Genomic DNA, 46609 nt, shown 5'->3' with positions numbered 1-46609 from the left:
CAAAACGTCGAGAAAGATGCCGAAGCGTTGCAGGTACTTAAAACGCTGAACGCCCGAAAACTCAATGCCGAGAAACGTTCACGGCAGCAATATCTGATCGGAGCCGTTGCCCAAAAGCTCGGACGTACCGCCGAGGCACGCGCCGCATTTAACGCTAGTATCAAAGCCGATAAAAATTCGGCATGGGGTAAACTGGCGAAAGACGCGTTAGGATTGTTTTAAAAGCGTTAGTGCCATTGGGCGTAAGATATCGGCTTCGGCACTGGCCGTCAGCGAAAACTGGTGGGCATTAAACGTTTGCTGACGTTTGGCCAGTTGAGCCGTATGAGTAGAGATAAGTTCTTGAAGCTCGGTTTTGGTTATTTTGCCGTCTAAATAGGCGAGCGTTTCGACGATTCCGATGGCTTTCATACTGTTAGGAACTCGTCCGTAGAGCCGTTCAAGCGAAGCGACTTCGTCAATCAGCCCCGAACGGATCATGAGGTCCGTGCGAAGTGCAATCTTTTGACGCAGAACCTCCCGATCAATTTTTAGGTTCAGTATCGGACAGTCGGTGATGATTGGAAGAGGGGGGTGCTCTTTGAACCATGTAGAAGGAGCCATCCCGGTTTCGAGATAAAGGAGCATCATCTTCTCTATCCGGTAGGTGTCGCCCGAGGTGATTTTCTCCATGATCTGAGGATCGACGGTACAGAGCATTTGATGCGCAGCAATAAGATCGGTCATAATTTCCTGCGTCTTGACAATGGTTTCTTGGGAATACTCGGGGATATTGGAAAGACCCTCTATCATGCTTTTAAGATAAAAGCTGCTTCCGCCGACAATAATCAGATTCTTCCCATCCGACAGCGAGTGTTCACAGGCACGTTTATATTCGTCGATAAAGGTGACGACACTGGCATTTTCGTCGGGGTTGAGGCGATCGATACCGAAATGCTTGGTCAATAATAGTTCTTGAACTGAGGGTTTGGCGGACGCAATATCGATGTCACGATAGATGCTGAGCGAATCGATAGAGAGGATATAGGCATTGCAGCGTTCGGCCAGATCAAGGGCGAGAGCACTTTTCCCCGAAGCGGTAGAGCCGATAATAGCAAGCTGTTTCATGGATGCCATTATACCCTAAGGGAGAAGAAGCATTAAGAGGGTATCGCCCAAAGAGAAATTACGATAAAATTAACCCAAATAAGTTCATAAAGGGACAGTGTGAAACGATTGGCGAAAAGACTGAGAGATTTTAACGAACTGGTCATGTTTCAGCATACCGTCTTTTCTCTTCCGTTTATTTTCATCGCGATGGTCGTTTCTGCTAACGGATGGTTCGGCTTTAAACTGTTAGTACTGGGGGGACTTGCCGCGATCAGTGCACGCAATACGGCGATGGGATTCAATCGTTATGTCGATCGTGCGTATGATAAGTATAATCCTCGTACGGCCGGGCGTCCGAGCGTTGATGGAAGACTGGACGGCGGATCGATAGCGATTTTTACGGCGGTCAATGCGATTGCTTTTATTGCGGTCGCCTATTTTATCAACGATTTGGCCTTTTATTTGAGTCTTCCGATTTTAGCGGTATTGATGAGTTACTCCTATTTTAAACGGTTTAGCTCGATGGCTCATATCGTATTAGGGATTTCACTGGGTTTGGCGCCGATTGCCGGAGCGATTGCTGTAAACGGGTATATTCCCCTGTGGTCGATACCTTTGTCCCTGGGAGTAATGTTCTGGGTCGCGGGATTCGATCTGCTTTATTCACTTCAGGATATGGAGTTTGACAAAACGAACGGGCTCCATTCGATCCCTTCCAAATACGGCAGTGCGGCTACCTTGAAGATATCGGCCGTATTTCATATTCTGAGCGTTTTGTTATGGAGTCTGTTTGTCGTTCAGGCACAACTGGGGATATTTGCGTATGCGGCAGTCGTGTTTTCGGCATTGATGCTGGGATATGAACATTATTTGGTCCGTCGCGACTTTACACAGATCGACCGCGCTTTTTTTACGGTCAACGGTTATCTGGGATTTGTATTTATCGGATTGATTATTTTGGATAAGGTGGGTCTATGAGTAATGTAAGATTGGTTCCCGCACCGATTGAAATGGTGTATGACGAAGTCGCAATCAATGTTGAAGAGTTTGAACGGGAGTATAGCCAGATGAGTGAATCGGATGAGGATCCCATCGGTCAATGGCTAAAGCTTGCCAAGGCCAGAGGAGATACTTCCGAGAGCGATCCGGTAATGTTGAATCTGATGGTAGAACTGTATCGGAAGATGGAAAAGCTGGAGCAGATTCTGACGATGAGTACACCGAAACGTTTGCCTCTAACCCACTTGGCCAATATTGAGAGCATCGGCTTTGAACATTTCAAGCTAACCGAAGGGATGTTGGAGAGAGGAAAACGGTACTATGGACGTATCGAAATGCCGATTCATCCCAAACGGGAAATTGCCGTCTATTTTGAAGCGATAGATACCTCGTTAGCCAAAATTACGCAAATCCATGACCGGGATGAAAAAGAGTGGGCTTCGTATATGACAGCGCGTGAACGTGTCATGATCCGTCAGCTTAAGGGGCGTGAGTGAATTACACTATCGAAGTCGCTATAATCGCTCTTGCCGTAATGATGGTAGGTCTAATTTATTACGTCATTACGAAAGAGGGAGAAGTCAGTTCCCAAATCCGTGCCGTCGCCAAAGCGACCGAAGAACTGCACCGTGAACTGTACATGATGGATAAAAGACTTAAACAAGAGCTGGAGATTATTGCTTCTTTGCAAGAAAGCGTTCCAAGAGAACAAAATTCTCTTCATGCGGAGCTTGGGCGTGAAGTCAATGAACTCTCTATCCCGATTCTAGAGTCGTTGACGACGATTGAAGGAAGTTTCAGTGCTTACAAGGATAAAACGGAAAATCGATTGCGCTATCTCGAAGAGCGTATCCGTAACCTCTCTTTACCGACATCGATCAGCGGTTTGGACGATGAGAAAGTGATCAGCCGCTACAATCAGGGGATGGAAGTCGATGCAATCGCAAAAGAGCTTCGCCTCTCCAAAGCGGAAGTAGAATTCGTGTTAAAAATCAATCAGCTGCGGTAGAAGTGTCCGGCGTAAAAAGGGAAGATATTAATTAGTTTTTAAGCTTATCCAGCTATAATTTCGGTCTCTTTAAAATATGCGTCCGTAGCTCAGCTGGATAGAGCACCGGTTTGCGGTACCGGCGGTCAGGGATTCGAATTCCTTCGGGCGCACCACTTATAAACACCGTAATAACACTTCATCAAAAATCTAAATCTGGTCACATCGAATCTGCGTTACCATTATTTCATTTATATATTATATTGCATTGTCAGCAGTTGGAAGTATTAAGTATAGCCGTATATGGGTGTTTCGGAATGACTCAAAAGCCATTCCTCAGAGGAGGAAAAGTTAGCGAGCGTTTTTTCGTGCGGAAATTTCGCTTAAGAAACTTTCCAAATCGTATTTGCTTCTAAACTGAGGAGTTAGAATATGGACGAGAATATCACCCAGATCGATGGCGATCCAATCTCCGCTTTCGTCGACATATAAAAACTGTTCATCGGGTTTGAGCCCTTTTTTCAGATGGTCCAAAAGAGCAAATGTATGGCGCTCCCCTAATGATGACGCAATCACAACATAATCGGCGAAATAATCGCCCCCTTTAAGATCGAAGACTTCGATGGCTTCGGCTTTGTTCTGATCGAGTATTGCACTGATCTTTTCAATTCGTGGATTCATAAAGTTCCTTATAATAAGTCAAAATTTCATTTTCGAGTGACGGTTCCAATCCCAAAGAGGAAAAAGAATTGCGAAAATCGCTGGAGCTGATTTTTTCATCGACATTCAGAGCGATCATATTCGCCGGAATAGGGATTTCACCCCGGGTGGCTACCACCCATCGAACCAAGGTGTTGAGTTCGTCAAACCGGTGCCATGAAGCGAGCTTTTCGAGATTGTCGGCTCCAATGATGAGATAGAGTTCGTCGCACATCGGTAAGAAATGTTTAACGGTCTCTATCGTATAGACACTGCGTTTTTGGGTAATCTCGAAATCGCTGATATCCACTTTTTCAAATGATGAAAAAATAGAGCGAAGCCAACGGTACCGGGTTGACGAATCTGCCCGGACATTCGGTTTGAACGGATTCCTGAAAGCAGGGACTATTATCAACCGTTCAATCGGCAGTTTTGCCAATGCTTCGGTGACGACACGTAAGTGCCCGATATGCGGCGGATCGAAACTACCGCCGTAAAGTGCAAGCTTCATCCGCCTCAACTTCTTTTAATCGAAATTATAACCGAATTTTGGTAAAATCACCCCTTATTAAGTGTTAGGGATATGGTGATGGCGCTGAAGATTGCAATTAACGGTTTTGGTCGTATCGGCCGCTGTGTTACCCGTCTCATCGCGACGCGCGATGATGTCGAACTTGTTGCGATCAATGATATGGCATCTATCGAGATGGTTTTGTATCTGTTGCAAAATGATTCGGTTCACGGCCCGTTAGCCGTTGAGACGGCGATCATAGGGGAAAAGAATCTACGAATAGGACGAAATAACGTTCGGATTTTGTGTGAAAAAAATCCTGAAAATCTCGATTTCGCTTCCTTGGGTGCGGATGTGGTTTTTGAGTGCAGCGGATTATTTCTGACTGAGGCTACGACACGGCACCATATAGCCAAAGGGGTTAAAAAAGTAATCCTTTCTGCACCGACGCAGGACAGTTCCATTCCGACGTTTGTAATGGGAGTCAATGAACATCTTTATGCAGGTGAACCGATTATTTCCAATGCATCATGTACCACGAATTGTCTCGGGCCGATCGCAAAAATCATCGATGAAGCGTATGAGATCGAAAAAGGGCTCATGACGACGATTCATGCTTACACGAATGGCCAAGCGATTATCGATTCGGCGCATGGGACCGATATGCGCCGTTCCCGTGCGGCAGCACTTAATATGATTCCTACCACGACAGGAGCCGCAAAGGCGATCAGTATCGTACTGCCGAATTTGGAAGGGAAGCTTCACGGGCAAAGCGTCCGGGTTCCGACTCCCGATGTTTCGATGGTTGATCTTAATGTTGTCGTTAAACGCCGTACGGATAAAGATGCCATCAGTGCTCTTTTTAAATCGTATGCGAAGGGGCAAATGAACGGGATTTTGGAAGTCGACGAGCGTTATCGCGTGTCACAGGATTTTGTCGGTTCGAGTCACAGTGCTACAGTAGCAGATGACCTGATTCAGGTTATTGACGGAAATTTGATTAAAATCATGGCGTGGTACGATAATGAATGGGGTTATTCGAATCGTTTGATAGAGATGGCTCTTTATATCAGCAAAACAAGAGTGTAACGAAGCAAATAGGCTTTGCTTCGGCATGAAATTACAATTAACATCAATCTTACAGTAAGAAGGAAAACAATGCAGTTACTCGGCATCAAAGAGTGTGATATCCACGGCAAAAAAGTATTCATCCGATGCGATTTTAACGTTCCAATGGACGATTACGGCAATATTACGGATGATCGCCGTATCCGTTCGGCACTATCAACGATTCACTATTGTCTCGATCAAGAGTGTGCGATTGTCTTGGGATCGCATTTCGGGCGTCCGAAAGGGGAACCAGATGAAAAATACTCATTGGCGCCGATTGCACGACGGCTCCACCAATTGCTCAAGATTGAGATTCAGATGGCCGAGGATGTGATCGGCGAGAGTGCCAAGAAGATGGCGTCAAATCTCAAAAAAGGGGAAGTCATGCTGCTTGAAAATCTCCGATTTGAGAAAGGGGAAACGAAAAACGATCCCGAACTGAGTGCGGCATTGGCATCGATGGTCGAGGTTTACATTAATGACGCTTTCGGAGTCAGCCATCGTGCCCATGCGTCGGTCGAGGGCATTACGGCACACTTTGACACCGAACATAAAGCGGCCGGCTTTTTGCTCCAAAAAGAGATCCAATTTTTCGGTACTTTGCTTGATCGTCCTGTCAGACCGTTTGCAGCGATTGTGGGAGGCAGTAAAGTATCCGGTAAACTGGAGGCTTTGATTAATCTCTTGCCGAAAGTCGATAAAATTTTGATCGGCGGAGGAATGGCATTTACATTTCTAAAAGCACTCGGGCACGAAGTGGGCAACTCTTTGGTAGAGGATGACTTGATCGATGAAGCGATCAAGATCATGAATGAAGCCAAACAGCTCGGTGTCAAATTTTATCTTCCGGTCGATGTTGTTGCGGCAGAGAAATTTGCTCCCGATGCTATGAGCCGTTTGGTCAGCATTCAGGAGATTCCCGCAGGATGGATGGGGCTGGATATCGGGCCGGCGACGGTTCGATTGTATCGTCAGGTTTTAGCCGATGTCCAAACGATTTTATGGAACGGTCCGATGGGCGTATACGAAATGGATCGTTTTTCACGCGGTTCGAATAAAATAGCCCATTTTGTAGCGGATTCGTATGCCACGACCGTAGTCGGTGGGGGTGATACCGCCGATTTGGTTCAACGTGTGGGTTTGGACGAAGAGATAACGTTTATCTCTACGGGCGGCGGAGCGTCATTGGAACTTTTAGAGGGTAAAATTTTACCGGGTGTCAAACCGTTGATGAAATAAAAAAGCTCGTAGAACGCACGCTGATATGTGTGGCTCCTACCTGCTTTAAGGGACAATGTCTGCCGAAAAAAGTGAGGAAAAATAAAATGATAGTATGTGCTAATTTCAAAGCAAATAAAACACGTCAAGAAACTCAAGCCTATATGGCAGTCGTCGAATCCTTTGTAAGTGCAAATAACATTTCAGACACCGTTATTGTCTTTCCCCCTTTTACGGCATTAGAACATCTTCCCCGTAATGTTCTTATCGGGGTGCAAAATGCGTATCCGGTTCAAAATGGAGCATTTACGGGTGAGATCGCATTGGAACAGCTCGAAGAGTTCGCCGTCACTACTATTTTGATCGGTCACAGTGAACGTCGTCATATTTTGGGCGAAACCCAAGAAACGGTTGCGGCAAAGTTCCGTTTTTTCGCTGAGAAGGGGTTTACGATCGTCTATTGTGTCGGAGAACCGTTGGAAATCCGCGAAGAAGGCAACGAAGCTTTGATGGATTACATTTCAAACCAATTCGAAGGAATTGATTTGGAATATCCGGATTTGATTGTAGCGTATGAACCCGTATGGGCGATCGGCACAGGACTGACTCCTTCGGTACGTGATATCGAATTGTTGCACGGAGCACTCAGAGAGAAAACGAAAGCCCCTCTGTTATACGGCGGCAGTGTCAAAGTCGATAATGCCGGCGAAATCATGACTTTGGAAAATGTTGACGGAGTTTTGGTAGGTTCTGCGGCACTGAGTGCAAATGATTTTTGCGATATGATTGCACAGGCGGCGGAGCTTTCTTGAAATAGAAATGGATATGCCGTTTATGTTTTAGACATTTTTACACACAGAAAAGGAGAATGATATAGATGTTGATGCAAGGTAAAAAAGGGTTGATCGTAGGATTGGCAAATGATAAATCGATTGCGTACGGAATTGCACAGGCGCTGCATGCGCAAGGTGCTAAAATGGCATTTACCTATTTGAACGAAGCGTTACAAAAACGGGTTGAGCCTATCGCAGCGGGATTTGACAACTCTCCGGTCTATAAACTGGACGTTTCCGATGAATCCGACATGGAATCGATTGCGGCAAAAGTAGCGGCCGATTTCGGTCAAATCGATTTTTTGGTTCATTCAGTCGCATTCGCTCCTAAAGAAGCATTGACCGAAGGGTTTATGAAAACATCCAAAAGCGGCATTAGAATCCACTGTCCGTTATATGGCAGTAGAACTCGGTGCTTCGAAAGGACAGCGTGTCAATGCAATCAGCGCTGGTCCGATCCGAACCCTTGCCGCCAGCGGAATCGGTGATTTCAAACAAATCCTGACATGGAACGAATTGAATGCTCCGCTACGTAAAAACGTGACGATTGAAGAAGTCGGGAATTCGGCGATGTATCTCTTGAGCGATCTCTCAAGCGGCGTGAGCGGCGAAGTACATTATGTGGATGCCGGATACAATATTATGGGAATGGCGGCAGTCGAGAAAAATGCCGAAGGAAAAAGCGTTTTTGTCTGGGATGCCAACAAATAATAGGTAGTATACTTTTCTTTTTTATAAGAAAAGTAAGCAAAAGAAAATCGCCCCCTCAACAAAACGCTTCCAATCGCTCAGGCACTTCTGCCAGCGATTGGGCTCTAGGTGAGTTTCGGGGGCATTATAATAATAAATCTCTCAACCATCCGAAATAGCCACACGCGAAGCAGTAGTGCGAGAATCGCGTGAGCGGTTTGGTTGAGAGATGAGATTTTTTGCCTATTTTTTTGACGGAACAAAAAAATAGAGAGCAAATGTTACCGTTTGTTACTTACCGATTACCGGCAATTGACTCATCATTTCGACGTGCGAAGGCTCTTTCGGCTTTCCTTCGTTCATCTTTTCTTTCTTCGCTAAATAATCATTCCATTTATCGACATATTTTTGTAATGTAAACGGTTCGTTATCTTCACTCAAAGGAACTACTTCGGTTGTGGTGGTAACTTTTCCGTCGGGTGTTTGTGTCGTAGTGGTTATTTGAGTGGCATTGGCTGTTTTTTGAACGACCTGTCCGTCTGCTGTTTTGGTACTGACGGTCATTGTCGTCGGTTCGGTTTTGGTCGTCACGACGGTACCGTCCGTATTCGTTTTGGTTTTTTCGGTAGGTTCGGACGCCATCATAGGATTCCATTCCTCTTTTAGCCATTCATCGAGCGAGCGCTGCATAATACCGCCTTTTGATGCGGAAGCGCTATTTGGCGAAACCGCGCTGAGAGAACTGTTCTGCGAAGGGGTGACTCCGGTGTGATTAGCGGCACAGCCGCCCAAAATAAAAAGGCTCAAAGAGAGGGATAATGTGAAACGCATCGTATTTCCTATAGTTATGTTGAGTTTTTCAGACTAATTCGTACTATAACATATTATTGAATCGATAAATCCAATAATTGGAAATTTTTAGATATGACAAAATTGTCACATTACCTAAAATAGGGATTTATCTGTGGTAAACCGAGCGTAAACAAAATTATTTTTTTACAGCATTGTTTAAGAATAGCAGCGTTACAATTAACCTCGACGAAACAAAAACATAAGGTCAAGCTTAACTTAAGGAGAATCAATGAAGTTAGTTAAAATGAGTCTTGCGGCAGCAGTATTGCTCGGAGCAAGTGCATTTGCAATCGATAACGTAAAGGTAAGCGGTGACGCGAAACTTTTCTATACTACGAATGACCAAGATCCACAAGATCTATTCGATAAAGATTCAAGTGCAGCGGATACAGCGCTTCGCCTTTCTGTAACGGGTGATTTGACAAAAAATGTCTCTTTCGGTGTAACCGGATATGCGGTAAGTACATTGGGTCTTGAAAACAACCTTGTAAGCAACACATGGACAGGTGCTCATGGTGTACAAGCGAACGGTTCACCATTCGGTGCACAAGTTGATGACCAAGCATGGATCGGTGAAATGTGGATTGCCGCAACTTTGGGCAAAACAACGGCTAAATTGGGACGTATGGAACTTGATACTCCACTTGCTTTCTCTGAAAAATGGTCAATTGTTCCAAATACATTCGATGCTGCAGTACTTATCAATCAAGATATTCCGGATACAACTTTAGTCGGTGCATGGGTTGGAAAAGGTAACGGTGTAAATGCTATCGGTGTTGCTACTGGCGGTACTAAAGCTATCAACAACTCTACTGCAATCGGTGACAATGTTGTTGGCGCTGGTGCAGATTTCAATACATTCTTGAATGACGGTGCGTATGCGGTTGCTATCGTTAACAACTCTTTCAAACCGTTAACTGCACAAGCATGGTACTATAATGTGCAAAATGTTGCGGATGCTTACTGGTTGCAAGCAGACATCAACTGTCAATTGGTTAAAGGATTGACAATCGGTGCACAATATGCTGATATCTCTACCAAAGGTCTTTTGGATGGAGCAGGCGATTCATCTGCATACGCGTTTAAACTTGGATATGCCGGTGTTGAAAACTTGAGCGTTTCAGGAGCATATTCAAAAGCGGATGATGAAGGTGTTCTTAAAATTGCAAACGTTGCAACAAACAACCTTGGAACTGCACAATCTAAATTGTACACTGAAGCATGGTGGAACTACGGATACGTAGGTACTCCGGATGCTGAATCATGGAATCTTACTGCAGAATATAATGCGAAAGATTTAGCAAAATTTGGAGTATATTATACAAATGTAAGCAATGATACAACAAATGTTGATATGCAAGAAGTTACATTGACTGCTACAAAATCTTTTGGACCGTTGGATGCGACTTTGGCATACATCTCTACTGATGCAGATGACCAAAATAACGGTTCACAATACAACACTCTTCAAGCATATTTGACTCTTAACTTCTAAGAATCATTTCGCTTCTCTCATTCCCAAAGGGAACAAGTACCTCTAACGAGAGGTCCCCTGGGGATGAATCCTCTTTTTTTAATTCTCTTCCGTTATAATCACTGTATGAAATACCTATTCCGATCATTTCTTTATACCGTATTGATGCTGTTTTTGATTTCATTGATTTCATTCGGCGCCATTCATCTGGCTCCAAACAGTTTTATGGGGGGAGAACTCAATCCCAACATGACGCCCGAATCGATTGCGCAGCTGCGCAGTATTTATGGCCTGGATAAACCTCTGTACGAACAATACAGTGATTGGGTTCATCATCTCGTAACATTTAATTTCGGGATTTCTTTTGTCAGCGGAGAGCAGGTAAATGATGTTGTTGCCGATCGTCTTCCGGTTACGTTATGGATGAATCTGGTCGCTTTAGTGGTTACCTTTGTTATTTCCTTATGGTTAGGGATCAAAGCGGCGCTCTCCTACCAAAAAAAATCGGACGTTGTCATAGGACAATTTGCATTGCTCAGTTTTGCAATGCCCTCATACTACCTTGCATTAGTCGCGATGATGGTACTGAGCGTTTCGTTAGGGTGGTTTCCGATTGCGGGGATGCATTCGCTGGAACCTCCCGAGGGGATCGGGTATTATCTCGATATGGCGTGGTATTTGAGCCTTCCGATAGCGGTGATGATTTTTGTCGGAATCGGCAGTCTCGTTTTGTATATACGCTCTTTGACACTTGAAATTCTTAAAAGTGACTATATCTATTTCGCCCGTTCGCGCGGAATCAGCGAAAAGAAGATTATCCGTTATTACATCCTCCCGAATCTTTTACCTCCGATCGTGACGATGCTCGGCCTTTCGTTACCGGGACTGATCGGAGGATCGGTGATCTTGGAGTCTATTTTCGGGATAGAGGGGATGGGACAGCTTTTTTATCAAAGTGCAATGAGCAGAGATTATCCGGTGATCATGGGGATATTGATGATGAGTGCGTTTTTGACGCTGATCGGCAATCAGATCGCGGATACGATATTGTTAAAGCTGAATCCGTTTGTGAAGAGGTAATGTTTTATCTGTACTTTTCTGTTTAGTCAGAAAAGTACCAAAAGATCATACCGCAATCCAAAAACGCTACATTCCTCTCGGCACTACTGCCTTCGGAACGGCTCTTTGTATCGGATCACGGGAATTGTATAGAATGATTTTCGCATTCTGCGAAAATAGATAATAATTTCTCTTCCGAGCATCATCAAGAGCCGCACGCGTAGCAGCAGTGCGAGAGTCGTGCGAGCGATTTGCTCGGAAGAGGATTTTCTTTTGATACTTTTCTTATGAAAAAGAAAAGTATGTGATTCTTAATTCCCGAAAAGCGCTTCGAGAGAACTGAGTCCCTCTTTTTTCTCTTCTGGAGCTTTTTCACCCATTTGTACCGTTCCGCCTACTTCGTTGAGCTCGATCGTATAGCCTGTTAGCATTGATGCGAGGCGAATATTGATACCGCTCTTTCCGATAGCTTTGGATTTTTGATCGCTCGGAAGGGTAACGATTGCTTTTTTCTCCCCCTCTTTCTCTTCCTGGACAACAACCGCACTGATAATAGCAGGACTCATTGCGCGGGAGATAAACAGTTCAGGTGAGGCACTATATTCGACACAATCGATATTTTCGCCGCACAGCTCTTCGCTCACCGCATTGATACGGACACCGCGGACGCCGACGGTCGCACCGATCGGATCAATCTGCGGACGGTTGGTATAGAGGGCGATTTTAGCCCGTTCTCCCGGAATGCGGGCACATTTTTCGATGACAACGATACCGTCTTTGATCTCCGGAACTTCCAGTGCGAGAAGCTCTTCGAGAAATTTGGGAGAGGTACGTGAAAGTTCCATGGAAATGCCGTTGTTTTTATCTACATGCACACGGCGTACAATGGCGCTGACGACATCGCCGACTTTGAATTTTTCCCCTTTGATACGGCTTTTCATTGGCAGAACGGCACGAATTTCATCAATTTCGATCGTCGTATTCTGCTCGTTATCGACGCGTGTAACGCGTCCGGAGACGATTTGATTGATTTTGCTTTTGTATTTGTCGTACAGTTCGTTTTCGACGAGACGTTGAACGTGAAATTCGATTTCGCGGTGAAGGGTTGCGAATGCGCTTCTGCCATAGCTTTCAATGTCGTGCTCCATTTGAAGCTGATCGCCGATCTCCGCTTCGTCGTCGATCTCCAATGCATTAGTCAGACCCATATAGGCACCGGCCTCTTCACCTTCGAGTTCCGGCGCATCATCGGCGACAACGGTTATAATCTGTCGTAATTTTACTTGTTTGGTGCGGTCTTCAATGTCGGCTTCGAATGCAAAAGCCGGATTGATAATCCGTTTTGCGGTTTGGATGAAAGAGGTTTTGATCGCCTCTTGGACATTTTCCCGGCTGAGCCCTTTTTCATTGGCGATAGAATCGATGATATCTAAAATATTTTCCATAGGACTATCCTCTTTCGTACATAATAACTCATAAAAAAATCGGTTTGGTTGGGGGAGCTTTTTTATGAAGGATAAACATTATACACGAAGTTCTCTTAATGCGATATTTATCATATCACCGATATAATCCCCCCAATATCAAGAACTTTAAGGGAAACACAATGGAACTCAAAATTGCCCGCAGTGAGCATGACGCAAAACCAAAAAAAATCGATCTCAAAAAAATTACCGAAATGGTGGAAAAAAGCAATTCGTTGATTCTCTATTTTGACCGTGAAAATTCTCATAAAGATCTCCTTGCACTTCAAGACCATTTTGAAGCCGAAGGTAAAAGCTTTTATATGCGCGAAGTGCGTTACGGTCTTTCGGCAAACGAATACATGTATGAGGTTCATATCTTATAATGTCGAAAAAGCTTTTTATCGAGACGCTCGGATGCGCTATGAACGTGCGCGATTCGGAACATATGATCGCGGAATTAAACGCCCATGAAGGGTATGAGCTGACCGATAAAGCCGATGAAGCCGATCTGATACTGGTCAATACCTGCTCGGTTCGCGAAAGACCGGTCCACAAACTGTTTTCAGAACTCGGAGTGTTTAATAAACTCAAAAAAGAGGGTGCAAAAATCGGCGTTTGCGGATGCACCGCTTCTCATTTGGGAAAAGATATCATCAAGCGCGCCCCTTACGTCAACTTTGTTTTGGGTGCGCGTAACGTTTCCAAAATTACCGATGTCCTCCATCGCGACAAAGCGGTTGAGATCGAAATCGACTACGATGAATCCCAATTCGCTTTTAAAGATTTCCGTACCAGTCCTTATAAAGCCTATATCAATATCTCTATCGGATGCGATAAGCAGTGTACGTTTTGCATCGTCCCGAAAACACGGGGCGACGAGATTTCGATTCCTCCCGAATTGATCATTGCCGAGGTGCAAAAAGCGGCTGATGGGGGGGCGAAAGAGATTTTTTTATTGGGACAAAACGTCAACAATTACGGACGCCGTTTTTCAGGTAACGAAGAAAAAGTCAATTTTACCGAATTGCTCCGCCGTGTCAGTGGGGTGGAAGGGGTAGAGCGTATCCGCTTCACCTCTCCGCATCCGCTGCATATGGACGATGAGTTCATCGAAGAGTTTGCCCGAAATCCGAAAATCTGCAAATCGATGCATATGCCTCTGCAAAGCGGCTCCAGTGAAATCCTCAAAGCGATGAAACGGGGCTATACGAAAGAGTGGTTTTTGAACCGGGCTGCCAAACTGCGTGAACTGGTTCCGAACGTGAGTATCAGTACCGATATCATCGTCGCTTTTCCGGGAGAGAGTGAGGCGGATTTCGAAGATACGCTGGATGTCATGCGGCAAGTCCGTTTCGAGCAGGTATTCAGTTTTAAATACTCCCCCCGCCCGCTGACGGAAGCGGAAGGGTTTACCAATACGGTCGATTCGGAGATCGGCTCACATCGTCTGAGCACATTGCAAGCCTATCAGGATACGATTCTGGATTCGATCAGTGCGTCATTATTAGGACAAGAGGTCGACGTCTATTTCGAGGAACTTCGTTCGGACGGGTATGTCGCCGGTCGAAGCGATAATAATGTTTTGGTCAAGGTCAAAGGTTCGGAAGAGTGGCTTGGTCAAACGGCCCGCGTACGAATCATAGACGTTTCCCGTTCAGTACAGTACGGAGAGATCGTTGCGTAAAAAAATACTCAATACGCTGGCATTGTGGCTGATCCCCCCGATCGGAGCATTGCTGATACGGTTGATCTATTTTACCAATAAAAAATACTTTCATCTTCCCCAAGCTATACCTACCGAACCGGTCGTTTTCGCCTTTTGGCACGGCGATTTGCTTTTACAACCTTATCTTTATTATCGGTTTCGCGCCGTTCCCAAAGCCAATGTCCTGATCAGCGAACATTTTGACGGACAAATCATTGCTGCTGTAATGCGGTATTTCAAGCTGGGGACGATTCACGGTTCGACACGACGCGGTGGGGCTAAAGTCTTGATACAAGCGCTTAAATCGCTTGCTGAGGGGTACGATATCGGTATCACACCCGACGGACCGAAAGGGCCGAGACACGAAATGAGTGACGGAGTGGTTATAATGGCACAGAAACGACATGCGAAAGTGATCGTGTACAGCTGTGTCCCCTCCTCGTATTGGCAATTGCCGAGTTGGGACAGATTTACGGTTCCCAAACCGTTTGGAAGACTCGATTTTTATGCCTCCGAACCGATCGATCTGGAAGGGATGGAGATGGAAGAGGCGAAAGCTTTGGTCAAAGCGAGGTTGATGGAACATGCTTTCTAAATGGCTAGTCGTTTTATTGGCGGTTATTGTCGGGCTAGGATTGTGGATCGTTGTCAATCCTTCGTATCAAAAATCGGTTGAATCCCGTCTGTACTATGCGATGGGATCGTATGATGATGCATACTCTCTTTCTAAAGAAGCGTTTGCCCTGGACCCCTATAATCGAATGGCCTCAACCGTGATGGCACAGTCTCAGACTGCGCTTAAATTTGTCCGGTATAACGACGATGCACGCCGATATATCAAGGAAATTCGCCGTATTGCCGCACAACAAAACGTCTCACCGCAAGATCGTGCCAAAATCAAGATGATGGCGATGATCATGATCGACGCATACCGTAAAATTGCCCCGACAGTAGTTATAGACAAAGAGTTGGTAGAAGAGACTCGTAGCAATTACGAACAGTTTAAGATGCTGCATGATGAACTCGCTTTACCGTGATAAAGAGAACTTTTTAAAATATCTCGATGCGATTCGGGGATATTCGCCGTTGACAATCCGTAGCTATAACGACTCGATCGATACAATGCTCCGAGAATCGGAGATAGAGATATCGGAAGGGAAAGTCAGGATTAATCTGATGCCTCTTCGTCTGAAAATAGCTTCTTTAAAGTCCAAATCGATATCCTGCAAGCTGAGTGCCATACGGAGTTTTGTCAAATACCTCCGTTCGGAGGGCAAAGATGTGGAATTACGGGCTGATGAGAGTATCAAAATTCCTAAGACGCTTCCAAAACCGATCGCCCACGAGCATATTTTACATGCATTGGAACATGCGGAACCGACGGCAAAACTGGCGATTATTCTCCTCTATACATTAGGATTGCGGATATCCGAACTGACCCATTTACGGCTCAAAGAGATCGATCAGGGATGGTGCCGTATTCACGGGAAAGGTTCCAAAGAGCGCGATGTCCCGATATTGAAAAATATTGCCGAATTAATCGGAGAATATCAGCTTCACTCCCCCTCTGTGGAGTATGTTTTTGAGCTGCAGGGTGAAAAATTAAGCGAAAATAGTCTAAGATATATCATCACCAAGGCATTTGCAAAGGTAGGGCTCAAAGTGACACCGCACCAACTGCGCCATACCTATGCGACCGAACTGTTAAATAACGGAGCGCGGATTGCCGATGTTAGCGAATTATTAGGCCATGCGAGCATGGCGACAACTCAGATTTATACCAAATTGGGAAACGCCATCAAAATGGATCATTATCGTAAATCGCATCCATTATGCAATAATGTCGAGGACTCTCAGTGCTAGAGTGGCTGTATCAAAAGATTTTTATCGCCATTGTTCCGGACGGAGGAGTTTATAGCGTCAAAGTTGCCGTTTTAAAGCAAAAAAAGCTCGTTCGAAAAGAGGGGAAGCTTTTTGAAGGGGAAAACGCTTATACGCAGATGGTAGCATACCTGCAAAAACAGATCGAAGAATCCCCTTTGTACTATGTCGCCTTGTTGAATCCCGAACACAATCAAGGGGCACTGCAAGGATGTTCATTGCACGATATCGCGGATGTCGTCAGCGGAGCCAAAACGGTTTGCCGTAATAAATCATGGCTGTTATATTCATCCATCCGCGAACTTGACGGATTGAAAAAAAGATATGCCGCCGTCGGGCTTGATTTTATTTTTTCTCCTTTTTCCGTCATCGAACGTTTTTTCGGCGATAAGATCGGCGGCGGGATCGCTTTGTACGCATTGGCACAAAAAGATTCCTTTACGGTAGCGTTTTTCGAAGAAGGAAAACTGGAATTTGCGCATCACTATCCCTTGCATTCCCATGAGACGACTGTCGTCGGAGAGGATGGCAATGTAATCGGATTCGCCGTCGGGGTTGATGAAGAGGACGAACCGGAACGGGGGATCAATCTCGACGATATCGAAAATTTGGATGATTTGGATATCATCGACGAGCTGGATGATCTCAGCGACATCGAAGATTTGGATGCACTTGAAGAGATTGCCGAATTCAGCGAAGACGAACCGACGATAGAAGAGAAGCGGACGGTTCAGGTTCATGGAGACGAAGCAAAAGAGGATATGGAGCATTTCGGTGACGACTATTCCCGTTTTGAGCTGATTGAAAAGACGTTAGCCCGTTTTTACACGGGAGAACATTGCCATAACCGATTTATCGAAACGGTATATATCGCCGATGCCTACGGAAGCGGCAGCGAATTAAAACGGTATTTGGAAGAGGAGCTGTTTTTAAACGTCTTGATCCGCCGTATCGATGTCACGGATGAAGTGATCGGACTGGCGATGAGCGAGGAGGGGTTATGAAACACAGTTTTATCACTCCCCGTCCCAAGCGGGTTATCAGCGGAGAACTCAGACTCGTCCTTTTTTTCTTTATCGTAACGATTCTGATGCTGGTCGGCGCGTATGCCTTTTTATGGTATAAAACGTATGATTTCGCACATGAACGCCACTCTATCGCGCAAAAAGAAGCGAGTTTGCAGGCATCTATCAAAGAGATGCAATCGCAGATCAAAGAGATCGAATCGGAAGCGAAATTGGCGGAGCAGGTAACGACCGATAATACGGTGATGAAAGAGAGTATTCGAAACCTTTTCGATCTTGTTCCGGAGAACATTACCCTCTCGCGTGCGGAGTTGGATGCCAAATCATTGATTTTGTACGGTACGACACCGAATAAGGATACGTACGAATACATGCTTCATGCACCGTTACGATCGATTTTCCATCGAACGTATACCAGCTTTTATCCGATCGAAAACGGTTGGTACCGATTTGTCTCGTCCAATTATCTCGACGAAGAAACGATAGAGGAGATACAATGAGCCGTCAGACCCTATACGTGATCATCCTCTCGTTCGTTCTTTTGATAGCGGTTATCGCTTTTTCATTTTTAATGTTGATTCCTAAAGGAAAAGAGTACCGTTCGCTTCGGCTAGAGAGTAAAAAAGAGATACAGCAGCTTGAACTTTCTCAAAACCGATACGATATCACCTATAATCGCCTCAAAGAGGTGCAAAGTCAAAACCGTCATACGATCACGGCATTCGAAACGACGTTTAATCCCGAACGGTTTGAAAAATTGTATAAAAAAGAGTTCCAAGACCTCTATTTGACGGAAATCACGGCATCCGATACAAACGGTACCTTTAAAGTATATGAGGTAAACGCAACCTCTAAAATCACCTCTCCGCAAAGTTTTTACACCTTTTTGGAAAATATCAATAAAAGCGATTGGATAATCGGGGTGAATTTCCCGATACTTTTTGAGAGAGATGAAAATATGATCCGATCATCGTTCACGATGAAAGTACACAATACCGCACCTTCGTCTGACGAGAAAAAGTCAGAGAAAAATTAGAGCTTTTTGGCTCTTTCGTGAGCGGCACGGATTGCTTCCATACATCCCTCACGCACATTTGCTCGCTCTAATGCCCCATAACCGGCAGCCGTCGTTCCCCCTGGGCTCATGACGTTGTCTTTTAAGATTGCCGGATGGACGGTTTGAATCAGATGCCCGAACCCTTCGAAGAGTCCTCGCATCAATCGCATCGCATCATCGCGTTTAAGCCCTTCGCGTACCGCTCCGTCACAGAGCGCTTCGGCTACGAGAGCCAGATAGGCGGGGCCGCTTCCGGCCAATGCGGTTGCGATATCGAGCTCTTTTTCGCTGTTAAGCCATAGAGTCGAGCCGATCGTATCGAATAGAGCGACCGCCTGAGAGGTAATTTCATTGTCGCCGACGAGCGAAGTCATTGATGAGCCGACTTCTGCCGCGAGGTTTGGCATAGCGCGGCAATAATAGTGTGCTTGAAGCGTTTTAAGCGCGCTCAGAGGCGTTCCGGCCAGTACGGAATACAGAGTTTGTGCTTTACCTTGTAACAGGGGAGCGATTTCGGTTAGATTGGCGGGTTTGACGCAGAGGATAACCGTTTTATCGGTGATATCGGCATCCGCATAAAGCGTTTTGGTTACGGGTGCATTGAGTTGTGCTTCAAAACGCTCCATTGCGGCGATACTTCGTCCGATCACTTCGACAGTGTGATTTTTGCATAGCCCTTGTGCCAATGCAAGCGCCATTTTTCCGTTTCCGACGAAAGTGATCGCCTTAGACATCGCCGGGCCCTTTAAGATAGTTTTTGATCGGTTCGGCGATGCCGAAATCCGAACGGTTGTCGATAATGATTTGAGCCATTGTCTGAGTGTCGGTATTGAAAATCAACGGAGCGACGAAATTGATGGTCGATTTTTCGATCGGAGAGTGCAAAATCATAATGTTATAGATCAAAAGGTTGCTTTGTTCCGTAATGCCCATCAATGCCTGAAGCGAGGAAGGGATGTCGAAAGAGTATTCACGTAGGACAAACGGATTGATAAGGGTGAACGAGGGGCCTTCGCCAATGCTCTCAAGACGGAAAAAGATTTCGTCTATTTTTTGGAGCTCCATTTTGGAGACCGATTCGAAACCGAGCAACGGAAGCTTTAAATCAAATTGCATAACTACCTTCTTGTATCATAATGATCTGATTTTAACACATCAAAGTAAAAAGTTTCAACTCTTTTGTAGAGGTGTTTAATCTCTTTACGGTAAAATAGCTCCATATTTAAAAAATGTAGGTTTAAGATGATAAGAACTTGGTTAGTCACAATGGTTGCACTCGTTTTATTTACCGGATGCGGTAAAGAGCTGGAAGAGTATAATAAGCCTGCAGAGTACTGGTATGAAAAGATGGTTACGGCGGTATCTAACGGAAACTTGGAAAAAGCGGACAACTATTTCAGCTCTTTGCAAAGTGAACATATCAGTTCACCGTTTTTATCAGAGGCTACGATGATTATGGCTCAGGCGCATATGGCGCACGACGAGTATTTGCTGGCGGAACATTTTCTGGATGAGTATATCCGCCGTTATGCGACTCCCGAAGGGCGCGAATATGCTGAATTTTTAAAGATCAAAGCAAAATTTTTGGCATTGCCGAATCCGGGACGTGATCAGGGATTGATCGATGAAACACTTGCGAGTGTAACCGGATTTAAAGCAAACTATCCGTACTCGACGTATATGCCGCTGGTACATACGATGGAGACCCAACTACAACTGGCAAAAGGGGTTCTGGACGAACAGATTGCCCAACTCTACGAACGTTTAGGCAAACCGAAAGGTGCCGCGGCGTATCGTGCGATTGCTCCGGTCACATGGATCAAATCCGAAGAGATCGTAAATGCCGATATCCCGTGGTACCGTGCAATGTTCGAAGGGGACGGAAGCAGCAGCTGGTACGATTTTATGATTCCTCAGACGCGCAGCGTTGTTTCTATGGATGATAACTTAAGCGAAACAAAATAACATTTTTTGATAGGTAAAGTACAAGAATCGAAAATGTACTATATGAACAGAAATTTAGAATGAATAAGGTTTCCTCAATGCAACTTAGCAACTATAGCTCTTTTCCTACTGATCTTCCGGTCATTGCGGAGGATGAACTTTTCCTCTATCCGTTTATGATCTCGCCGCTTTTTTTGAACGATGAAAAAAATATTGCCGCGGCGGCGGAAGCGATTGAAAACAACTCTTTGGTGATCGTTTGTCCCGTCAAGCCGAATCATGAAGGAGAACGGGAAAAAGATTCGATTTACGATGCGGGAGTAATCGGTTCGATCATGCGTAAAGTGGTCCTTCCCGACGGGCGGATCAAAGTTCTTTTCCAAGGGCTGGCACGCGGTCACATCGTCGATATGGTCCATGACAATCCTCTGCGGGCCCATGTCGATTTAATCCAGTCGTATGCGGCTAATGAGCTGAAAATGGATGCGATCTTGGAAGTGTTGCGTGAAAAAGTACGCGCCCTTTCACAAGTCAGCAATTTCTTTCCTCCCGATTTGCTCCGTACTATCGAGGAAAATCATGAATACAACCGTATCGTCGATTTGATCTGCAGCTCCATCAAGATCAAAAAAGAGAACGCTTATCAGCTTTTTATCGAACAAGACCCTGAAAAACGGTTTTTGATGCTGATTGATGAGTTGATCGAAGAGACGGAAGCAAACAAACTCCAAAAAGAGATCCGCTCCAAAGTTCACACCCGAATAGAAAAAGTGAATAAAGAATATTTCCTCAAAGAGCAGCTCAAACAGATTCAAAAAGAGCTGGGAACCGATACCCATCGTGATGAAGAGATCGAAGAGTTCCGTAAAAAGCTCGAAGCTAAAAAAGAGAAAATGCATCCCGATGCGTATAAAGAGATCAATAAGCAGTTGGAACGTTTTGCCCGAATGCATCCTGACAGCGCCGATGCGGGGATGATTCAGACCTATCTGGAATGGGTGCTTGAAATTCCGTACGGTGAAGAATCAAAAAAACCGCTCAATATTCACGATGTCGAAAATCAGCTCAATAAAGACCATTTTTCGCTCAAAAAACCGAAAGAGCGTATTTTGGAGTTTTTCTCGGTCAAAGAGTTGCTTGAACTTCGCGGAATCGCTGACAAAGAGGGGCGCGGTGCGATCCTCTGTTTCGCAGGCCCTCCGGGTGTCGGTAAAACGTCGTTGGCAAACTCTATCGCTACAGCGTTAAAACGTCCGTTGGTACGGATTGCATTGGGCGGATTGGAAGACGTCAATGAATTGCGCGGACATCGCCGTACCTATATCGGTGCGATGCCGGGACGTATCGTTCAAGGGGTGATTGAAGCGAAAAAAATGAATCCGGTTATCGTCCTCGATGAGATCGACAAAGTGGCGAAATCGCACCGCGGCGATCCGACGGCGGTATTGTTGGAGATTCTCGACCCGGAGCAAAATACCCATTTTAGAGATTATTATCTTAATTTCAATCTTGATTTGAGCAAGGCGATCTTTATCGCAACTGCCAATGACGTAGGACAGATTCCGGGACCGTTGCGTGACCGGATGGAATTTATCTCTGTGAGCAGTTACACGCCGCAGGAAAAATTCCAGATTGCGAAACAGTATCTGATCCCGCAGGAATTGAAGAAACACGGTTTGAAACCGAGTGAATTATCGATCTCGAAAACGGCGATGGCCGAAGTAATCGAAAAGCATACCCGTGAAGCAGGTGTTCGTAACCTCCGCCGTCGCGTTGCCGACATCGTCCGTAAAGCGGCTAAGAAGATACTCGAAGAACCGGCTACCCAAAAAGTGAGCGTGACGCTGAAAAACTTGAAAGAGTTCTTGGAAAAAACGATTTTCGAGATCGACCGTACCGACCATGTGGATCGTATCGGTGTCGTCAACGGGTTGGCATGGACGGCAGTAGGCGGTGATGTGTTGAAGATCGAGGCGATCCGTATTAACGGGAAAGGGACGTTACAGCTTACGGGAAGTCTCGGGGATGTTATGAAAGAATCGGCCCGCATCGCCCTTTCGGTCGTGAAAACATTGATCGATAACGGCACGTTGAACGTCGATCATTCGATTATTCCGCTCTCTCCGACGGAGCGTGAAAGCGACACTCCGATAGAAGCGAGCGAAGTATATAAACGGTTTGACCTACATATCCACGTCCCCGACGGAGCGACTCCGAAAGACGGGCCGAGTGCGGGAATCGCAATGTCTACCGTTATCGCATCGATTTTAACGAATAAAAAAGTACGTGCCGATATCGCGATGACAGGTGAGGTTTCGTTGACCGGAAATGTCTTGCCGATCGGCGGATTGAAAGAGAAATTGATCGCCGCGCATCGCGCCGGAATGAAATTGGCTCTGATCCCGCAAAAAAACTATGATCGCGATCTTAGCGATATCCCCGATGAGGTTAAAGCCGCGTTGGAAATTGTCGGCGTCAGCCGAATCGAAGAGGTTCTTACACGTCTTTTAATCGACGGATAAGAGCGAAAGCATTCGGGGCACCGTAAAGGTATCCCCGAAGTTTCGCATGGATATTTAGCCGTCGGCACTCTTCTTTAAATCCTTTATCCATCACGGTATTATTGTCATACGGAGCGATAAACGTATAGTCGGTATTGATAGAAACGGTATAGCGCCGTGAGATGATATGGGTTCCTCCCTGTTTAATCAGCTCTTTTTCATTTTTGCTCATCACATGTCCGAACGATTTTAAAACCGTATCGATTCCGTTCAACAAAGAACGCATGGTCAGAGGATTGGAAACATAATAGAGCTGGTCGATCTGTTCAAATTCGACCGGTTCGATCAACAGATCGCTGTCTTCTTCCAGATAGCGGAAACTGCGCCGTATAGCGTCTCGGTATTCGCGCATCAGCGGCGTACTGTAACGGTGGCGGAAGGCATTGCGGGTATAGCGCTCGTCGGTGTTGCTCTCGTCGATATGATGGGGTATCGAGTGGTGATGCAAATAGGCTTCGATACTTTCACGATCATGTTCGAGTAATGGGCGTATGATGGTTATCCCCTCACGGGTATCGATAGAACGGATGCCCAAAAGCTCCGGCAGGCCCGCACCGCGGCACAGCTGCATCATCAGCCATTCCAGACGGTCATTAAGCTGATGAGCGGTGACGAGATAGAGGTAGCCGTATTTTTCCATCAAATAACCGAAAAAGCGGTAGCGTTCGGTACGGGCGCGGTGCTCGAAATTCGCCCCTCCCAGCCGACAGGAATGGGTATGACAAAAAAGTCCGTATTTTTGTGCCAGAGCTTCGGCGTCCTGTGCTTCGGAATCGCTGTTTTCACGGGTATGATAGTTGACGTGGGCAATATCGAAACGGATGTTTTTGGCAAGAAGGAGATGGAAGAGGGCGCTCGAATCGACCCCCCCAGAATAGGCGAGGAGGACTTTCCCCTCTTGAAGACGATCGAGATGGGCGAGATTAAGCATCGCCTGTCACGGTAGCCAAGGGCCGTTTTCCGGCGAGTTCGCTGATACGGGCGCGATAGATTTTTCCGAAAGCGAGATCACCGTCGATCTCACGGTCGTTGATATAGATCTCTCCGTCGACATCCGGAGCCCAGATCAGAGCGCGGGCGCTGAGCAGAAACTCGTGTTCGTCACTCTCTCCGTCAATGACGAGAGGGATTTCCGTTCCGATCAATTGTTTTAGACTGCTATCTTCGACAGCCGAGGCGATTTTTCCCAGCTTTTTAGCACGGGCATCGATCGTTTTTGATGCGATTTTTTCTTGCATCGCATGGGCGCTTGTCCCCTCTTCGTCGGAGTAGCTAAAGACGTTGATCCGGTCAAATCCGAACGAGCCCGCAAATTCTGCCATCTCTTCGAACATCGCATCGCTTTCACCCGGATGGCCGACGATAAAACTGGTACGTATAAAGGAGGATGGCAACGCTTTCATCGCGTTAAGCAGTTCCAGCGTTTTCTCCTTCCCGAATCCCCGTTTCATGATGCGGAGCATCTCGTCGTTGATATGCTGGATCGGCATGTCGAAATAGTTGTGAAACACTTTTGAATCTCCGATCGTTTTGATCAGTTTGAGTGTTGTCGTGGAAGGATACAGATAGAGGATACGGGCACTTTTGACCCCGTCGATCAGTTCGATCCGTTTGATGAGGTGGATCAGCCCGTCGCTGATGTTCTGGTCACGCAGATACGAACTCGAGTCCTGAGATACGAAACTGAAATCGTAATACCCTTTGGCCACTAATCCTTCGACTTCACGTGCGATGCTTTCCAAATCACGGGAATGTAGTTTTCCTTTGAATGACGGGATAGCGCAGAAGCTGCATTGCTGATTGCACCCTTCGGAGAGTTTGATATAAGCGTGGTAGCTCGACCCGGTGACGACCCGCTCGGCTCCGTCGATCAGATAGACTTCCGGAGTAAACCGACTTTGTTTGGCGGCGAGCAATTCGTCGATCTTGTCGTAGTCGCCGACACCGGTGAAGATATCGACTTCGCTGAGCTCTTTGGAAAGTTCTTCTTTGTAGCGTTCGGAGAGACATCCGGCCATAACCAGAACCGAATCTTTCTTACGACCCGAATCGAGACTGAGAACCGTATTGAGAGACTCTTGTTTTGCCGCATCGATGAATCCGCAGGTATTGACGATAATAACGTCTGCGGCACTTCCGTCATCGGTCATCTCGTAGTTTTTGAGGCGTCCGAGCATCACCTCCGTATCGACGAGATTTTTGGTGCAACCGAGTGAGACGATGTGAAGTTTTTTGCTCATTTACCTAACCTTGGATAATATTGATGCAATTATAGCCAACGGGAGATTTCTCATGCTTATACGTAAAGATTATGATCCGATTCCTTCCTCGCAGATAACCTCCGAAAGTCATTACTACGAGCGGAGAATGTTGATGAAACTGGCGGCTGCGGCAGCGGTGACGGTAGCCTCTCCCCTCTCGGCGACACTGGCATTTGCAAAAAACAAAAGCAGACCAGGCCTGGAGTTGACGTCGTACGACCAAATTACGACGTATAATAATTTTTACGAGTTTTCTCTGGACAAAGAAGGACCATCTAAACTCGGACAAAAGTTTAAAAGTGATCCGTGGAGTATCAGTGTAGGCGGAGAGGTACAAAAACCTTTGACGTTGGATATTGAGACGATAATGAAAAAAATTCCTATGGAGGAACGGATATACCGCTTCCGATGCGTTGAGGGGTGGTCGATGGTGGTACCGTGGGTCGGTTTTAGCCTCTCCTCACTGCTCAAACAGGCCGGATTGACCTCGAAGAGCAAATACGTTGAGTTTGAGACGCTTTTCGATCCGAAACAATTTCCGGGACAGAACCGAAATTTCGGTAGTATTCCGTTTCCGTATCGCGAAGGGCTCAGAATTGATGAGGCGATGCATCCGCTGACGATTTTGGCAGTCGGACTCTACGGCAAGGAACTGTTGCCTCAAAACGGTGCTCCGATCCGATTGATCGTCCCCTGGAAATATGGGTTTAAAAGTATTAAAAGTATCGTGAAAATTACCCTGAGCGATCATCAGACCCGTTCGACATGGAACCAGATTGCTCCCAACGAATACGGTTTTTATGCGAACGTCAACCCGGCAGTTGACCATCCGAGATGGTCTCAGGCCCGTGAAAGAGTGCTCGGAAAGTTTTTTAAACAGGATACCCTGGCCTTTAACGGCTATGCGAAAGAGGTAGCCTATTTGTACAAAAATATGGACTTGACAAAGTTTTACTAAAAAAGAGGTTTTATGCGAATAGTGATATGGCTCGGCGCACTTTTGCCGGTGATCTACGGAATGATCCGTTTCAGCACCGAGTGGCATCCGGAGTGGCTACGTAATTTTTTGATTTTTTTAGAGCCGTATCTGCATGTAGTGTTGACGAGATTTCCGAACGATCCGCTGAAGTTTTTAACCGATCTCTCCGGAAACAGTGCATTGTGGCTTCTGGCCGTGACATTGCTATTGACCCCTTTAAGAGTATATTTGAGCATTAACCTTCTTAAATACCGCCGCCTTCTGGGTCTTTTTTCTTTTTTTTACGCATTGATACACGCTTTGCTTTTCATCGGCGTCGATCAGCAGTTTAACTTTTCATCGGCATTGCATCAAGTCGTCTCCAAGCCGTTTGTCGCGTTTGGTATGGGAGCGTTTGTTATTATGCTGCTGATGGCGTTGACATCGACCAAAAAGCTGTTTGCATCGTTTCGCTCGTGGCATAAATTGGTCTACATTGCGGTCGTTTTGATCGCGATTCACTATCTGATGAGTCATAAAACGATCTCGTTGACCCACATTGCAGTCGTCGGGACACTGTTCGCATTATTGGCATTGCGGTTGTTAAAACGATGAAACGCTACGACGTTATCATTTTGGGAGGCGGAGCGGCAGGATTGATGTGCGCCGCGCAGCTACGTGAAAATACGGCGCTCTCCATTGCGGTCATAGAAGGGAACGCCAAGCCGGCCCTCAAACTCAAGGCTTCGGGCGGCGGCAAATGCAATCTGACGAATGTGGAAGTGGATGCGAGCCACTATCTGGGAGACTAGAAACTGGTCTCAAGCGTATTAGAGGGCTTCTCGAAGGAAGCGCTGCTGGAGTATTTCTATCAGGGGGGACTGCGCCCGGTCATCCGCAAGGAACGTTATTATTTCTGTCCGAAGAGTTCGGATGAGGTGATTAGCATCCTGCTGGGAAAGGCGCGCGGATGCGATCTGCTGTTGGGGCATAAAATCGTATCGGTCGAGGGGGAAAGCTCTTTTGTCGTGACCACGGATAAAGGAGGCTTTGAGGCTTTAAACGTCGTACTGGCAACCGGCGGAGCAAGTTATAAAGAGCTCGGCGCAAGCGATATCGGCTTAAAAATCGCTCAACACTATGCACTCAAAACGATCCCTTTTAATCCTGCTTTGGTCGGGTTGACACTGCAACCTAAAGAATTCTGGATGAAAGAGCTCAGCGGTATCAGCTGCCGTGCCCAAATCCGTGTCGCCGGACGGGTTTTGGAAGAGGATTTGTTATTCGCGCACAAAGGAATCAGCGGTCTTGTCGTCCTCTCCGCATCGCTTTACTGGCACCGCGGAGAGATCGCGATCAACTTTCTTCCCGGATTCGATCTGGAAAAAATCCGCCGTGAGAAAAAGATCCTTAGTACCGCGATTACCCTGCCGAAACGGTTTATGAAAGCGTTTTTGGAAGCGGTTGATTTGGAGGATAAGCCTTGTAACCGTCTCAGCGCCGAGGAATTCGAAAAGCTCAAAACAATTCAGAATTATACGATGGCCCCTTCGGGGACATTCGGGTTTTCCAAAGCCGAAGCGTGCCGCGGCGGCATCGCGTGTGAAGAGATCGATCCCTCCACGATGCAAAGCCGTAAGATACGGGGGCTTTATTGCATCGGAGAAGTGGTGGATGTGACCGGAGAGCTGGGGGGATATAACTTTCAGTGGGCGTTTAGTTCCGCAGTCGTCTGCGCTAAGGCGATCTGCTCAATCTCTTTTAAACCAAATTGAGTACAATATGACTAATAACTTATAGGAGTATGAATGATACTTTTAGCCGGACCGTGTGTCATTGAGAGCGAAGAATCGATTTTCAAAATTGCAAAATCTTTAGAGCGTTACCATAATGATCCCCGCTTTGATTTTTATTTCAAGTCCAGTTTCGACAAAGCAAACCGCACATCACTCGACAGCTACCGCGGTCCGGGACTCGAAGAGGGGCTTCGCATACTGCAAAAAGTAAAAGACGATTTCGGATATAAAATCGTCACCGACGTACACGAGAGCTATCAGGTTCCTATCGCTGCCGAAGTAATCGACATGATCCAAATCCCCGCATTCCTGTGCCGTCAAACCGATCTATTGGTAGCGGCCGGGAAAACCGATAAGATCGTCAACATCAAAAAAGGGCAGTTTATGACGCCCGGCGATATGCAGTTTTCGGTGATGAAAGTGCTGAAAACACGCGGATGCGAAGAACTGAGCTACGAAGCGGCGCAAAAAAACGGCGTCTTTTTATGTGAGCGCGGATCAAGTTTCGGATACGGAAATTTAGTCGTAGATATGCGTTCACTGGTGATCATGCGCCAATTCGCTCCGGTTATTTTCGATGCGACCCACTCGGTTCAGATGCCGGGGACAGGTACGGGAAAAACGGGCGGAGACAGCTCTATGGTTCCGCATCTCGCACGCGCAGCGGCGGCTGTAGGGGTGGATGGTTTTTTCTTCGAAACCCATTTCGATCCGACATGCGCGTTGAGCGACGGGCCGAATATGTTAAAATTAGAACAGCTTGAAGCACTTAGCGAAACACTTTTAAAAATTGACTCAGTAAAAGGAAACTAACAATGAATGTGATCGAAGGAAAACTCCGCGTACTTCCCGGCAAAAAAGTGGCGATCGTCAGCACACGCTGGAACCATTTCGTTGTCGACCGTTTGGTCGAAGGAGCAAAAGACGCTTTTGCGCGTCACGGAGGAAATGACGAAGATTTGACCCACGTACTTGCTCCCGGGGCATTTGAACTTCCGATGGTGATCGAGCAGCTTTTAGGGAGTGGAAAATACGATGCGATCTGTGCACTTGGAGCCGTTATCCGCGGTTCGACGCCACATTTTGATTATGTATCCGCTGAAGCGACCAAAGGGATCGCCTCTGTCAGTCTAAAGCACAAAAAACCGGTCTCATTCGGTCTTTTGACCACGGACACCATCGAACAGGCGATCGAACGCGCAGGGACAAAAGCCGGAAATAAAGGCTTTGAAGCGATGACGGTTGTTATCGAGATGCTTGATCTTTACGAAGCGATCGGTCAGTAATGGCGACACGACATCAAGCCCGCATGGCGGTAGTCAGTTTATTGTATGCGTATGATTTGGGAAACCAAAGCATTGCCGATTTCAGCGATGAGATTCTCGAAGAGAAAAAAATTCGTAACAAACAGCGTGATTTTGCTTTGGATTTGTTTCAAGGGGTCACCGAACATCTGGAACAAGTGGATGCGGCGATCATCACCCATCTCAAGGACTGGGATTTTGACCGTTTGGGATCGATCGAGCGTGCTACGCTCCGATTGGGTGCGTATGAGATCATGTTCGGAGAACTCGATACCGCCGTCATTATCAATGAAGCGATCGAAGTGATGAAAGCGTTCGGAAGCGAACAATCTCCGAAATTTATCAACGGCGTGTTAGACGCGATTTCCAAAGACAAGTAAGACAATGCGCCTCACCAAAGAACAAGCCCTCGACCTTATCCGCAACGGCGATCTGAAAGAACTCGGCAAGATGGCTACGGCCCGTAAAAAAGAGCTCCATCCCGACGGGATCACTACTTTCGTCGTCGACCGTAACATCAACTACACGAACGTTTGTTGGGTCGACTGTAAATTTTGCGCCTTTTATCGGCATGGTAAAGACGAAGACGCTTATGTCCTGACATTCGAAGAGATCGATCAAAAAATCGACGAACTCCTGGCAATCGGCGGAACGCAGATATTGTTCCAAGGGGGCGTGCATCCGAAATTGAAAATCGAGTGGTACGAGGATCTGGTTGAACATATCCATGCCAAATATCCGCAGATTACGATTCACGGATTTTCGTCGATCGAACTGGACTATATCGCGAAAGTCTCTCGTATCACGATTCAAGAATGCCTTGCGCGTTTACACGCAAAGGGGTTGGCATCGATTCCGGGTGCAGGCGCTGAAATCCTCAGCGACCGGGTACGCGACATAATCGCTCCGAAAAAAATCGATAGCGAGGTGTGGTTGCACGTTCATAGAGAAGCGCATAAACTGGGGATAAAATCGACGGCGACAATGATGTACGGAACAGTGGAAACTGACGAAGAGATCATTGAGCACTGGGACATGATCCGCCGTCTTCAGGATGAGACGGGCGGTTTTCGTGCTTTTATCATGTGGTCGTTTCAGGGACAAAATACACAGTTGATGGAAGAACATCCCGAGATTGAGAAACAGTCGTCAAACCGTTATTTGCGGCTTTTGGCGGTTTCCCGTCTCTTTTTGGACAACTTTCAAAACATTCAAAGTTCATGGGTGACCCAAGGGCCGTACATCGGGCAAATGGCCCTTTTGTACGGAGCGAACGATTTGGGTTCGACGATGATGGAAGAGAATGTCGTTCGCAGTGCCGGAGCAGGCTTTCGGATGGCGAAAGAGGAGATGGTCCGTCTCATTCGCGATGTAGGGGAGACTCCGGCGATCCGTAATACGGCTTACGATGTATTAGAGATGTTCGCGTGAAACGATTCGTCACAGCAATTTTATTATCAGGGTATGCACTTATGGCAAGCAGTTTGGATTATGTTGAAGTTCACGGCGTCAAAGTTCCGGTTATTTACGAAGAAGACAAACGGCTTCCGATCGTATCGATGCAGTTGGTATTCACCGGAAGCGGAAGCGTTGATGAGGGACAAAAGGGCGGGTTGGCACGTCTGAGTGCCAAAATGCTCAACGAGGGGAGTAAATCTCGCGGTTCGGTCGGATTTGCGGATGCTTTGGATGCCCGTGCGATACAGCTCAGCGCCACTGCGGGGAATGAGACGTTCGTCATCGAACTCGGCAGTTTGAAAGAGGAGTTTGATACGGGGCTTGCCCTTTTGCAGGAACAGCTTAAAGAGCCCAATTTCACTGCTAAAACGTTGACGAAAACGAAAACGATGGCGCTCAGCGATATCGCTCGAAAAGAGGCCGATTTCGATACCGTTGCTTCCAATGAACTTAAAGCGGTCTTGTTTGAGGGGACGCCGATGGCGACTCCGAATATCGGAACCGTAGAGAGTATCAATCAGATCAAATTGAAAGATATCCAGTCGTTCGTTGCATCACACTTAGTTATCTCTAACGCTCTCGTGGTGATCGGCGGAGATATCTCCAAAGATCAGGCTTTTCAAAAAGCAAAACAGCTTCTTTCCGATTTGAGTGTCGGGAAAAAAGCGAATGATCGATACTTCGAACCGCGTAAAACGCCGAAAGAATCGATCCTTAAACGTCCTGCGACCGAGCAGGCGTATCTTTATTTCGGCTCCCCGTTTGCAATGCGCGAAGGCGATAGCGAATACTATAAAGCGCGTGTCGCGATGTTTATCCTGGGCTCCAGCGGATTCGGAAGTAGGATGATGGAAGAGATTCGGGTAAAACGGGGACTGGCTTATTCTGCGTATTCGCGCTTAAGCGTTGCAAAAACCAATACCTACTTTAGCGGATATCTGCAAACTAAACTCCAGTCTCAAACAGAGGCGAAAAAAACGGTTATCGAAGTGATCGATACTTTTGTCCGTGATGGAGTGACCCAAAACGAGCTGGATCAGGCGCGCAAATTCCTCCTCGGTTCCGAACCGCTTCGGGTTGAGACCCTTTCACAGCGTTTAGGACGCACTTTTAGCGAATACTATTCGGGCAAGCCGCTCGGATCGAGCGTACAGGAACTGGAAATGATCCGCAACTTAAAGCTGGATGACCTAAACGATTTTATCAAACGCCATGGTGAGATTCGTAACCTAAGCTATGCCATTGTTACCAAATGAGGATGCCGATAAATTCCGACGTTTAAATGTCGGAAGTGTCACCGCTCTCTCCCTGATTGCTCCCGCTTCTTTTGAAGATCGTCGTCTCTCCGCCGAACTGGTTCATAACGCTTCTTGTGTTATCGATGCGACGGTGGAACGTGCCGTTCGTACTCCCAAAACACTCAAGATTACTTTTTTCGCCCACAACCTCGAGACCACTATCGAAGGGATTGTTTTTCATCCTAAACCTTATATGATGCACCAGTTCCATACCGGAGAAAGAGCTTTTTTCAGCGGCAAAGCAGTGTGTGAACAAGGGAAATGGGAAATTATCCATCCGAATAAAATTCCTGCCGTCGGAGCGTTGGTTCCTATCTATAAAACACCGCTTCGCGTTGATGTGATGCGTCGGATTATCGAGAAACATATCACGCTCGACGCATTGATGGCAGATGGTATCCCCGAACCCGTAGCACAGCAACTGTACGCTATCCATTTTCCAAAACTTCCTCATCCTTTAAACGACTCGGAGCTGTATGCTCTGAAGTTCGCAGAGTTATTTGACTATATGCGGCGTTTGCGCTTGAAACGCCGTTATCATAAAACTGCTTACCGCGCATCCGGTAATCTTTCGCAATGGATACAAACGCTTCCGTTTGAACTCACGGAGGATCAAAAGAGGGCGATAGGTGATATTGAAGCCGATCTTCGGAGTGAATACGCAGCGCGCCGAATGATCGTCGGAGACGTCGGATCGGGTAAAACAATGGTGATTTTGGCATCGGTCGTAGCGATGCAGCCGAAACGTTCCATTTTGATGGCGCCGACGACGATATTGGCGGCTCAGCTCTTTGAAGAAGCGCAAAAATTTCTCTCGAATCTCCGCATCGCGCTTGTGACAAATGCAACCAAAAAAGGCTCATTGGATGAGCACGATTTTATCATCGGCACTCATGCCCTATTGCACCGTCCTTTACCCGAAGCGGCTTTGGTGATGGTCGATGAACAGCACCGCTTCGGGACGGCGCAGCGGCATGCCTTGACGAAGCTGACCGATAACGATTCACCGCCGCATTATCTACAGTTTTCCGCTACTCCGATACCGCGTACCCAGGCGATGATCGATTCGGCTCATATCGACGTCAGCTTGATCGTCCAAACCCCGTTTACCAAAAACATCGAAACACGTATCATCGGCAAAAGCGATTTTTCGAAACTGTTGGAGCATATACGGATTGAAATCGCTCATAACCATCAGATTCTCATTGTTTATCCTTTAGTCGAACAAAGTGAGACGATAAATTATCAGAGTATCGATGAGGCACGGGGATATTGGGAAAAAAATTTTGAACGGGTGTATGTAACGCATGGAAAAGACAAGGAGAAAGAGAAGGTATTGACGGAGTTCCGGGAGAGAGGAAGTATCCTTTTGGCGACGACAGTCGTCGAAGTGGGGATTTCACTGCCGCGTCTATCGACCGTCGTGATCGTCGGGGCGGAGCGTCTGGGTCTTTCGACATTGCATCAGCTCCGCGGCAGGGTGAGTCGAACAGGGCTGCAAGGATATTGTTATCTCTATACCAATAAAACTGGAAAAAATGAGCGTCTGGAAGCGTTCAGCACATGCAAAAGCGGTTTCGATATCGCAGCGTTGGATCTAAAATTTCGTTCATCCGGTGATTTGCTGGAAGGAAGTATTCAAAGCGGTAAAAAGTTTCGTTGGGCGGATATCGGTGAAGATGAAGAGATAGTCAAACAGGTCAAGGCGTACCTTGACCTCTGAATCAATATAAACCGAATTTCCCGTCGGTGCGTTTGTACATGACGCGCATTTTGCCGTCATTGTCATAGAAGACTTCGAAGACTTTGGTACTCTCTTTGAGCTTTTCGATGATTTCGCCCACCTCTTGGGGCTTAAACAATACCGGCTCGGCCGGGACGATCTCATCTTCCATCGTTTCGCTGGCAGTCTGCAGATTGATGTTTTGGCACGCTTCGTTTTTCGCTTCGTTAAGGCATTCGTTTTTATGATCGTTGAGACGGTCATGCAGACGGCGGAGCGCTTTTTGGGCACGGTCGATCGCGATATCGATCGCGGCATAGAGATCGTTGTCGCGCTGGGTAATGACAATGGTGTTTTTTCCGGCGATATTGATCGTGAACTCGATCGTTACCCCTTTTTTCCGTTCGTTTATTGAGGCGACGGCATTGACACTGATGAGGTCGAGATGATATTTGGTAAGAGTGTCGATAGAGTGCATCAGATGATCTTTAATGGCATCGCTGAGCTCGATGTGGCGTCCGACGAGAGAGATATTCATGATGGTACCACCTTGTGTTGAATTAGTAAGTAGGAAATTCGATTATAACACACAAACGACAAAGTGTAAGATCGAATGCAGTGTGAAAGTGGATAACACGAAAATAATTATTAACACATTTTAATCACCGTTTAATCTACATAGCACTACAATCAAAGAATGGCGTCTCCTCTATGATGGTTTTAGAAAAGAGGGACAATGGTCGATACTAATAGATTCGTTGGTCAGGTACTATATTTCGTGCTACCGAGCCCTCATCGTGTGTATCCAAAAATTCCGAGGAGGATGGAATGATGAGTAAGTTTTTAGGAAATTTTTTACGCATTTGTATTTTTATGCTGCTGATGACAACAACAGTGAGTTGGGGGGCGGCATGTCCTTCACCCGCAACACTAGTCGGTACATGGAGTGCTACAGCTGGGTCAACGTATAATAACCATACAGGGCTGGTTCAGAGCGATGATGCTGATTATTATCGAATCGACAATCCGGTTGGTGGGCAAATTAATTTGTCTATTCAAAACAATACATCGAATCGGGCTATGACAGTTTATCTTTATAGTGATTCAGGATGTTCGTCCACATCTCTAATTACTTTAAATATATCAGGAGGGACAACAAGAACTGCTACTGTAGATGTTGCTTCCGGAGTAAGTTATTATCTTTATTTAGTTGGTAGTGCGTCAAACCAAGATACATCATACACGTTGAACGCAAATAAACCTATTAAAGGGCACTCTTTATTACATCAAAATCCTTTTAGTCCGGTATTTCCAAACGGAGGATTAAAATTATTTGGGGATTTTACCTCCACCGGGGCATCAGTCGTATGTGTGAATAATAATGGACAATGTAATAACAACTACACTGGTTATTTATATGATGCCAATGTCATGTATAAAAATGATGAAGCAATGACGCTAAATTCCGCAACTTCTACTTTGACCTTACCTGCTAATATAGCTGGAGATAATATCGAGTGGGCAGGATTGTATTGGCAGGGGCATATCGCCGGTCAAAATGCGAGTGATTATACCTCTTCCGCGATGATACAAAATCGAGGAAATGTCACATTTCGTTTACCAGATGGAACAACTCAGAATATTACTGCTGACAATATTTGGTATCACGATTTTTGGGGTGATGGTACTGGCAATGGCGGAGGTTATCGATCTTTTTATCAGGGATATAAAGATGTTACGTCATTAGTGAAATCTCATTTGGTAAACGGAATTTCTCAAGCATTTACAGTCGGTAATATTAAAGCAAATAATGGGTTGGATTGGTATTCATATTTTTATTTAGGGGAAAATGCAGAATTTAATGGGTTTAAAATAGGTTTTTGGGGCAACTGGTCACTGATAGTGATTTATAAATATTCGCCTGATTCATTGCCCTCAGGTGCAAAAGTCAAAAATGTGAATGTATTTAACGGTTTTGATGCAATGGTTCCAATGCCGGCTACTGGATATGAAACATTTAATATTGAAATTCCCATTTCGGGATTTTTGACACCGAAATCCAATTCTGTGAATGCAAAGATGTTGTTTTATGCATCTGGAGGAGAGAAAAAGATAGAACGGGATGCATTTTACATTCAAAATGCAAATACTTCGTATGCGTATCAAACTGTGTCCAATGCACTTAATCCTGCCAACAACCCATTTAACGGTTCAGTTTCTATCAATGGCACAGCTGTCAATAATGCGATTAGCTACTATCCAGGAATGGATTTGGATACTTATGATGTTTCCAATTATATGACAAATAATCAAACGTCGACTTCCTTAAAGTTAGAGGCTACATTCAGCAATAATAATGGTGACCAATCTACACCTGGAGCAATAGCATTTTCAACTGATTTATATACTCCTTCATTTTGTTATGATTATGGGTATGAGCAAAATGGGTTGCCGTTTACCGAAGAAAATAATGGAACCGTAATGCCTTATGTTTCGGGTACGCTGACTAGTACGGCAGATATTAATGTAAGTTTATATATTCGGAATCAAGAAAATTCGGATGTTAATGCAAGCAACGTGTTATTAAACATTACAGATATTAATACAACACAGGCAGTATATACGCGTAATAGTGTCGCTGTAACTTATCCAGATCAATATACACCGACAGCAAAGAGTGACGCGGCATGGCCGTTGAGTGTTAGTGATAGCAATATCAATAATATTCCGTTAGGAGATATAGGAGGAACAAAATACGCATATATATATTACGGACTGCAACCACAGCAAATGGGAACGATACATCTTCCTATCAACGGTACTTTTTCATACGATTTAGTCATTCCGTTAGCAGATGGAAGTACGTTAACCATGCCTTATTCATCAACGATTGGCGGTGCCGGTTTGCCGATGTGTTCGGCAAATAATTTTGGGTATACCCCTGAATGGGGGATATTTAGTATGGTTGAAGCAGGCTTATATGATGGAAACGCTATAACGCCACGATATTATGACCTTACCACTCAGGTGGCCAAACGACCCGGGAATTTCAGGATTGCTTCTTTCGACCCGGAAAATCTTGATACTCCTCAGTCAGTAAGTACAATGGTTGCCGTAGAATTGATCGACGCCGGTCAATTCCATGACGTCGATGCCGCATGCCGGGAACCATCAAGTGCCGTAACTCCTAGGATTTGGATGACATTTGAAAATAATGTTTCGCAAATCAATTTTAATGAGACAACGATTAATAATGCAATTACGAACGGGTTGGTTTCTGATGTTATTACCGGGAAGCCGGTTACGTTAGCGAATGCAAAAGAATTTTTTAAAACTGCTACTCCGAATGCTGCTTTTAGAGTAACTTTTAACACTCTTGCAGATGAAAATGATTCATTAATTCATATTGTACCAACTACGCATGGAATTAGAATTGATAACTTTTCAAATATTCATCAGGTCTATCCCCATTGCCGTCAAAATGTAATCAATCCTAATAATAATACTTTGACGAACGATACTGCGGTAGCATGTTCGGATAACGGGAATAATAGCACATTTAAAGATATCGCAATTTGTATGGAGTGTTTATACGGAGCCAATACAAATGTTTTATGTTCACGCGATAATTTCGCGATTCGACCAGAGAGTTATACTGTGATGTTAAAAGACATGAATCAAACGAATCATGCGGAAACACAACTGTTCGCATTAGGTTATACGGGTGTGATAACTCCTAATACGGGTCGGATAAATATTGCAAGCGGATATGATTACAAATACGATATTAATGCGACAAATCATATCGATAACGGATCGACTCCGGGGTATACCCGTTATTTTGGTACAGGTGGGAGTGATTATAACATCTCCCTTGTGTGGGAACCGTCAAGTGCAAAAACCGGATGTAATGACACTCAAAGCAAACCGCAAAGTTTTAACCTGATTAACGGTATTGCTGCGGTAGATGGGAATTTATCGCAAGTGGGTGAATACCGTTTAAATATTATTGATAAAACATGGACGGCGGTGGACTGGAATACCAGCCAGCAGACACATCAAACAGGTGCCCATTTTCTTTCAGGAGCAGAATGTGTACAAAACAGTGCAGATGTACCTATTCAGGCAAATGTAATTGGTCTGAACGGAACAGCATTGACAAATCCAGTCGGATGTGATATCAGTAGTACACATGATAATAATGAAAATGGTTTAAAATATAGAGATTACTTGTTGACATTTAACCCTTATAAATTTGACTTAAGTACGATCACATTTGGCGTTGGCACGGTTCCAAGAGGGATAAGTACCGGAGGAAATGATTTTGTTTATATGGCGGATATTAGTCGAAACGACAGCATGGATATGTCGTTACGGACGACCGGAAATATCAATGCGGCAGGATATAACAATGTGATTACTACAAATTTTGTGCGGAATTGTTATGCAAAAGATTTGAATGTGACATTAGTCAGCGATAACAATTTAAGTGTTGTAGATACAACGTATCAAGTTCGATTCATGGATTTTAACAGTACCGGAGGTTTGACATATGATAGCAATGCGACCGATATCAATACATCTTCCCTTACTATGAAGCTAACTACAATACCGGAGCAACATTATGTAAAGGACACGGCGGGTTCATTGCCAATGATCAGCCGTTTGAACTATGATCGTAATGTCACAATACCTATGAGTCCCAAACTAGCAATGTTGACTGATTTGAATGTCGATTGTAACGTGTCCGCCAATTGTACCATGCAGGCCGACCTTTCTGCGTCACATATAGCTACTGGAAATCAAGCTATGGATTTTAATGTAACGTATGTCTACGGTCGTATTATTCCACGGGATGTCCGTGTTTTTGGGGATGTAGATTTTACGGCTAATAGTTGGTATGAGGTTTATAATGCTCCGATAGTAGCGGGAACACAGTTGGTTCCAAGCCGAAATGGGGCAAATTGGTATACGAATCAATTGCACAATGATGCGAATGACGGTGATGGAAATGTAACATATTTACAATCATATTCGACTGGATGGACAGCGACAAACGTTGCCGGTCCAGCTGTTTCTGGTGTAGAAACATACAACTTCACACATGTAGGAACGGGCAATATCCCTTATACCCGTAAAGCGCATATCGATACCGATTCATGGTTGTGGTATGGCGTTAATGCACTTAATTACGCTGATCCGTCCGGTGCCAATATGGACTGTTTGACTCATCCGTGCTTTAATATCAATGTTGTTCCGGCAGTCGGAAGAGGTGGAAGCGCAACAGGAACTGATTTGCGAACGGATAAAGCAAATAAAGGGACAACGGAAAAAGCAACATCGGGTTCAGTAACCTACGACTATACTCCGGCGACACGATGAAGAGATTTAAGATGCGCTCCGCGATAGCGATGATCGAACTTATTTTTGCCATCGTCATTATTGCTATCAGTGTCCTTTCTATCCCGTCGATGATGGCGATTGCCAATAATTCGAGTAAAGGCGTTATGGTCGATGAAGATATCCTGAAACGGATGTTAGGAGAGATCACTAAAGTCTCCCAGGCTCGTTGGGATGAAAATTCGACGGCGCCTGATTTCAGACCGCTTTCAGTCAGCAGCGGTGGTCTGGACTGCGATCACAATGTATCAGGGATATACTATCGGCGTAATCCCAATTCCAATATGATATGCTCGACAAATGTTCCTATGATGGCAACCTCTCCTGCAACCGGAGATTTGAATTTGTCAAAAGGGATCGAGCAGTTGCATAATAAGTCTTATAATATGGAGATTAATGCAACAAACGGGAATGTATATATCATTCCGATCAATTATCGTGTCAGTTATGTTTCAGATACTATGAACTCTTTTAGTACGGATGGTAATGCGACAGCAACATGGCAACTTGGCTCTTCGAGTAATCCTTCTCCGACAACAGGTGTTGCAAATGCTACTAATTTTAAACGTATAGTGGTCCGATGCATGGATACCAAGTCGGATACGAATATCACCATGACGTTTTTTAAATCCAATGTAGGTAAGTTTGCCGAATGAAACATCTAAAATACCGCAATGCATTTACGTTGATCGAACTTCTTTTTGTAATTGTTATTATGGGGATAGTCGGTGGACTGGCCATCGAATCGATGCGTCAGTATTATGATGGCATATATAGAACTGGCGAATATACGAAACGGGTTGCGGAGGCTGACCATATTTTGGAACAAATTGCCGGTTATTTTGAAAATGCCATTTCTTCATCAATCATTCGTTTGGATGAAGATAATGCAGTCTTTGGGTCTCAATGTGTCGGTGTACCGAAGACAGGAGATGACAATAAAGATTATACAATCGCTTTTGTCGCTGTCGATAGCGATGGCCTTAGAGGCTATTGGGACAATAATAGTACACGATGGCGGCCGGGCTGGAGTAGTAACGGTACGAGTTTAGGGCATATGTTCATTAGTTCGGATTCAAATTATACGGCGATGGACAATATGGCTCAATTAGATCAAAATGATGCGACAAGGGCTGCTATATTCCGTAGTGACGGCGTGGGAGAAGGAGTGGATGAATGTCATCGTTATGGATGGGCACCAACACTCAATACGAATGATGTGTACGGACGTATTCTGTCGGTTGTTTCTGATCATAATATAACACTGGACCAAGTAATTAGTACCAGCGGAGAAACAAATCGTGGATATCTTATGCGTACGGCATACGCATTTAGAGCAAGAGACGGTGTATTCAATATGTATTCTGGCTTTGAACCTTGGAATGGCGAACGATACAGTTCTGTTTCAGGTAGACTTTTGGGAGATAAAGTGACCCATTTCGCAATACTGTATGATAATTCCAATATGGCAATCAATTCGAATATCGGTAATGTGTACACTTTAAAAATATGCATGCAGGGAGTTGATGAAAATCTAAGTGACAGCAATGTCAGTATCAATCAAATCTGTCGGGAAAGGATAGTTCATGTCCGATACTAAACGTCGTGGCTTTGCAATGATATTAGCAATTTTTGTCGTTGTATTAATTGCTGCGGGGGGTGTTTTGCTATTACGCAATTCATCTGTCGGTAGTAAGTCAGTTTTAGATAATTATTTAAAAGCGCAAGCGGAGTTGTTGGCTCAAAGTGCAACGGAATATGCACTGATGCGTGCACAAGGGGCTAATACGGCTGCTGGAGATGCGTGTCTAAATACATTAAATATTACAGTAAACGATGCAAGCGGTACTCCTATGTTTGATATCAACAGCACGCTTGGCTATTCTTTTAAAGGAGCTGCACCCGCTCATTGTACGACATTGACAGACAATACAGGAAAAGATACGATGGTGCTTATAGATATAATAGTTGAAGATCATGGTTTGAGTTCCGAACATATCAGAGTTCAAAAACGTTCTTGGCAGAAATTATAAAGCGAAAATTATATACAGAAAAGACGTGCCCTTAAAGGGCAAGTTGAGCGATTTTGGCGACGACATCTTTTTCACGGACGGGTTTCATTAAAAACCCGTTTGCTCCGCATTCAAGAGCTTCCCCTTTTTTGGTTTCATCCGTTGTTAAAACGATAACGGGGAGTTGGCGTAACGATTCATCGGCGCGGATGACTTTTAGCATTTCGATCCCTCCCATCACCGGCATAATGATATCCAGAAGAATGATATCGATATCGTCTTGTGATTTAAGTACGCCGATCGCATCAGCGCCGTTTTTGGCTTCTACTACTTGGGACACATTGGGAGTCTTCATCAACATCGTCTTAAGCAGTTTCAGATTGATCATATCATCATCGACGGCAAGTACTTTTAATTTTTTATCACTCATTGAGAGTCCCTATTCTTAGATAAATTTTTCAAAAACAAGTCGAAGAAGATCTTTGTTGACCACGTTTTTGATAATTTCATGTACATACATAGCGTCTTCGCTATCCTCAGTGCTGTTCGGATCGATGAGCATTACGAGTGTCGTGTCACTATCTTTGGATCGAATTATATCATACAGTTCCTTGAGATCAAGTTCGCTGAGACTCTTATCAAAGAGTGCTAATTTATAGCGATGCGTTTCAATTTCGTGTAATAGGTCATGTGATGTCATGACACTTTTATAGGTATATCCTAGATCGTCCAATATACGTGTAAAAAGTTTCATCTCCAAAAGATTTTGTTTGGCAATCAAAACGTCTGCATCAAAACTCGAACGGCGCTCTTCAAATAGAGGCTCTTCGGATAAGTGCTCATCCGGTACAAATTCCGGAACTTCTTCTTTACTTTCAGAAACGGACGGTTCTTCGAGAAGAATAGGCTCTTCGGCTAATGGAACTTCCGTATCAGCCGCTTCGTCCGAAGCAGCAAACGGTGTATCTTCTGATGGGAAATCGTCAGTGTCGGTAGGTTGATCATCAATCGTGTCGAAGAGAGGTTCATCCAATGTATTGATAGCTTCTTCTTCAATTATATTTTTTTCAGTATCGGGGATATTTTCATCGCTTATAGGTGATTGCTCACTGTTGGCAATATCATGAATCGATTTCGGTACGGATTTGATATCGACGATTTTATGCGATAAGAAATTGTTTAACAGAGAAATGATTTCAGAACGAACTAACGGTTTGGTTGTATACTCGTCCATTCCGGCACTTAAGAAACGTTCACGGTCTCCTTTAAGCGCATTGGCGGTGAGAGCGATAATCGGGATATGATGCTGTCCGTAATCCTCTTCGAAATCCAATATCTCTTGGGTTGCTTCGATACCGTCAAGAACCGGCATCTGGATATCCATAAAAATAATGTCGTAATTGCCGTTTTTACGTTTTTCAAAGGCCTCGAGTCCGTTATTAGCTATCGTGATTTCCAATCCGAGGTCTTCGAGGGTTCGTCGAATCAGTTTCTGATTGATGATATTGTCTTCCGCTACAAGGGCAGCAGCGGCAAAACGGGAATTTTTCTCATCGAATTTTTTACGGCGGGAAGCTTTTTGTTTACGGTTAGTGAATGCTTCTGCATCGTATGCTTCGAGGGTAGAACGGATTTTTGAACTGTTGATCGGTTCGTAAAGGACTTTGAAAATATCGATTCCCATAGAATCGATTTTTTTCATGTAATACGATTTAGTGATAAGGACAAGCTGCTCTTGCGCCGAGGCATAGGCGAGAATATCTTCATCATGGGTAAAATCGTTATCCACAAATAGAAGATCGTAATTGACCTGACGTTCCAACATTTTAAGCTCATCGAGCTCGTGGAACGTAGTGTAGCTGACTCCGAAGAAATCAAGATACTCTTTGATGTAGGTACTTTGAAGTTTTTTCTTCGAGGTGCTTTCCAAAATAACGGCATTGATATTGGAGATAGAACCTTTGAACGATTCGTTGAGAGTTTCAATCTCTTCAAATTCCAAGGTAAAGAAGAAGGTCGTTCCGTTGCCCGGTTCGCTTTCCAAATCGAGACGTGAGCCCATTAATTCGACGAATCGGCTTGAAATAGTGAGTCCTAGCCCTGTACCGCCGTATTTACGGGTAATAGAAGTATCTGCTTGAGAAAAAGCTTCGAAAATACGCGATTTTTGTTCGCTGGTAACCCCGATACCGTTGTCTTTGACTTCAAAGCGAATACGCGCACGGTTAAGGTGTTCACACTCCAAGCGGCGGATATCGACGCTAATCGCTCCTCCGCTATTGGTGAATTTGACGGCATTGCTGAGAAGGTTGATAATAACTTCTTTAATTTTGGTCGGATCCCCTTTGAGAGGGCGTTCCAAACTCGGATCGACATAGCAGGCGAGGTCGATATGTTTTTCAGAAGCGCGTACGCCGTAAACTTCAACCGCACTTTCAAATTCATCCATCGGATTAAAGACAATCTCTTCGATTTCAAGTTTATTACTTTCGATTTTTGAAAGGTCAAGAATATTATTGATAATCTCAAGAAGGTTTTCCGAACTTTTTTCAATGATATCGATAAATTCGCGCTGTTCATCGTGGAGCTCGGTATCTTTAAGAAGTTCGGTGAAGCCTACGATACCGTTGAGTGGTGTCCGAATCTCATGCGACATATTGGCCAAGAACATCGATTTGGCTTCAGAAGCTTCCATCGCATACTGTTTATCGTTGAGAGTTTGTTCGATGATACGCTCGAGCAAGGCGTATGCTTGTGCCGTCCCGGCCGCAGTATCGAGATTGATAGATCCGCTGAGCGCTTGTGCTTCATCATCATGGGTGTCTTCGGCTACCCGTTTGAGAACCGACTCAAGATTTTTAATATTGGTTGTAATTTCGCGTGAAAGCAAATATCCCAGCAACCCTACCAAAACGGCAATGATCCAAACGACAATAGCGATAACGAGAAGTTGTACCGCATTTTCTTGAACAACGGATGCGCGTTTGTCCATAGCGTCGATGAGAATTTTTTGGGCACTGTCGATCGCATTGATTTTTTCAGAAATCATGGCAAACCAGATGCCCGATTGGGTATCGTAAGCGCCGTTTGAACTGGCTTGAAGAATACCGGAACGTTCGCTCATAATATCTTGATAGAGCTCGGTATTGTCTTCGCTGAAGAGGACGGATTTTAATTTAGTCTGAAGCTCTTTGTCTTTCATCCCTTCCAATGCAAGCGTATCTGCTTTGGCAATCAGTGAAAGCCATTTATTGAGTTCTTCTTCTTCGAGCGGAGTCGCACGTGAGATGATATAGGTAATGTAGTCACGTTCGATACTGCTGTACTCGTTGGTTCGTACGAGAGAGAGGTAAGTGGTCGAATAGGCATTAATCTCATCATCGAAATGCAATCCGGCAAGTTCAGCCAGTTCATTGATGAGCATTTCTTGAGATTTTCCGTATACATCGGAAAATACTTCGTTGAAGTTGGCTTTTTGCTGATCGACTAAAGGGCGTGACTTACCGATTTGAGTTTGAAGTTTTGCGATGAGTTGGAGAAGAATATCGGCATTGGCGCTTTCGGCACTATTGGTTTGTTTAAGTGTTCCGAGATATTTTTGATACGCGGTAATCTTTTGATCGACGATAAGTCGCTGTGCATGGAGAGATTTTAAAGTAGCGCCGGAAGAGCTACCCATATACATAACGGTCATTCCCCGTTCGCGGGAGAGATTATTAATCAAATCGGTTAATTGTTTATTCCCTTCTAACCTTACTTGAAGCTGTTGTGCCCCTTTGTAGCTCACGAATGCGTTATAAACGTAATAACTCGCGAGTGTAAAAAGAATCAGAATCGGTAAAAGACTGATGAGGCGAAGTCGATTTCTAAGTCCTAATTGCATGGAATCTCCTCTTTATTCGTATTATTTATAGTTGTTCAAGAAAGCTGTTTAGTCGTTTGGATGCTTTGTGTGCTTCTTGTGCATCATTGGTCTGTGATAATATAGCCAATTCATCTGAAATTTCGTTCAAACGGAGATTATCGCTGATTCCTTTGAGCTGTCCGGCGATTCTTTTCCATGAATGGGTATCGAATGCGCCGATAGCATCTACGATCTCTTTCCCGGATTTAAGGGCGTCGTGTTTGTATTCGTGAATGAGTTCGTCGAAAAAGTCGTGTTCGATCCCAAGTGCTCCGGCGATGGCAATCTTATCGTAATGGAGCCGTTGAGGCGGTAAATCGATGATGGAATTTTCATCATCGGACGTCGGCATCTCCATTAAATCGATAACATCCAATTTTTCTTTTGAAAACTCTACTTTTGGTTCTAGAGGGATTTCTGGAACGTTTGCTTGGTTGAGCTCTTCTTCTTGTACCATCAACGGGGCATCGTCTTTTAAGGCAAATTCATAGATGTCGTCTTGAGAAGTGGATTCGGAAAGAGCAGGTTGTATAAATTCCGCTTCTCCATGTTCTTCGATATCAGGAACAATAGTCGTGCTTTCAAACGAAAATGTCTCTTTGCCCTCCAGTTTGTCGATGATGGTATAAAAATATTTAAGATTGGCTTCGATTTCGATTGGATCATTGGAGGTATTGATGATACTGAGCGTTTCGAAAGCGTCTTCTATTCGGAGGTTGGCGGCAACCCCTTTAAGTTTATGAGAAAGTATTTTAACGTTATTGATATCCCCTTTCAGGACTGCTTCGAACAATTCATCTTTGAACTCATGAGATTGTTGAATAAAGTCGCCGATAAACTCTTCAATCAAATCGACCGGCAAGCCGAGTTCGTGAGCGGCGACATTCGGATCGAAGCGATAAGATCGATCGACTTGAAGCTGGGTTAGGAACTCTTTTTCGGCATTGGTGTAATGAACGTCACCGAGCATTGGGCGCTCAGAAAGAGTCGGAGCGACTTCCATCGGCATTGCAGGGGTTTCTGCCGGTACTGCTTCTTCCAACTCTTCTTCGCTGAGAGGAAGGCTTAATTTGGCATACAGGTCTTCTAGCGGTTCTTCTGCCGGAAGTTCGAAATCGTTATCGTTATAAGACGGAATATCTAATGTGCTCGGTTCGCTTAACGGGGTGGGAGGTATGTGGGTGTAATCAGGTAAAACGACTGTTTTTTCGACTTTTTCCATAGGCATTTCCATCGTCGGAGCAGAAACAGGAGGGCCTTTTGCAGGACAAGACGAAGAAGTTGCTTGATTAGAAACAAAAGTATCTTCGCCCACAGAGGTAATGTGGGTCATT

Annotated in this window: 44 protein-coding genes, 1 tRNA gene and 2 pseudogenes; 34 read left to right on the top strand and 13 right to left on the bottom strand. The window is 45.1% G+C overall.

What is annotated here, in order from left to right:
- A partial coding sequence (locus tag Q0389_RS01015) for a hypothetical protein (protein ID WP_298690677.1) occupies positions 1–222 on the top strand: 222 nt, incomplete at its 5' end.
- Here Q0389_RS01015 and miaA read toward each other — a convergent pair.
- Positions 208–1107, bottom strand: coding sequence for a tRNA (adenosine(37)-N6)-dimethylallyltransferase MiaA (gene miaA, locus Q0389_RS01010; RefSeq protein WP_298690675.1), 900 nt, complete (start codon positions 1105–1107; stop codon positions 208–210). The genes Q0389_RS01015 and miaA overlap by 15 nt on opposite strands.
- 99 nt (positions 1108–1206) lie before the next feature.
- Between miaA and mqnP the strand changes: the two genes are divergently transcribed.
- The 4 genes from mqnP to Q0389_RS00990 all read left to right on the top strand — a co-directional run bounded on the left by mqnP (position 1207) and on the right by Q0389_RS00990 (position 3252).
- The gene (gene mqnP, locus Q0389_RS01005) at positions 1207–2067 is read left to right on the top strand and encodes a menaquinone biosynthesis prenyltransferase MqnP (protein ID WP_298690671.1); all 861 of its coding nucleotides are present in this window, start codon (positions 1207–1209) and stop codon (positions 2065–2067) included.
- Complete coding sequence (locus tag Q0389_RS01000) at positions 2064–2585, top strand: hypothetical protein (RefSeq protein ID WP_298690669.1); 522 nt, start codon at positions 2064–2066, stop codon at positions 2583–2585. The genes mqnP and Q0389_RS01000 overlap by 4 nt, the downstream gene beginning before the upstream one ends.
- Positions 2582–3097 carry a hypothetical protein gene (locus Q0389_RS00995; RefSeq protein ID WP_298690666.1) on the top strand — a complete coding sequence of 172 codons (516 nt, stop codon included), beginning with the start codon at positions 2582–2584 and terminating at the stop codon, positions 3095–3097. The genes Q0389_RS01000 and Q0389_RS00995 overlap by 4 nt, the downstream gene beginning before the upstream one ends.
- Positions 3098–3175: 78 nt before the next feature.
- Positions 3176–3252, top strand: a tRNA-Arg gene (locus tag Q0389_RS00990).
- 175 nt (positions 3253–3427) lie between these two features.
- On the opposite strand, the gene rsfS is transcribed toward Q0389_RS00990, so the two are convergent.
- Together rsfS and nadD are read right to left on the bottom strand one after the other, a co-directional pair.
- Positions 3428–3757: a ribosome silencing factor gene (gene rsfS, locus Q0389_RS00985; RefSeq protein WP_298690662.1), complete on the bottom strand. Its 330-nt coding sequence runs from the start codon at positions 3755–3757 to the stop codon at positions 3428–3430.
- Positions 3741–4286 (bottom strand): nicotinate (nicotinamide) nucleotide adenylyltransferase, encoded by a 546-nt coding sequence (nadD, locus tag Q0389_RS00980; protein WP_298690659.1) that lies wholly within the window; start codon positions 4284–4286, stop codon positions 3741–3743. The genes rsfS and nadD overlap by 17 nt, the downstream gene beginning before the upstream one ends.
- Positions 4287–4364: 78 nt before the next feature.
- Between nadD and gap the strand changes: the two genes are divergently transcribed.
- The 4 genes and pseudogenes from gap to Q0389_RS00960 all read left to right on the top strand — a co-directional run bounded on the left by gap (position 4365) and on the right by Q0389_RS00960 (position 8158).
- Positions 4365–5375, top strand: coding sequence for a type I glyceraldehyde-3-phosphate dehydrogenase (gene gap, locus Q0389_RS00975; protein WP_298690656.1), 1011 nt, complete (start codon positions 4365–4367; stop codon positions 5373–5375).
- A gap of 69 nt (positions 5376–5444) precedes the next feature.
- Complete coding sequence (locus Q0389_RS00970) at positions 5445–6635, top strand: phosphoglycerate kinase (RefSeq protein WP_298690653.1); 1191 nt, start codon at positions 5445–5447, stop codon at positions 6633–6635.
- An 86-nt stretch (positions 6636–6721) separates the two neighbouring features.
- Positions 6722–7426 carry a triose-phosphate isomerase gene (locus tag Q0389_RS00965; RefSeq protein WP_298690650.1) on the top strand — a complete coding sequence of 235 codons (705 nt, stop codon included), beginning with the start codon at positions 6722–6724 and terminating at the stop codon, positions 7424–7426.
- A 65-nt stretch (positions 7427–7491) separates the two neighbouring features.
- Positions 7492–8158: pseudogene (locus Q0389_RS00960) on the top strand (SDR family oxidoreductase).
- Between the two features lie 270 nt (positions 8159–8428).
- Here Q0389_RS00960 and Q0389_RS00955 read toward each other — a convergent pair.
- Positions 8429–8968, bottom strand: a complete 540-nt coding sequence (locus Q0389_RS00955; RefSeq protein ID WP_298690647.1) for a hypothetical protein — start codon at positions 8966–8968, stop codon at positions 8429–8431.
- A 250-nt stretch (positions 8969–9218) separates the two neighbouring features.
- Here Q0389_RS00955 and Q0389_RS00950 point away from each other — a divergent pair, with 250 nt between their 5' ends.
- Positions 9219–10484: a porin gene (locus Q0389_RS00950; protein ID WP_298690644.1), complete on the top strand. Its 1266-nt coding sequence runs from the start codon at positions 9219–9221 to the stop codon at positions 10482–10484.
- Positions 10485–10589: 105 nt separating this feature from the next.
- Positions 10590–11543: an ABC transporter permease gene (locus Q0389_RS00945; protein ID WP_298690641.1), complete on the top strand. Its 954-nt coding sequence runs from the start codon at positions 10590–10592 to the stop codon at positions 11541–11543.
- Positions 11544–11833: 290 nt separating this feature from the next.
- Here the strand turns inward: Q0389_RS00945 and nusA are convergent, their stop codons facing one another.
- The gene (gene nusA / locus Q0389_RS00940) at positions 11834–12967 is read right to left on the bottom strand and encodes a transcription termination factor NusA (RefSeq protein ID WP_298690639.1); all 1134 of its coding nucleotides are present in this window, start codon (positions 12965–12967) and stop codon (positions 11834–11836) included.
- 161 nt (positions 12968–13128) lie between these two features.
- On the opposite strand from nusA, the gene Q0389_RS00935 reads away from it, so the two are divergent.
- The 8 genes from Q0389_RS00935 to Q0389_RS00900 are packed head-to-tail and all read left to right on the top strand — an operon-like array spanning position 13129 to position 18635.
- Positions 13129–13371: an HP0268 family nuclease gene (locus tag Q0389_RS00935; RefSeq protein WP_298690636.1), complete on the top strand. Its 243-nt coding sequence runs from the start codon at positions 13129–13131 to the stop codon at positions 13369–13371.
- Entirely contained in the window at positions 13368–14672 is a 1305-nt protein-coding gene (gene miaB / locus Q0389_RS00930; RefSeq protein WP_298690680.1) for a tRNA (N6-isopentenyl adenosine(37)-C2)-methylthiotransferase MiaB, read from the top strand. The genes Q0389_RS00935 and miaB overlap by 4 nt, the downstream gene beginning before the upstream one ends.
- Complete coding sequence (locus tag Q0389_RS00925; protein ID WP_298690633.1) at positions 14665–15288, top strand: lysophospholipid acyltransferase family protein; 624 nt, start codon at positions 14665–14667, stop codon at positions 15286–15288. Before miaB ends, Q0389_RS00925 begins: the two co-directional genes overlap by 8 nt.
- The gene (locus Q0389_RS00920; RefSeq protein ID WP_298690630.1) at positions 15278–15730 is read left to right on the top strand and encodes a hypothetical protein; all 453 of its coding nucleotides are present in this window, start codon (positions 15278–15280) and stop codon (positions 15728–15730) included. Before Q0389_RS00925 ends, Q0389_RS00920 begins: the two co-directional genes overlap by 11 nt.
- Positions 15708–16556 carry a tyrosine-type recombinase/integrase gene (locus Q0389_RS00915; protein ID WP_298690626.1) on the top strand — a complete coding sequence of 283 codons (849 nt, stop codon included), beginning with the start codon at positions 15708–15710 and terminating at the stop codon, positions 16554–16556. Before Q0389_RS00920 ends, Q0389_RS00915 begins: the two co-directional genes overlap by 23 nt.
- Positions 16550–17578: a hypothetical protein gene (locus Q0389_RS00910; protein WP_298690623.1), complete on the top strand. Its 1029-nt coding sequence runs from the start codon at positions 16550–16552 to the stop codon at positions 17576–17578. The genes Q0389_RS00915 and Q0389_RS00910 overlap by 7 nt, the downstream gene beginning before the upstream one ends.
- On the top strand, positions 17575–18099 hold the full coding sequence (locus Q0389_RS00905) for a hypothetical protein (RefSeq protein ID WP_298690620.1): 525 nt from the start codon (positions 17575–17577) through the stop codon (positions 18097–18099). The genes Q0389_RS00910 and Q0389_RS00905 overlap by 4 nt, the downstream gene beginning before the upstream one ends.
- A complete protein-coding gene (locus tag Q0389_RS00900; RefSeq protein ID WP_298690618.1) occupies positions 18096–18635 on the top strand; it encodes a hypothetical protein in 540 nt (179 codons plus the stop codon). The genes Q0389_RS00905 and Q0389_RS00900 overlap by 4 nt, the downstream gene beginning before the upstream one ends.
- Here the strand turns inward: Q0389_RS00900 and Q0389_RS00895 are convergent.
- Together Q0389_RS00895 and fliW are read right to left on the bottom strand one after the other, a co-directional pair.
- Complete coding sequence (locus Q0389_RS00895) at positions 18632–19390, bottom strand: pyrroline-5-carboxylate reductase (protein ID WP_298690616.1); 759 nt, start codon at positions 19388–19390, stop codon at positions 18632–18634. The two genes, Q0389_RS00900 and Q0389_RS00895, sit on opposite strands and share 4 nt — an antisense overlap.
- Positions 19383–19772: a flagellar assembly protein FliW gene (gene fliW / locus Q0389_RS00890; protein ID WP_298690613.1), complete on the bottom strand. Its 390-nt coding sequence runs from the start codon at positions 19770–19772 to the stop codon at positions 19383–19385. Before fliW ends, Q0389_RS00895 begins: the two co-directional genes overlap by 8 nt.
- Before the next feature lie 126 nt (positions 19773–19898).
- Between fliW and bamD the strand changes: the two genes are divergently transcribed.
- On the top strand, positions 19899–20621 hold the full coding sequence (gene bamD / locus Q0389_RS00885; RefSeq protein WP_298690610.1) for an outer membrane protein assembly factor BamD: 723 nt from the start codon (positions 19899–19901) through the stop codon (positions 20619–20621).
- 77 nt (positions 20622–20698) lie between these two features.
- Positions 20699–23122 (top strand): endopeptidase La, encoded by a 2424-nt coding sequence (lon, locus tag Q0389_RS00880; RefSeq protein ID WP_298690607.1) that lies wholly within the window; start codon positions 20699–20701, stop codon positions 23120–23122.
- Here lon and tilS read toward each other — a convergent pair.
- The gene (gene tilS, locus Q0389_RS00875) at positions 23097–24092 is read right to left on the bottom strand and encodes a tRNA lysidine(34) synthetase TilS (RefSeq protein ID WP_298690603.1); all 996 of its coding nucleotides are present in this window, start codon (positions 24090–24092) and stop codon (positions 23097–23099) included. The two genes, lon and tilS, sit on opposite strands and share 26 nt — an antisense overlap.
- A complete protein-coding gene (rimO, locus tag Q0389_RS00870; RefSeq protein WP_298690600.1) occupies positions 24085–25401 on the bottom strand; it encodes a 30S ribosomal protein S12 methylthiotransferase RimO in 1317 nt (438 codons plus the stop codon). The genes tilS and rimO overlap by 8 nt, the downstream gene beginning before the upstream one ends.
- A gap of 52 nt (positions 25402–25453) precedes the next feature.
- Here rimO and msrP point away from each other — a divergent pair, with 52 nt between their 5' ends.
- The 9 genes and pseudogenes from msrP to recG all read left to right on the top strand — a co-directional run bounded on the left by msrP (position 25454) and on the right by recG (position 33959).
- Positions 25454–26380 carry a protein-methionine-sulfoxide reductase catalytic subunit MsrP gene (gene msrP, locus Q0389_RS00865; RefSeq protein ID WP_298690595.1) on the top strand — a complete coding sequence of 309 codons (927 nt, stop codon included), beginning with the start codon at positions 25454–25456 and terminating at the stop codon, positions 26378–26380.
- Positions 26381–26392: 12 nt separating this feature from the next.
- Positions 26393–26995: a ferric reductase-like transmembrane domain-containing protein gene (locus tag Q0389_RS00860; protein ID WP_298690592.1), complete on the top strand. Its 603-nt coding sequence runs from the start codon at positions 26393–26395 to the stop codon at positions 26993–26995.
- Positions 26992–28155 (top strand): annotated as a pseudogene (locus Q0389_RS00855) (aminoacetone oxidase family FAD-binding enzyme). The gene Q0389_RS00860 and the pseudogene Q0389_RS00855 overlap by 4 nt, the downstream one beginning before the upstream one ends.
- Positions 28156–28188: 33 nt before the next feature.
- Complete coding sequence (kdsA, locus tag Q0389_RS00850) at positions 28189–28989, top strand: 3-deoxy-8-phosphooctulonate synthase (protein ID WP_298690590.1); 801 nt, start codon at positions 28189–28191, stop codon at positions 28987–28989.
- A gap of 2 nt (positions 28990–28991) precedes the next feature.
- Positions 28992–29462, top strand: a complete 471-nt coding sequence (gene ribE, locus Q0389_RS00845) for a 6,7-dimethyl-8-ribityllumazine synthase (protein ID WP_298690587.1) — start codon at positions 28992–28994, stop codon at positions 29460–29462.
- Positions 29462–29860 carry a transcription antitermination factor NusB gene (gene nusB / locus Q0389_RS00840; RefSeq protein WP_298690584.1) on the top strand — a complete coding sequence of 133 codons (399 nt, stop codon included), beginning with the start codon at positions 29462–29464 and terminating at the stop codon, positions 29858–29860. The genes ribE and nusB overlap by 1 nt, the downstream gene beginning before the upstream one ends.
- A gap of 4 nt (positions 29861–29864) precedes the next feature.
- Positions 29865–30911 carry a dehypoxanthine futalosine cyclase gene (locus Q0389_RS00835; protein ID WP_298690581.1) on the top strand — a complete coding sequence of 349 codons (1047 nt, stop codon included), beginning with the start codon at positions 29865–29867 and terminating at the stop codon, positions 30909–30911.
- The gene (locus Q0389_RS00830) at positions 30908–32194 is read left to right on the top strand and encodes a pitrilysin family protein (RefSeq protein ID WP_298690576.1); all 1287 of its coding nucleotides are present in this window, start codon (positions 30908–30910) and stop codon (positions 32192–32194) included. Before Q0389_RS00835 ends, Q0389_RS00830 begins: the two co-directional genes overlap by 4 nt.
- The gene (gene recG / locus Q0389_RS00825; protein WP_298690573.1) at positions 32175–33959 is read left to right on the top strand and encodes an ATP-dependent DNA helicase RecG; all 1785 of its coding nucleotides are present in this window, start codon (positions 32175–32177) and stop codon (positions 33957–33959) included. The genes Q0389_RS00830 and recG overlap by 20 nt, the downstream gene beginning before the upstream one ends.
- Before the next feature lies 1 nt (position 33960).
- On the opposite strand, the gene raiA is transcribed toward recG, so the two are convergent.
- On the bottom strand, positions 33961–34497 hold the full coding sequence (gene raiA, locus Q0389_RS00820) for a ribosome-associated translation inhibitor RaiA (protein ID WP_298690570.1): 537 nt from the start codon (positions 34495–34497) through the stop codon (positions 33961–33963).
- A gap of 293 nt (positions 34498–34790) precedes the next feature.
- Between raiA and Q0389_RS00815 the strand changes: the two genes are divergently transcribed.
- The 4 genes from Q0389_RS00815 to Q0389_RS00800 are packed head-to-tail and all read left to right on the top strand — an operon-like array spanning position 34791 to position 41392.
- Entirely contained in the window at positions 34791–39341 is a 4551-nt protein-coding gene (locus Q0389_RS00815; protein WP_298690567.1) for a hypothetical protein, read from the top strand.
- An 11-nt stretch (positions 39342–39352) separates the two neighbouring features.
- On the top strand, positions 39353–40015 hold the full coding sequence (locus Q0389_RS00810) for a hypothetical protein (RefSeq protein WP_298690564.1): 663 nt from the start codon (positions 39353–39355) through the stop codon (positions 40013–40015).
- A complete protein-coding gene (locus tag Q0389_RS00805) occupies positions 40012–40959 on the top strand; it encodes a type II secretion system protein (RefSeq protein ID WP_298690562.1) in 948 nt (315 codons plus the stop codon). Before Q0389_RS00810 ends, Q0389_RS00805 begins: the two co-directional genes overlap by 4 nt.
- On the top strand, positions 40946–41392 hold the full coding sequence (locus Q0389_RS00800) for a type II secretion system protein (protein ID WP_298690559.1): 447 nt from the start codon (positions 40946–40948) through the stop codon (positions 41390–41392). The genes Q0389_RS00805 and Q0389_RS00800 overlap by 14 nt, the downstream gene beginning before the upstream one ends.
- Positions 41393–41423: 31 nt before the next feature.
- Here Q0389_RS00800 and Q0389_RS00795 read toward each other — a convergent pair whose 3' ends face one another.
- The 3 genes from Q0389_RS00795 to Q0389_RS00785 form a co-directional block, all read right to left on the bottom strand.
- Complete coding sequence (locus Q0389_RS00795; protein ID WP_298690556.1) at positions 41424–41801, bottom strand: response regulator; 378 nt, start codon at positions 41799–41801, stop codon at positions 41424–41426.
- 15 nt (positions 41802–41816) lie between these two features.
- Positions 41817–45254, bottom strand: coding sequence for an ATP-binding protein (locus Q0389_RS00790; protein ID WP_298690553.1), 3438 nt, complete (start codon positions 45252–45254; stop codon positions 41817–41819).
- A 25-nt stretch (positions 45255–45279) separates the two neighbouring features.
- Positions 45280–46609 (bottom strand): hypothetical protein (locus Q0389_RS00785; protein ID WP_298690550.1); only part of this gene is annotated, 1330 nt, incomplete at its 5' end.

It is taken from the genome of uncultured Sulfuricurvum sp., from assembly GCF_937936435.1.
Lineage (GTDB): Bacteria > Campylobacterota > Campylobacteria > Campylobacterales > Sulfurimonadaceae > Sulfuricurvum.
This window is presented reverse-complemented; position numbering and strand designations above follow the sequence as displayed.

Excerpts from the sequence above, each read along its gene's own strand:
- Q0389_RS01000 (WP_298690669.1), top strand. The coding sequence starts at position 2,064 with ATGAGTAATGTAAGATTGGTTCCCGCACCGATTGAAATGGTGTATGAC.
- Q0389_RS00800 (WP_298690559.1), top strand. The coding sequence starts at position 40,946 with ATGTCCGATACTAAACGTCGTGGCTTTGCAATGATATTAGCAATTTTT.
- Q0389_RS00905 (WP_298690620.1), top strand. The coding sequence starts at position 17,575 with ATGAAACACAGTTTTATCACTCCCCGTCCCAAGCGGGTTATCAGCGGA.
- fliW (WP_298690613.1), bottom strand. The coding sequence starts at position 19,772 with ATGCAATTTGATTTAAAGCTTCCGTTGCTCGGTTTCGAATCGGTCTCC.
- Q0389_RS00790 (WP_298690553.1), bottom strand. The coding sequence starts at position 45,254 with ATGCAATTAGGACTTAGAAATCGACTTCGCCTCATCAGTCTTTTACCG.
- Q0389_RS00915 (WP_298690626.1), top strand. The coding sequence starts at position 15,708 with ATGATGAACTCGCTTTACCGTGATAAAGAGAACTTTTTAAAATATCTC.
- Q0389_RS00895 (WP_298690616.1), bottom strand. The coding sequence starts at position 19,390 with ATGTCTAAGGCGATCACTTTCGTCGGAAACGGAAAAATGGCGCTTGCA.
- nusA (WP_298690639.1), bottom strand. The coding sequence starts at position 12,967 with ATGGAAAATATTTTAGATATCATCGATTCTATCGCCAATGAAAAAGGG.
- lon (WP_298690607.1), top strand. The coding sequence starts at position 20,699 with ATGCAACTTAGCAACTATAGCTCTTTTCCTACTGATCTTCCGGTCATT.
- bamD (WP_298690610.1), top strand. The coding sequence starts at position 19,899 with ATGATAAGAACTTGGTTAGTCACAATGGTTGCACTCGTTTTATTTACC.
- Q0389_RS00835 (WP_298690581.1), top strand. The coding sequence starts at position 29,865 with ATGCGCCTCACCAAAGAACAAGCCCTCGACCTTATCCGCAACGGCGAT.
- Q0389_RS00810 (WP_298690564.1), top strand. The coding sequence starts at position 39,353 with ATGCGCTCCGCGATAGCGATGATCGAACTTATTTTTGCCATCGTCATT.
- gap (WP_298690656.1), top strand. The coding sequence starts at position 4,365 with ATGGCGCTGAAGATTGCAATTAACGGTTTTGGTCGTATCGGCCGCTGT.
- ribE (WP_298690587.1), top strand. The coding sequence starts at position 28,992 with ATGAATGTGATCGAAGGAAAACTCCGCGTACTTCCCGGCAAAAAAGTG.
- nadD (WP_298690659.1), bottom strand. The coding sequence starts at position 4,286 with ATGAAGCTTGCACTTTACGGCGGTAGTTTCGATCCGCCGCATATCGGG.
- recG (WP_298690573.1), top strand. The coding sequence starts at position 32,175 with ATGCCATTGTTACCAAATGAGGATGCCGATAAATTCCGACGTTTAAAT.
- Q0389_RS00860 (WP_298690592.1), top strand. The coding sequence starts at position 26,393 with ATGCGAATAGTGATATGGCTCGGCGCACTTTTGCCGGTGATCTACGGA.
- nusB (WP_298690584.1), top strand. The coding sequence starts at position 29,462 with ATGGCGACACGACATCAAGCCCGCATGGCGGTAGTCAGTTTATTGTAT.
- rimO (WP_298690600.1), bottom strand. The coding sequence starts at position 25,401 with ATGAGCAAAAAACTTCACATCGTCTCACTCGGTTGCACCAAAAATCTC.
- kdsA (WP_298690590.1), top strand. The coding sequence starts at position 28,189 with ATGATACTTTTAGCCGGACCGTGTGTCATTGAGAGCGAAGAATCGATT.
- Q0389_RS00935 (WP_298690636.1), top strand. The coding sequence starts at position 13,129 with ATGGAACTCAAAATTGCCCGCAGTGAGCATGACGCAAAACCAAAAAAA.
- Q0389_RS00920 (WP_298690630.1), top strand. The coding sequence starts at position 15,278 with ATGCTTTCTAAATGGCTAGTCGTTTTATTGGCGGTTATTGTCGGGCTA.
- raiA (WP_298690570.1), bottom strand. The coding sequence starts at position 34,497 with ATGAATATCTCTCTCGTCGGACGCCACATCGAGCTCAGCGATGCCATT.
- Q0389_RS00805 (WP_298690562.1), top strand. The coding sequence starts at position 40,012 with ATGAAACATCTAAAATACCGCAATGCATTTACGTTGATCGAACTTCTT.
- tilS (WP_298690603.1), bottom strand. The coding sequence starts at position 24,092 with ATGCTTAATCTCGCCCATCTCGATCGTCTTCAAGAGGGGAAAGTCCTC.
- Q0389_RS00970 (WP_298690653.1), top strand. The coding sequence starts at position 5,445 with ATGCAGTTACTCGGCATCAAAGAGTGTGATATCCACGGCAAAAAAGTA.
- Q0389_RS00955 (WP_298690647.1), bottom strand. The coding sequence starts at position 8,968 with ATGCGTTTCACATTATCCCTCTCTTTGAGCCTTTTTATTTTGGGCGGC.
- Q0389_RS00815 (WP_298690567.1), top strand. The coding sequence starts at position 34,791 with ATGAGTAAGTTTTTAGGAAATTTTTTACGCATTTGTATTTTTATGCTG.
- Q0389_RS00965 (WP_298690650.1), top strand. The coding sequence starts at position 6,722 with ATGATAGTATGTGCTAATTTCAAAGCAAATAAAACACGTCAAGAAACT.
- Q0389_RS00795 (WP_298690556.1), bottom strand. The coding sequence starts at position 41,801 with ATGAGTGATAAAAAATTAAAAGTACTTGCCGTCGATGATGATATGATC.
- miaA (WP_298690675.1), bottom strand. The coding sequence starts at position 1,107 with ATGAAACAGCTTGCTATTATCGGCTCTACCGCTTCGGGGAAAAGTGCT.
- Q0389_RS00900 (WP_298690618.1), top strand. The coding sequence starts at position 18,096 with ATGAGCCGTCAGACCCTATACGTGATCATCCTCTCGTTCGTTCTTTTG.
- Q0389_RS00945 (WP_298690641.1), top strand. The coding sequence starts at position 10,590 with ATGAAATACCTATTCCGATCATTTCTTTATACCGTATTGATGCTGTTT.
- Q0389_RS00950 (WP_298690644.1), top strand. The coding sequence starts at position 9,219 with ATGAAGTTAGTTAAAATGAGTCTTGCGGCAGCAGTATTGCTCGGAGCA.
- msrP (WP_298690595.1), top strand. The coding sequence starts at position 25,454 with ATGCTTATACGTAAAGATTATGATCCGATTCCTTCCTCGCAGATAACC.
- rsfS (WP_298690662.1), bottom strand. The coding sequence starts at position 3,757 with ATGAATCCACGAATTGAAAAGATCAGTGCAATACTCGATCAGAACAAA.